This is a genomic window from Vibrio echinoideorum, from assembly GCF_024347455.1.
In the GTDB taxonomy this organism is placed as follows: Bacteria; Pseudomonadota; Gammaproteobacteria; order Enterobacterales; family Vibrionaceae; genus Vibrio; species Vibrio echinoideorum.
In genome coordinates this window covers 344,045-401,407 of sequence record NZ_AP025483.1, presented here as the reverse complement: position 1 = coordinate 401,407, position 57,363 = coordinate 344,045, and the positions used below count along the sequence as shown (strand labels likewise).

Annotated in this window: 59 protein-coding genes and 1 riboswitch (1 of these 60 running past the window's edge); of the genes, 32 read left to right on the top strand and 27 right to left on the bottom strand. The window is 43.6% G+C overall.

What is annotated here, in order from left to right:
* Positions 1–343: 343 nt before the first annotated feature.
* Positions 344–820 (top strand): RDD family protein, encoded by a 477-nt coding sequence (locus OCV36_RS01925; protein WP_135458604.1) that lies wholly within the window; start codon positions 344–346, stop codon positions 818–820.
* A gap of 61 nt (positions 821–881) precedes the next feature.
* Here the strand turns inward: OCV36_RS01925 and lptG are convergent, their stop codons facing one another.
* Complete coding sequence (lptG, locus tag OCV36_RS01920) at positions 882–1,952, bottom strand: LPS export ABC transporter permease LptG (RefSeq protein ID WP_017073417.1); 1,071 nt, start codon at positions 1,950–1,952, stop codon at positions 882–884.
* A 3-nt stretch (positions 1,953–1,955) separates the two neighbouring features.
* Positions 1,956–3,056 carry an LPS export ABC transporter permease LptF gene (gene lptF, locus OCV36_RS01915; protein ID WP_029224834.1) on the bottom strand — a complete coding sequence of 367 codons (1,101 nt, stop codon included), beginning with the start codon at positions 3,054–3,056 and terminating at the stop codon, positions 1,956–1,958.
* Positions 3,057–3,248: 192 nt separating this feature from the next.
* On the opposite strand from lptF, the gene pepA reads away from it, so the two are divergent.
* From pepA to OCV36_RS01900, 3 genes are all read left to right on the top strand, one after another.
* Positions 3,249–4,769 carry a leucyl aminopeptidase gene (gene pepA / locus OCV36_RS01910; RefSeq protein WP_004735335.1) on the top strand — a complete coding sequence of 507 codons (1,521 nt, stop codon included), beginning with the start codon at positions 3,249–3,251 and terminating at the stop codon, positions 4,767–4,769.
* Positions 4,770–4,875: 106 nt separating this feature from the next.
* Positions 4,876–5,325, top strand: coding sequence for a DNA polymerase III subunit chi (locus tag OCV36_RS01905; RefSeq protein WP_017073419.1), 450 nt, complete (start codon positions 4,876–4,878; stop codon positions 5,323–5,325).
* A gap of 103 nt (positions 5,326–5,428) precedes the next feature.
* Positions 5,429–8,302: a valine--tRNA ligase gene (locus tag OCV36_RS01900; protein WP_135458602.1), complete on the top strand. Its 2,874-nt coding sequence runs from the start codon at positions 5,429–5,431 to the stop codon at positions 8,300–8,302.
* A gap of 119 nt (positions 8,303–8,421) precedes the next feature.
* On the opposite strand, the gene OCV36_RS01895 is transcribed toward OCV36_RS01900, so the two are convergent.
* Entirely contained in the window at positions 8,422–9,423 is a 1,002-nt protein-coding gene (locus tag OCV36_RS01895; protein WP_135458600.1) for a M48 family metallopeptidase, read from the bottom strand.
* Entirely contained in the window at positions 9,424–10,596 is a 1,173-nt protein-coding gene (locus OCV36_RS01890) for a YjgN family protein (RefSeq protein WP_135458598.1), read from the bottom strand.
* A 239-nt stretch (positions 10,597–10,835) separates the two neighbouring features.
* On the opposite strand from OCV36_RS01890, the gene OCV36_RS01885 reads away from it, so the two are divergent.
* Positions 10,836–11,741, top strand: coding sequence for a bifunctional helix-turn-helix transcriptional regulator/GNAT family N-acetyltransferase (locus OCV36_RS01885; protein WP_135458596.1), 906 nt, complete (start codon positions 10,836–10,838; stop codon positions 11,739–11,741).
* An 86-nt stretch (positions 11,742–11,827) separates the two neighbouring features.
* Here the strand turns inward: OCV36_RS01885 and OCV36_RS01880 are convergent, their stop codons facing one another.
* Positions 11,828–12,625, bottom strand: coding sequence for a glycosyl hydrolase 2 galactose-binding domain-containing protein (locus OCV36_RS01880; RefSeq protein WP_102553807.1), 798 nt, complete (start codon positions 12,623–12,625; stop codon positions 11,828–11,830).
* Positions 12,626–12,750: 125 nt separating this feature from the next.
* Positions 12,751–13,167: a ribonuclease E inhibitor RraB gene (gene rraB / locus OCV36_RS01875; protein WP_004735324.1), complete on the bottom strand. Its 417-nt coding sequence runs from the start codon at positions 13,165–13,167 to the stop codon at positions 12,751–12,753.
* A gap of 577 nt (positions 13,168–13,744) precedes the next feature.
* Between rraB and arcA the strand changes: the two genes are divergently transcribed.
* The 5 genes from arcA (at position 13,745) to OCV36_RS01850 (ending at position 18,324) form a co-directional block, all read left to right on the top strand.
* Complete coding sequence (arcA, locus tag OCV36_RS01870) at positions 13,745–14,965, top strand: arginine deiminase (protein WP_017073425.1); 1,221 nt, start codon at positions 13,745–13,747, stop codon at positions 14,963–14,965.
* Between the two features lie 157 nt (positions 14,966–15,122).
* Positions 15,123–16,127 carry an ornithine carbamoyltransferase gene (locus OCV36_RS01865; RefSeq protein WP_135458594.1) on the top strand — a complete coding sequence of 335 codons (1,005 nt, stop codon included), beginning with the start codon at positions 15,123–15,125 and terminating at the stop codon, positions 16,125–16,127.
* Positions 16,128–16,394: 267 nt separating this feature from the next.
* The gene (gene pyrB, locus OCV36_RS01860) at positions 16,395–17,324 is read left to right on the top strand and encodes an aspartate carbamoyltransferase (RefSeq protein WP_017073427.1); all 930 of its coding nucleotides are present in this window, start codon (positions 16,395–16,397) and stop codon (positions 17,322–17,324) included.
* Between the two features lie 12 nt (positions 17,325–17,336).
* A complete protein-coding gene (pyrI, locus tag OCV36_RS01855) occupies positions 17,337–17,798 on the top strand; it encodes an aspartate carbamoyltransferase regulatory subunit (protein ID WP_017073428.1) in 462 nt (153 codons plus the stop codon).
* 136 nt (positions 17,799–17,934) lie between these two features.
* The gene (locus tag OCV36_RS01850) at positions 17,935–18,324 is read left to right on the top strand and encodes a RidA family protein (RefSeq protein WP_004735319.1); all 390 of its coding nucleotides are present in this window, start codon (positions 17,935–17,937) and stop codon (positions 18,322–18,324) included.
* Positions 18,325–18,444: 120 nt separating this feature from the next.
* On the opposite strand, the gene OCV36_RS01845 is transcribed toward OCV36_RS01850, so the two are convergent.
* From OCV36_RS01845 to mlaF, 8 genes are all read right to left on the bottom strand, one after another.
* Entirely contained in the window at positions 18,445–19,170 is a 726-nt protein-coding gene (locus OCV36_RS01845) for a 1-acylglycerol-3-phosphate O-acyltransferase (protein ID WP_135458592.1), read from the bottom strand.
* A gap of 152 nt (positions 19,171–19,322) precedes the next feature.
* Positions 19,323–20,588, bottom strand: a complete 1,266-nt coding sequence (gene murA / locus OCV36_RS01840; protein ID WP_135458590.1) for a UDP-N-acetylglucosamine 1-carboxyvinyltransferase — start codon at positions 20,586–20,588, stop codon at positions 19,323–19,325.
* An 8-nt stretch (positions 20,589–20,596) separates the two neighbouring features.
* Positions 20,597–20,851, bottom strand: a complete 255-nt coding sequence (ibaG, locus tag OCV36_RS01835; protein ID WP_017073431.1) for a BolA family iron metabolism protein IbaG — start codon at positions 20,849–20,851, stop codon at positions 20,597–20,599.
* 13 nt (positions 20,852–20,864) lie between these two features.
* Positions 20,865–21,173, bottom strand: coding sequence for an STAS domain-containing protein (locus OCV36_RS01830; protein WP_017073432.1), 309 nt, complete (start codon positions 21,171–21,173; stop codon positions 20,865–20,867).
* Entirely contained in the window at positions 21,173–21,796 is a 624-nt protein-coding gene (locus OCV36_RS01825) for an MlaC/ttg2D family ABC transporter substrate-binding protein (protein ID WP_135458608.1), read from the bottom strand. Before OCV36_RS01825 ends, OCV36_RS01830 begins: the two co-directional genes overlap by 1 nt.
* 76 nt (positions 21,797–21,872) lie before the next feature.
* Positions 21,873–22,364 carry an outer membrane lipid asymmetry maintenance protein MlaD gene (gene mlaD, locus OCV36_RS01820; RefSeq protein WP_017073434.1) on the bottom strand — a complete coding sequence of 164 codons (492 nt, stop codon included), beginning with the start codon at positions 22,362–22,364 and terminating at the stop codon, positions 21,873–21,875.
* A gap of 2 nt (positions 22,365–22,366) precedes the next feature.
* Positions 22,367–23,146: a lipid asymmetry maintenance ABC transporter permease subunit MlaE gene (mlaE, locus tag OCV36_RS01815; protein WP_135458589.1), complete on the bottom strand. Its 780-nt coding sequence runs from the start codon at positions 23,144–23,146 to the stop codon at positions 22,367–22,369.
* 1 nt (position 23,147) lies between these two features.
* Complete coding sequence (gene mlaF, locus OCV36_RS01810) at positions 23,148–23,942, bottom strand: phospholipid ABC transporter ATP-binding protein MlaF (protein WP_017073436.1); 795 nt, start codon at positions 23,940–23,942, stop codon at positions 23,148–23,150.
* A 264-nt stretch (positions 23,943–24,206) separates the two neighbouring features.
* Between mlaF and OCV36_RS01805 the strand changes: the two genes are divergently transcribed.
* The 12 genes from OCV36_RS01805 (at position 24,207) to mgtE (ending at position 33,478) form a co-directional block, all read left to right on the top strand.
* A complete protein-coding gene (locus OCV36_RS01805; RefSeq protein WP_135458587.1) occupies positions 24,207–25,172 on the top strand; it encodes a calcium/sodium antiporter in 966 nt (321 codons plus the stop codon).
* Between the two features lie 35 nt (positions 25,173–25,207).
* On the top strand, positions 25,208–26,179 hold the full coding sequence (gene kdsD, locus OCV36_RS01800) for an arabinose-5-phosphate isomerase KdsD (protein WP_102553815.1): 972 nt from the start codon (positions 25,208–25,210) through the stop codon (positions 26,177–26,179).
* A complete protein-coding gene (kdsC, locus tag OCV36_RS01795) occupies positions 26,179–26,736 on the top strand; it encodes a 3-deoxy-manno-octulosonate-8-phosphatase KdsC (RefSeq protein ID WP_102553816.1) in 558 nt (185 codons plus the stop codon). The genes kdsD and kdsC overlap by 1 nt, the downstream gene beginning before the upstream one ends.
* Positions 26,733–27,296, top strand: a complete 564-nt coding sequence (gene lptC / locus OCV36_RS01790) for an LPS export ABC transporter periplasmic protein LptC (RefSeq protein WP_017073440.1) — start codon at positions 26,733–26,735, stop codon at positions 27,294–27,296. Before kdsC ends, lptC begins: the two co-directional genes overlap by 4 nt.
* Positions 27,277–27,771 (top strand): lipopolysaccharide transport periplasmic protein LptA, encoded by a 495-nt coding sequence (gene lptA, locus OCV36_RS01785; protein ID WP_017073441.1) that lies wholly within the window; start codon positions 27,277–27,279, stop codon positions 27,769–27,771. Before lptC ends, lptA begins: the two co-directional genes overlap by 20 nt.
* Positions 27,772–27,773: 2 nt before the next feature.
* Positions 27,774–28,499, top strand: a complete 726-nt coding sequence (lptB, locus tag OCV36_RS01780) for an LPS export ABC transporter ATP-binding protein (protein WP_004735304.1) — start codon at positions 27,774–27,776, stop codon at positions 28,497–28,499.
* Positions 28,500–28,551: 52 nt separating this feature from the next.
* Positions 28,552–30,012 carry an RNA polymerase factor sigma-54 gene (locus tag OCV36_RS01775; RefSeq protein ID WP_017073442.1) on the top strand — a complete coding sequence of 487 codons (1,461 nt, stop codon included), beginning with the start codon at positions 28,552–28,554 and terminating at the stop codon, positions 30,010–30,012.
* A gap of 62 nt (positions 30,013–30,074) precedes the next feature.
* Positions 30,075–30,362: a ribosome hibernation promoting factor gene (hpf, locus tag OCV36_RS01770; RefSeq protein WP_017073443.1), complete on the top strand. Its 288-nt coding sequence runs from the start codon at positions 30,075–30,077 to the stop codon at positions 30,360–30,362.
* Position 30,363: 1 nt separating this feature from the next.
* A complete protein-coding gene (ptsN, locus tag OCV36_RS01765; RefSeq protein ID WP_004738707.1) occupies positions 30,364–30,825 on the top strand; it encodes a PTS IIA-like nitrogen regulatory protein PtsN in 462 nt (153 codons plus the stop codon).
* 1 nt (position 30,826) lies between these two features.
* Positions 30,827–31,696: an RNase adapter RapZ gene (gene rapZ, locus OCV36_RS01760; RefSeq protein ID WP_102553819.1), complete on the top strand. Its 870-nt coding sequence runs from the start codon at positions 30,827–30,829 to the stop codon at positions 31,694–31,696.
* A gap of 2 nt (positions 31,697–31,698) precedes the next feature.
* The gene (locus OCV36_RS01755; protein ID WP_135458585.1) at positions 31,699–31,974 is read left to right on the top strand and encodes an HPr family phosphocarrier protein; all 276 of its coding nucleotides are present in this window, start codon (positions 31,699–31,701) and stop codon (positions 31,972–31,974) included.
* 148 nt (positions 31,975–32,122) lie between these two features.
* On the top strand, positions 32,123–33,478 hold the full coding sequence (gene mgtE, locus OCV36_RS01750) for a magnesium transporter (RefSeq protein ID WP_017073446.1): 1,356 nt from the start codon (positions 32,123–32,125) through the stop codon (positions 33,476–33,478).
* A 164-nt stretch (positions 33,479–33,642) separates the two neighbouring features.
* On the opposite strand, the gene pmbA is transcribed toward mgtE, so the two are convergent.
* Positions 33,643–34,986: a metalloprotease PmbA gene (gene pmbA, locus OCV36_RS01745; RefSeq protein WP_017073447.1), complete on the bottom strand. Its 1,344-nt coding sequence runs from the start codon at positions 34,984–34,986 to the stop codon at positions 33,643–33,645.
* Between the two features lie 118 nt (positions 34,987–35,104).
* On the opposite strand from pmbA, the gene yjgA reads away from it, so the two are divergent.
* A complete protein-coding gene (yjgA, locus tag OCV36_RS01740) occupies positions 35,105–35,629 on the top strand; it encodes a ribosome biogenesis factor YjgA (RefSeq protein ID WP_017073448.1) in 525 nt (174 codons plus the stop codon).
* Between the two features lie 105 nt (positions 35,630–35,734).
* Here the strand turns inward: yjgA and thiQ are convergent, their stop codons facing one another.
* The 5 genes from thiQ to mpl form a co-directional block, all read right to left on the bottom strand.
* Entirely contained in the window at positions 35,735–36,439 is a 705-nt protein-coding gene (gene thiQ, locus OCV36_RS01735) for a thiamine ABC transporter ATP-binding protein (RefSeq protein ID WP_135458583.1), read from the bottom strand.
* Positions 36,439–38,052, bottom strand: a complete 1,614-nt coding sequence (thiP, locus tag OCV36_RS01730; RefSeq protein WP_167853056.1) for a thiamine/thiamine pyrophosphate ABC transporter permease ThiP — start codon at positions 38,050–38,052, stop codon at positions 36,439–36,441. The genes thiQ and thiP overlap by 1 nt, the downstream gene beginning before the upstream one ends.
* A 107-nt stretch (positions 38,053–38,159) precedes the next feature.
* On the bottom strand, positions 38,160–39,152 hold the full coding sequence (gene thiB, locus OCV36_RS01725) for a thiamine ABC transporter substrate binding subunit (RefSeq protein ID WP_135458581.1): 993 nt from the start codon (positions 39,150–39,152) through the stop codon (positions 38,160–38,162).
* 53 nt (positions 39,153–39,205) lie between these two features.
* A riboswitch (TPP riboswitch) is annotated at positions 39,206–39,325 on the bottom strand.
* 43 nt (positions 39,326–39,368) lie between these two features.
* Entirely contained in the window at positions 39,369–39,992 is a 624-nt protein-coding gene (locus OCV36_RS01720) for a flavin prenyltransferase UbiX (protein WP_135458579.1), read from the bottom strand.
* A 37-nt stretch (positions 39,993–40,029) separates the two neighbouring features.
* Positions 40,030–41,388 (bottom strand): UDP-N-acetylmuramate:L-alanyl-gamma-D-glutamyl-meso-diaminopimelate ligase, encoded by a 1,359-nt coding sequence (mpl, locus tag OCV36_RS01715; protein ID WP_135458577.1) that lies wholly within the window; start codon positions 41,386–41,388, stop codon positions 40,030–40,032.
* Positions 41,389–41,658: 270 nt separating this feature from the next.
* On the opposite strand from mpl, the gene fbp reads away from it, so the two are divergent.
* A complete protein-coding gene (gene fbp / locus OCV36_RS01710) occupies positions 41,659–42,669 on the top strand; it encodes a class 1 fructose-bisphosphatase (RefSeq protein ID WP_017073454.1) in 1,011 nt (336 codons plus the stop codon).
* A gap of 93 nt (positions 42,670–42,762) precedes the next feature.
* On the opposite strand, the gene OCV36_RS01705 is transcribed toward fbp, so the two are convergent.
* From OCV36_RS01705 to tamA, 4 genes are all read right to left on the bottom strand, one after another.
* Positions 42,763–43,122, bottom strand: coding sequence for a DUF2799 domain-containing protein (locus tag OCV36_RS01705; protein WP_102553823.1), 360 nt, complete (start codon positions 43,120–43,122; stop codon positions 42,763–42,765).
* Between the two features lie 81 nt (positions 43,123–43,203).
* Positions 43,204–43,560 (bottom strand): gamma-glutamylcyclotransferase family protein, encoded by a 357-nt coding sequence (locus OCV36_RS01700; RefSeq protein ID WP_017073455.1) that lies wholly within the window; start codon positions 43,558–43,560, stop codon positions 43,204–43,206.
* 73 nt (positions 43,561–43,633) lie between these two features.
* Complete coding sequence (tamB, locus tag OCV36_RS01695; RefSeq protein WP_135458576.1) at positions 43,634–47,386, bottom strand: autotransporter assembly complex protein TamB; 3,753 nt, start codon at positions 47,384–47,386, stop codon at positions 43,634–43,636.
* Positions 47,383–49,095: an autotransporter assembly complex protein TamA gene (gene tamA / locus OCV36_RS01690; protein WP_135458574.1), complete on the bottom strand. Its 1,713-nt coding sequence runs from the start codon at positions 49,093–49,095 to the stop codon at positions 47,383–47,385. Before tamA ends, tamB begins: the two co-directional genes overlap by 4 nt.
* 212 nt (positions 49,096–49,307) lie before the next feature.
* On the opposite strand from tamA, the gene msrA reads away from it, so the two are divergent.
* Positions 49,308–49,937 carry a peptide-methionine (S)-S-oxide reductase MsrA gene (msrA, locus tag OCV36_RS01685; protein ID WP_017073458.1) on the top strand — a complete coding sequence of 210 codons (630 nt, stop codon included), beginning with the start codon at positions 49,308–49,310 and terminating at the stop codon, positions 49,935–49,937.
* A 108-nt stretch (positions 49,938–50,045) separates the two neighbouring features.
* Here the strand turns inward: msrA and OCV36_RS01680 are convergent, their stop codons facing one another.
* Positions 50,046–50,246, bottom strand: a complete 201-nt coding sequence (locus tag OCV36_RS01680; RefSeq protein ID WP_017073459.1) for a DUF1107 family protein — start codon at positions 50,244–50,246, stop codon at positions 50,046–50,048.
* Between the two features lie 252 nt (positions 50,247–50,498).
* On the opposite strand from OCV36_RS01680, the gene OCV36_RS01675 reads away from it, so the two are divergent.
* The 7 genes from OCV36_RS01675 (at position 50,499) to OCV36_RS01645 (ending at position 56,111) form a co-directional block, all read left to right on the top strand.
* Entirely contained in the window at positions 50,499–51,050 is a 552-nt protein-coding gene (locus OCV36_RS01675; RefSeq protein WP_017073460.1) for a YtfJ family protein, read from the top strand.
* Between the two features lie 90 nt (positions 51,051–51,140).
* Positions 51,141–51,431, top strand: a complete 291-nt coding sequence (locus OCV36_RS01670; protein ID WP_135458572.1) for a DUF2607 family protein — start codon at positions 51,141–51,143, stop codon at positions 51,429–51,431.
* Between the two features lie 42 nt (positions 51,432–51,473).
* Positions 51,474–52,211 (top strand): zinc uptake protein ZrgA, encoded by a 738-nt coding sequence (gene zrgA / locus OCV36_RS01665; RefSeq protein WP_135458570.1) that lies wholly within the window; start codon positions 51,474–51,476, stop codon positions 52,209–52,211.
* A 137-nt stretch (positions 52,212–52,348) separates the two neighbouring features.
* Complete coding sequence (locus OCV36_RS01660) at positions 52,349–53,065, top strand: ABC transporter ATP-binding protein (protein ID WP_017076326.1); 717 nt, start codon at positions 52,349–52,351, stop codon at positions 53,063–53,065.
* Complete coding sequence (locus OCV36_RS01655) at positions 53,062–54,321, top strand: ABC transporter permease (protein ID WP_017076325.1); 1,260 nt, start codon at positions 53,062–53,064, stop codon at positions 54,319–54,321. The genes OCV36_RS01660 and OCV36_RS01655 overlap by 4 nt, the downstream gene beginning before the upstream one ends.
* 14 nt (positions 54,322–54,335) lie before the next feature.
* The gene (locus tag OCV36_RS01650; RefSeq protein ID WP_017076324.1) at positions 54,336–54,851 is read left to right on the top strand and encodes a DUF3299 domain-containing protein; all 516 of its coding nucleotides are present in this window, start codon (positions 54,336–54,338) and stop codon (positions 54,849–54,851) included.
* Between the two features lie 351 nt (positions 54,852–55,202).
* Entirely contained in the window at positions 55,203–56,111 is a 909-nt protein-coding gene (locus OCV36_RS01645) for a TIGR03899 family protein (RefSeq protein WP_135458568.1), read from the top strand.
* Between the two features lie 165 nt (positions 56,112–56,276).
* On the opposite strand, the gene cysC is transcribed toward OCV36_RS01645, so the two are convergent.
* Both cysC and OCV36_RS01635 read right to left on the bottom strand, forming a co-directional pair.
* Entirely contained in the window at positions 56,277–56,897 is a 621-nt protein-coding gene (gene cysC / locus OCV36_RS01640; protein ID WP_017076321.1) for an adenylyl-sulfate kinase, read from the bottom strand.
* A gap of 24 nt (positions 56,898–56,921) precedes the next feature.
* Positions 56,922–57,363, bottom strand: partial view of an SLC13 family permease gene (locus tag OCV36_RS01635; RefSeq protein WP_135458566.1) — the 3' portion only. 1,283 nt of this gene lie beyond the right edge of the window; only the last 442 of its 1,725 coding nucleotides appear in the window; its start codon lies beyond the right edge, outside the window — the gene reads right to left on this strand; the stop codon is at positions 56,922–56,924.

Genomic DNA, 57,363 nt, shown 5'->3' with positions numbered 1-57,363 from the left:
TTTTGAAGTGTGATGGAGGTTGTATTTTTGCATATTCTGAATGTAGAAAAGCCTCGATAAAAATCGAGGCTTTTCATAAAATTCTTTATAAATCAGTAACTAAGGAAATTTTTGAATCCGTCGTGTATACCAATTTCACCATACCGGCATTATCTTGGGGCATTGCCCTTTCGATGTCTGGCATTATACGTATGCGAACTGATGTGGCAAGTATAAAAACTTGAATTCATGTGTGTTTGCCGATAATTTCGCCACTAAGTCATAAGCTGTGCGTCATGTCTCTTTTCACGCCAAGCCTTAGACTATATTCTGACGCCTAAATTTTTGAAGAAGTAATCACACAATGACATCAACAAACACTCTGCCACCAGCAGGAGTAATGCGCCGATTTGGTGCCTTATTCTATGACGCTCTTATCGTAATCGCTATTGAAATGATAGCTGCTGGCGTCATTGTCGCTCTACTGCACGCACTCATGGCTATTGGCATTTTTAGCCATAGCGGTTATGCAGATGTCAGTGACTTCTTAACAAACCATCCGATTTGGAGCCCTGCGTATACTTTTTACTTAGTGGTTGTTTGGGTTTACTTTTTTGTGTTCTTTTGGACCAGAGCAGGACAAACGCTGGGGATGAGAGCTTGGAAGCTTCGCGTTCAAAACAAAGATGGTTCAACGATCACAGTAACTCAGGCGCTAATACGCTTAGGCACTTCAGGTTTTGGACTGGCAAACCTATGCGTTCCATTCGACCCACAAAGACGTGGCTTTCACGATATCTGGGCCAAGACAGAAGTCGTCGTGTTACCACAAGCACGATAACGCTATTAAGCGAGTTTCTATCAGGACAAAAAAAGGAAGGCATAATACCTTCCTTTTTTATTTACAGCTTTCGCCTCAAGAGCATGATGGCTATTCCGAGGAACACCACACTCGGGGCTAGTGCACCGAAGGCGGGTGGTATTTGATAAACCAAACTTACTGGACCAAAAAACTCACTCGATATATAGAAAGTAAAGCCAGCAATAACACCAGACAGAATCCTAGCTCCCATGGTCACACTACGCAGAGGGCCAAAGATAAACGACAATGCCATCAACATCATAACCGCTATTGATATAGGCTGAGTTATCTTTCTCCATAACGCCAACTCATAGCGAGATGAATCCTGCTCAGATGCCTTAAGGTAAGAAACATAATCATATAGACCACTTAGAGATAGTTCTTCTGGTTTAACCGTTACTATCGCAAGCTTATCTGGAGCTAATGATGTTTCCCAAGAGTAAGTCGGTAGGCTTTCTTTGGTGATTTGGATTTCATTTTCGAAAGACGTGATCTCGACATCATTCATCGTCCAAACATTGTCTCCAACGTAGTCGACTTCTTTTGAGTATATAGCGGTCTTCAATGCCTTGTTCTCATCAAAACGCCACATATTCATACCATACAATTTCTCATCGTCTATTTTAACAATGAAGATGAAGTCATTGGCATCACGAGCCCAAACACCGCTTTGGGTCGAGATAATATTACCACCAGCAATCGATATGGTTCTCAAATCACGAGCCATTTTCTGTGCTTGAGGAGCTCCCCATTGCCCAAGAAGTGTCACGACAATCATCAATGGAATTGCGGTTTTTAATACCGATAGGCCGATATCTAACTTAGAGAAGCCCGCGGCTTGCATAACCACCAGCTCAGAACTCGCAGCAAGCATACCGAGTCCAATCAATGCACCGAGCAAAGCGGCCATTGGGAAGAACATTTCGATATCACGAGGAACACTCAATAAAACAAAGTAAAGCGCTTGCAATAGATCGTATGTACCACGACCCACTTTTCTCAACTGCTCTACATATTTAATAATCCCAGAAAGCCCGACAAACGTCACCAAAACTAATGACGTTGTTGCGATGATGGTTCTGCCTATATATAAATCGAGAATCTTAAACACGGCTTAAGCCAACCTCTTCTTCTTGAATTTTTCTTTCAAACGCCTTACTGGCACGCTATCCATAAAGTTTGCACCAACGGCAACAAACAACAATAAAGCATTAATTGGCCACATACCGACAACAGCCGGAATGCTCCCGTCTTCAATTGAAGACTTAGTGGCGCTGATTGCTAAGAAATAGGTTAAGTAAATTAGAATTGCTGGGCCAATTTTAGCGAAACGACCTTGTCGAGGGTTTACCGCAGACAGTGGCACAACAAGCATGGTCAACAATGGAATACAAAGTACCAAAGAAATTCGCCATTGCAATTCCGCTTTCGCACTATTTTCTGGATTACCAATGAGTTCAAGCGTAGGGATGGCTTCCCAATCACGGCCTTTCTTCTCAACTTCACGTTGGCCAATCAGACCTTCGTATTCTTCAAAGTGCGTCACCATATAATCAAGACGAGTCGGTACACCTTCATGGCGAGTACCGTCGTACATAACAATAACTTGACGACCATCGCTCAGTTCTTTTACGTCACCTGACTTAGAGAACATCACACTAGGAAGTACCGAATCACGTGGACGCATCTGAGCAACGAACACATTTTCTAACTTGTTGCCGTCAATATCATCGATAAAAACAACAGAAGAACCATCAGGGGTACCTTCAAACTTACCCTTTGGTAGCAAATCAACACTGTTCTCTGCTGCAACCTCTTCATACATTTGTTCAACTTTGTCTTGTGACCAAGGAGACAACCATAGCGAATTAAATGCGGCTAAGCTTGCTGTTATCAAGGCGAGATAAAGAGCAGATTGGATAAGGAATTTGTTACCTATACCAGTGGCATTCATTACTACTATTTCACTTTCAGCGTAAAGGCGACCAAAAGTAAGCAAAATACCAATATAGATACTGAGTGGAAGCATCAATAAACCCATCGCTGGCATATTTAAGCCAACGATCGACAATATTAAACTCGCAGGGATATCACCATCAGAGGCGTCCGCTAAAACACTGATGAATTTTTGGCTGAGAAACACGAGAAAGAGAACAAAAAAGATCGCAAATTGGCTCTTGATTGTCTCGCGGATCAAATATCTAACAATAATCACGCTCAAATTACCTATACAAAACTTGTTTTTTTGATTGAATCACTATAATTTCCCGTTGAACCTTTTATTTTTTTAAATTTTTAGCTAAGTGTTAGCGTTCTTCTTTAAGGTTAGTTCCATTATAGGATCCAACAAGTAAGAACCCATTATCTAACATTTAGTTCGATTTGTCTTCAGGATGTAGGAGTACGCATGGAGTTCAGTGTAAAAAGTGGCAGCCCAGAGAAACAGCGCAGCGCATGTATCGTTGTCGGTGTATTCGAACCGCGCCGCCTTTCTCCAGTAGCCGAGCAATTAGATAAGATTAGCGATGGCTACATTAGTTCACTGCTTCGTCGCGGTGATCTAGAGGGTAAACCTGGCCAGATGCTGCTACTGCATCAAGTACCTGGTGTACTTTCAGAACGTGTTCTACTGGTAGGCTGTGGTAAAGAACGTGAACTAGGCGAGCGTCAATACAAAGAAATTATCCAAAAAACCATCAGCACACTAAACGAAACAGGTTCTATGGAAGCAGTATGTTTCCTTACAGAACTTCACGTTAAAGGTCGCGACACTTACTGGAAAGTTCGTCAAGCGGTAGAAGCGACTAAAGATGGTCTTTACACATTCGACCAATTTAAGAGCAACAAACCAGAGACTCGTCGTCCATTGCGTAAATTGGTATTCAACGTACCAACTCGTCGCGAGCTAAGCCTTGGCGAAAAAGCGATTTCTCATGGTCTTGCTATTGCTTCAGGTGTGAAAGCATCTAAAGATCTTGGCAACATGCCACCAAACATCGCAAACCCTGCTTACCTAGCTTCTCAAGCTCGTCGTTTAGCTGACGATTATGAGACAGTAAAGACTAAGATCATCGGTGAAGAAGAGATGGAAAAGCTGGGTATGACTTCATACTTAGCTGTAGGCCGTGGCTCTAAGAACGAATCTATGATGTCTATCATGGAGTACAAAGGCGCTGCTGATCCAAATGCAAAACCTATCGTTCTAGTCGGTAAAGGTCTTACTTTCGATTCAGGCGGTATCTCGCTTAAGCCTGGTGAAGGTATGGATGAGATGAAGTACGACATGTGTGGTGCTGCGTCTGTATTCGGTACAATGAAAGCATTGGCGAAACTTAACTTGCCAATCAACGTTGTTGGTATTCTAGCGGGCTGTGAAAACATGCCGGGTAGCAATGCTTACCGCCCAGGTGACATCCTAACTACAATGTCTGGCCAAACGGTTGAAGTACTCAATACAGATGCTGAAGGTCGTTTAGTTCTATGTGATGCTCTAACTTACGTTGAGCGTTTTGAACCAGATTGTGTTGTCGACGTTGCAACACTAACTGGCGCGTGTGTTATTGCTTTAGGTCACCACATCAGTGGCGTTCTATCAAACCACAACCCACTGTCTCATGAACTTGTTAATGCTTCAGAGCAAGCAAGTGACCGCGCATGGCGTCTACCTATGGCAGACGAGTACCATGAGCAGCTGAACAGTCCGTTTGCTGATATGGCAAACATCGGTGGCCGCCCTGGCGGTACTATCACCGCAGGTTGCTTCCTGTCTAAATTCACTAAGAAGTACCACTGGGCTCACATCGACAGTGCTGGTACAGCGTGGAAGTCAGGAGCAGCGAAAGGCTCGACAGGTCGTCCTGTCTCAATGCTAGTCCAATTCTTATTGAACCGCAGCGGCCAAGAGACTGAAGAGCAATCTTCAAAATAATGAAAAGGGCCTACGGGCCCTTTTTTAATAAGCGCTATTTATTAGCCCCTGTTAACTAAGTAAGATTGATATCCACGATTTTCAGTTCAAGTTTCGAGAGTAAAGTATGCAGACTGCCACATTTTACATTGTGTCTTCAGACAGCCCGCAAGCCAACGAAGATGGTTTTGCTCACTATGTGTTGTTTCTTGCTCAGCATTTTGCGAAACAAGGCGCTAAACTTTACCTTAACTGCAATGACAAAGAACATGCCGAACGTATCGCTGAAGTTTTTTGGCAGGTCGAACCCAGTGAATTTATTGCACACAACTTAGTTGGCGAAGGCCCAAAGTATTCAACCAACATCGAAATTGGCTATCAAGGCGTAAAACATAATTGGAATCGCCAACTGGTAATAAATCTGGCCGATAATAATACAACCTTTGCGAACGCCTTTGCTCAGGTGATAGACTTCGTTCCTTGCGAAGAAAAAGCTAAGCAACTCGCTCGAGAAAGGTATAAAATTTACCGTCAGGCTGGATATCAGCTACAAACTATCGAGATTCAACATCCATAGTCAAACCTCATAGTTAAAGCTATCTTTGAATTTAGATTCAAGAAGCTTCACTTATGAAGTTTGACCACGATTAACCATTCACAGTATCCGTTATAAGAGCACTATGGAAAAGACATACAACCCAACATCAATCGAACAAGCTCTGTATAAGACTTGGGAAGAGAAAGGCTACTTTAAGCCACACGGTGACACATCAAAAGAAGCATACAGCATCATGATCCCGCCACCGAACGTCACTGGCAGCCTGCACATGGGTCACGCGTTCCAAGATACGATCATGGATACGCTTATCCGTGCTCAACGTATGAAAGGCAAAAATACTCTTTGGCAAGTGGGTACTGACCACGCTGGTATCGCCACTCAAATGGTTGTTGAGCGTAAGATCGCCGCTGAAGAAGGCAAAACAAAACACGACTACGGCCGTGAAGCTTTCATCGACAAGATCTGGGAATGGAAAGCCGAATCAGGTGGCACGATCACTCAGCAACTTCGTCGTCTTGGCGCATCTGTAGACTGGGATCGTGAACGATTCACTATGGATGACGGCCTATCGGCTGCGACTCAAGAAGTGTTTGTTCGTCTATACGAAGAAGACCTAATCTACCGTGGTAAGCGTCTAGTAAACTGGGATCCTAAACTGCACACTGCAATTTCTGATCTTGAAGTTGAAAATAAAGACAAAAAAGGTTTCATGTGGCACTTCCGCTACCCATTAGCGAACGGTGTTAAAACCGCTGATGGCAAAGACTACATCGTCGTTGCGACTACACGTCCTGAAACCATGCTTGGTGATACAGGTGTTGCGGTTAACCCAGAAGATCCACGTTACAAAGATCTTATCGGTAAAGAAATTCTGCTTCCTATCGTAAACCGTCTTATCCCTATCGTAGGTGATGAGCACGCGGATATGGACAAAGGCACGGGTTGTGTGAAAATCACGCCAGCTCATGACTTTAACGATTACGAAGTGGGCAAGCGCCATAACCTACCGATGATCAACATCCTAACGTTCAACGGTGATATCCGTGATGCGGCTGAAATCTTCACAACTAACGGTGAAGAAAGCGATGTGTACTCAACAGAGCTTCCAGCTAAATACCAAGGTATGGAGCGCTTTGCTGCTCGTCGTGCAACGGTTGCGGAATTTGATGAACTAGGTCTACTTGAAGAGATCAAAGATCACGATCTAACCGTTCCTTACGGTGACCGTGGTGGTGTGGTTATCGAACCAATGCTGACTGACCAATGGTACGTGCGTACAGCGCCTCTTGCTGCGCCTGCTGTTAAAGCCGTTGAAGATGGTGAGATCCAGTTCGTTCCTAAGCAATACGAAAACATGTACTTCGCTTGGATGCGTGACGTACAAGATTGGTGTATCTCTCGTCAACTTTGGTGGGGCCACCGTATCCCAGCATGGTACGACAACGATGGTAAAGTTTACGTAGGCCGCACTGAAGAAGAAGTTCGCGAAAAGAATAACCTTTCTCCAGTGATTGTTCTTAAGCAAGACAACGATGTACTTGATACATGGTTCTCATCTGCACTTTGGACGTTCGGCACACAAGGCTGGCCTGAAGATACAGATGCACTGAAAACATTCCACCCATCCGAAGTACTAGTATCTGGTTTTGATATTATCTTCTTCTGGGTTGCTCGTATGATCATGATGACTATGCACTTCGTGAAAGACGAAGATGGCAAGGCTCAAGTACCTTTCAAAACAGTTTACATGACGGGTCTTATCCGTGATGAAAACGGCGACAAGATGTCTAAGTCGAAAGGTAACGTACTTGATCCAATCGATATGATTGACGGCATCGGTCTTGAAGAGCTGGTAGAGAAGCGTTGTGGCAACATGATGCAACCTAAACTGGCTGATAAGATCGAAAAAGCTACGCGTAAAACTTTCGAAGATGGTATCGAACCATACGGTACTGATGCGTTACGTTTCACTCTTGCTGCTATGGCTTCAACTGGCCGTGACATCAACTGGGACATGAAGCGCCTTGAAGGTTACCGTAACTTCTGTAACAAGCTATGGAACGCAAGCCGTTACGTACTGATGAACACAGAAGAGCACGATTGTGGCATGTCACTGTCTGCTGAAGACCGTGCAAACATGGAATTCTCTCTAGCTGATAAGTGGATTGAATCTCAGTTTGAAGTTGCAGCGAAAGAGTTTAACGCTCACCTAGACAACTACCGTCTAGACATGGCGGCAAACACGCTTTACGAATTCATCTGGAACCAATTCTGTGACTGGTACCTAGAGCTAACAAAACCTGTTCTTTGGAAGGGTACTGAAGCTCAACAACAAGCAACTCGTTACACGTTGATCACGGTTCTAGAGAAGACTCTACGTCTTGCCCACCCTGTTCTTCCTTACATCACTGAATCTATCTGGCAGAGCGTCAAGCCGCTAGTAGACGGCGTTGAAGGTGAGACAATCATGACTCAAGCACTTCCTCAGTTTAATGAAGCTAACTTCAATGCTGAGATCGTTGACGACATCGAATGGGTTAAGACTTTCATCACTGCTATTCGTAACCTACGTGCGGAATACGACATTGCACCAAGCCAAGGCTTAGAAGTAATGATCAAAGTAGCCGATGAAAAAGACGCTGCTCGTATCGAAGCAAACAAGATTGTTCTAAACTCTCTAGCAAAACTTGATGTACTTAAAGTGCTTGCAGACGGTGAAGCAACGCCAGCGTGCGCAACGAAACTCGTTGGCAAATCCGAGCTAATGGTGCCAATGGCTGGCATTATCGACAAAGATGCTGAACTTGCTCGTCTAAACAAAGAAAGCGCAAAGACTCAAGGTGAGATTAAACGTATCGAAGGTAAGCTAGGTAACGAAGGTTTTGTTGCTAAAGCACCAGAGGCGGTTATCGCGAAAGAGCGTGAAAAGCTTGAAGGTTACCAAGAGACTCTTGTTAAGCTTGAAGAGCAAAAAGCGACTATCGCTGCTTTGTAATTCATGTTGTAGTCTTTAAAAAATAAAAAGGGCAGATGAATATCTGCCCTTTTTGCTATCTGTAATTCTTTACGCATCGTCTGAGTAAAGTACTCAATTGTATATACCTTAACGAGGTACTAATGTGCAGCTCTTAATGACTCAATTCGTTCACCTAATTCAGGGTGAGAGCTGAGCCATGTGGGTAGTTCAGCATGTCCATCAGAACTATTTCCAAGCAATTCAAACATCTCAATCATCGCTTGATTAGAACCATGTAGCTTCATCATGGCATCAGAAGCAAAAACATCCGCTTCACGCTCTGCTTCTTGAGATTGTCCGTTATTAGCAACAAATACTCCTAACCCCGCGAGATTGTCGATCACACCAGAACTTTCACCCGTCAATAGCGCCACGGTCATCGAGAGCAAACTCGATCGAACTAATACTCTCATGACATGCTGATGCTGAATATGCCCTAATTCATGCAATAGAATGCTGTCTAACTGCCTATCCGTTTTAGTTAAGCGAACGAGGTCATCGAAAACAATAACTGTCCCACCACTGAGCGCAAAAGCATTCGCTCCGAGTTTTGAAGAACGAAACTCGAGCTGCACTCCATCATAAATCTCTATATCTTTCAGATGGGAGTCAAAGCGCTGGCGAATGCGAGCTTGTTCCTCAATAGGAATAGTCGAGCTATCAAAAAGCTGTTCATCCAAAGATTTTAGAACTTGTCTTTCAACGAGTTGAGGCACCGAATCAGGCAAATAAGTGACTATTTTATGAGTTAACCACGGAACCCCATGAGTAAACATAGAAATGGTAAGTAACACAAGAACAACACTACTAACTAAGATAGCCGTGATGTTCTTCTCTAATTTACCTAAGAAATTATGTTTACCTCTGTCTCTCAAATAGGCGTCCAATTCATCACTTGCCTCCGTGATAAATTGCCATCCATCTGGGAATTTGAGCTTTGTTGGAGCGGATCCAACGCCTCGCATAATTTCAACACGTTCGAAATATGCAGAAACAATAGAACCATCCACACTCAGGAGCAATTTATCAGGGTGAGATATATCTAAAATGGCCTCGCAGCGTTCAGAACTACGAGGCGGGTGTGCAACACCAGAGATCATTTAGCCAATACCAAGATCAACATTAAACGCTTGAGCTATCTCATCAGAAATAGCCGATTTCACATCAGACGGTTGGTCGTTTGCTATTAATAAATCTAAGTCGCCTTGAACATACGAATTCTCCGACAAGTAGTTCATCGTTCTTACCATCACCCATGGTCTAGCTAACCCGAGGGTAATCACTTGAAGCAGAAAGTTAGTTAATACTAAAAGCATGTAGCTTTTTATCGTTAATGTCGAAGCAAAATTTAACGTTGAATCGGCCTCATTTTCTTTTCCTTCAAGCACTAATTCAGAGAACGTGTAATTTCTAATTTTTACTTGAATGTAAGCAGCAATCGCAATACTCATAACAATGAAAACAAAGTAGTAAGCAACCATCATTGAAGTCAAACTTCCGTTGTTAGCGATTTCGGATAACGACTCAGGGTTGCTGATCATGTTGAAGCCAACGGCACTGAATAAAGCCAAAACGGCAACAATAGAGGCAACCAGCCATGCAATCATACTGATGAAGTATACTTTGAAATAAAAGCCATCTTGGTAATCAGCTTTAAACTGACGATCGCCATAGCGATAACCATTAGAAAAATAATTGGCGATACCGGCAAGTAGCCAGGATTGTAAATAAACATAAGAAGGTATGGATATTAAAATGGCGATGCCACCAGCAATCATGTTCATTTGCATAGTAAATATTATTGCCATGATTGCCGTAAATACGCCGACACCCACAACAAGACCGCGCCCAAGAATTGCCCAGTAGGCTCCGGAAACAGTACCATGGAAAGAGAAGTGAACATTTCGAAAGCTTGTCATTGCAGAATCAAAACGAGCATTGCTGCGAGATAACAATGGTAACAATGCAAAAAAAACCAGTAATAAAACCAATGCCACCTGAGGGGCAAACTGATTACTGACTCCCCAAGCGACTACACAAATCAACGCAATGATTCGCCCTTTCAATATTTGCATAGGCTTACCATGATATTCAAAGCTATCACTACCAATAAATGTATTCCCATAAAAGTAACGTTTATTTCGAACTTTCGCCCAAGCCGAGTAAATACCCAATGTGATGACGGATAAAAGAATATTAACGATCCAAATACCAAAATATTCGTTACCCTTTCCCTTAAAATTCACCCTAGTTTCTAACTGTTTTGTTTCCATTTCTCTATTCCATTTGACGTTTTAAAAACAACCATGTACATCTACGTGCACATCAACAACGTAAAAATATAGAAACACATCATTCTGATCAATTGATAATTAATATAAAAAGAGAGCAAACTATCAACACTAACCCTTTGATCTCTAATTTATTCCCCCTACTTACAATAATCCTGTTGACATGGTTGCGGCGCGCAATTAAATTATAGTTGTACATCGCAACCATATTAAGAGGCAGCATGACTTCAGCACAACTTAGAGAATTATCACGTCAACTCGTTCGACAACTTGGAATGCTAGACAAAGATTGTGGTGATATTGCCCTACCTCCGATTCAAGCTCATACACTTATCGAACTAGAGCAGCAGCCATTAACCGTGAATCAATTAGCGGATAAGCTCAATATTGATAAATCCAACGCCAGTAGAGCAGTCAACAATCTAGCGAAGAACTCGTTAATTCAAACCTCCCCACACCCCAACGATAAGCGCAGTGTTGTTGCTTCAGTAACAGAACAAGGGATAAACACTCTTGCCAAACTTCACAGTCAGCAGAATCAGTTTTATGACTCGGTACTTGAGCGTTTAACGGAAGCGGATACTCAACAAGTTTCTGGAGGAATCGAGCTCTACCTTAAAGCACTGCAACAAAGCCACGCTTCAATCGATGTAGTAGTTCGCCCTCTACAGCAACAGGACAACACCGTAGTGGCCAATGTGATTCGCCAAGTCTCTTATGAAAACGGGCTAACCGAAGATAAAGGTTATGGTGTGGCTGACCCCACCTTAGAAGACATGTTCAGCGTTTATAACAATGAAAGATCTCGGTATTGGGTAATTGAACTTGATGGAAAGGTTGTCGGTGGTGGTGGGTTTGCACCATTAGCAGCGATGCCAGAAGTCTGTGAACTGCAAAAAATGTACTTCTTGCCAGAAACCAGAGGCAAAGGCTTAGCGAAAAAGTTGGTTAATATGTCGATGGAGAAAGCTAAGGAACTGGGTTATCAACATATGTATTTAGAAACAACCGAATGTCTTAATGCTGCCGTTAAACTTTACGAAAAATTGGGCTTTGAACACCTTGATTCAGCCTGGGGAGAAACAGGCCATGACGCTTGTGAGGTTGTCATGGCCAAAACGCTATGATGTGTTTTAAAAATGGGGTTAGCGTTGGAAGTTAATCAAGCGAGAAACAAACAGGTTAATTACGTAACTAGATAATTGAATCACCGCTAGTTACGTAAAAAGTTACTCACACAAGAGGCTGGATTCAAAGCAACAAAAGAGCTCTCTTTTTGCCCATCGAGCTCAACTTCTAATTGATATAAATGCTTAGGGTTGGGGTTATCAAGATCAAAAAGGATCGGGGCCTCAACTTGAAACACAACACCAGTATGTTCCGCGCGCACATCGATTGGCATAACTAGTGTCATACCGTTGAATTTGATTGATGCAGAGACTAGCCCTGCTTTTAGTGTCTGATAAATAACATCCACTTTAAACTCACAGCCACCACCGTGGTGCCAGATCTGCTCTGTCACAACTTGCTCAAGCTTGACGTGACGAACGAACTGCAGATATGGCGCTTGCCAGATTCCGATACGAGAATCCGATTTAGCGAAAGCCGGTGAAGAGACTGACTCATCCATATCCTCTTCAAGCAATAAGCTCTCCTCTTCTTCAAGGAAAAGGATCTCAAAACGATTTCGACCAAGCTGCATATAAGGGCGGATGTCTTTGCGATATTCGGCTTCGCTACCATCACAGTCAAACACAGCCACACCATTGAGTCGAACTTCAGCAAAGTAATCAACACCTGCCATCACTAACTCAACAAACGGGCACGCCAACATCGCATCATCCACTTCGATGTCATGCATCAGGTGCCACTCTTGCTCTGCGATTTCGCTTTCACTCAAGCTATCAGGAAGCTTTGAACTTAACGGAGCCGGAAAGGTAATGTCATCTTGTGGAATAGAGAGATCCGTTAGTGGCGATATTTGCCAAAGACCATCGAGAGGTAATCGCATAGCATTCCTTGAGCTAGATCAATTTTGACCGCATTATAATGAATGAATGCATATAAAGACATTTATTTTTCTGAGGATAAAAAAATGCCAGCTCAAGGCTGGCATTCTTTAAAACTGGGAAGAAATTACTCTTCGTCTTCGTCATCTTCGTCTGGGTAGATAGCATCTTCACCTTCGTAGTAAGTGCCCCAGCCGTCGTAGATAATGTCAAACTTCTCTGCAAGATTTACAAGCTTCTCAACTTGCTCATCAATCGCTTCTGCATTCAGAGTACACTGCATCGTTGCATCACAACAAAGTAACTTGTTGCCATCTTCGTCTTCTGTCTCTTCAGCTTCAAGCACTTCAAAGCCCATTTTGAATGCTTCAACAACGGCTTTCTCAAGTACTGCGAAATCTTCAGCAAAAAGGTGATGCTCGATATCGTATAGAGCTTCAGGATCGCTACCATCTTCGATTAGTGCTTCAATGATGTCGCGAGTCTCTCCTTTTTGAAATTCAATTAATTCCGCTACTGATAGATATTCATCTTCGTGAGACATGTGTCTGCTCCAGAGTGTTGACTATGAAAAGATCAAATTTGATTGCCACGAAATATGGCATGGATCGTCTAGAAAAGCCACCAAGATCAAGCATAGAAAAGGAAGTTTATCGCCAAATAACAGAAGGAATATCAATTAAAAAGTGAAATCAAAATCACAGAAACAAATTTCCAACATATTATTAACCGTCGTCTGTTTTAGCATTTCATTTTTATTGTTACTTTTCGTCTTACTTCTCCAAAACTGAGTGGTTAGTCATATCAAATGCATACTGACGATTACTTCATTGGTGCATAAGATCTCACTTATAAGTAGATAATTGCATAAATTTTGAATGAAAAATCATGTTCATCAAGCAAAGTAGATTATAGAAGTACTGAAATTTGAGCATAGAATCGCAAAAAGTTTGTTCCAGAACTCCGCCTTTCGATTGGATTTTAATATCACTAATTTTCAATTAATCAGCATTAAGAACCAAGAATTGAGAAATAACACAACCTTTACACAAGTTTCAAAACTTGCATATTACGAACAAGCTTGTCATAAATAGACGCTGGATTAATAGTAAGGATGCAAAATGAGTAAGCTGTACGTTGGCTCCGAAGTCGGTCAATTAAGACGAGTTCTCCTAAATAGGCCTGAAAGGGCACTCACCCACCTCACCCCTTCTAACTGTCATGAGCTACTCTTTGATGATGTACTTGCAGTAGAAGCGGCAGGCGAAGAACACGATGCCTTTGCGACAACACTTCGTAACCAAGACGTTGAAGTGTTATTGCTGCATGACCTACTGGTTGAGACATTAACGGTTACTCAAGCTCGTGAGTGGTTACTCAATACTCAAATCTCTGATTTCCGTTATGGCCCAACGTTTGCTCGTGACTTGAGAGAATACCTTGCTCAAATGGATAATGAGCATTTAGCAAGCATCCTACTTGGTGGTTTAGCCTACTCTGAACTTCCTATTCAATCTTCCTCAATGTTACCGAAGATGCATCGCCCGCTCGATTTCGTTATCGAGCCACTGCCCAACCACCTATTTACTCGCGACACCTCGTGCTGGGTTTATGGCGGCGTCTCTCTTAACCCTATGATGATGCCTGCACGTCAACGAGAAACGAATCACTTGCGTGCAATATACCGCTGGCACCCTGTATTCGCAGGCCAAGATTTCATCAAATATTTCGGTGATGAAGATCTTCACTATGACAATGCGAATATTGAAGGTGGCGATGTACTGGTTATCGGTAAAGGCGCTGTTCTTATCGGTATTTCAGAGCGCACTAAACCGCAAGGTGTAGAAAACCTAGCGGCGAGTTTATTTAAGTCAGGTCAAGCTACAGAAGTGATTGCTATTGATTTACCAAAGCACCGCTCTTGTATGCACCTAGATACAGTAATGACACATATGGATATTGATACCTTCTCTGTCTATCCAGAAATCGTTCGTAAGGACTTAGACACCTGGCGCTTAACGCCGAAAGAAAATGGCGAAATGCGAGTAGAGAAAGCGGACAACTACCTTTCAGCGATTGAAGGCGCACTAGGGCTAGATCAACTGAAGATCATAACCACTGGTGGTGACAATTACGAAGCAGAACGTGAACAGTGGAATGACGCTAACAACGTACTGACGGTGAAGCCGGGAACGGTTATCGGTTATGAGCGTAATGTTTACACCAACGAAAAATACGACAAAGCCGGTATCGAAGTGCTGACGATTCCAGGCAACGAACTAGGTCGTGGTCGCGGTGGTGCTCGCTGTATGAGCTGCCCTATCGAAAGAGACGGTATCTAAGCTACAAAACTCAATAAAGCCGAACACACTAACTTATCTAGGCCAGTACCATTGTACTGGCTTTTTTTATTAAATTAATAAAATAAATATTCACAAATACAGCATCTTTATGTTTAACTGAGTTCTTCATTGATTCTATATACGCAAGGAGCGAGAGATGGCCTTTAATCTTCGCAATCGTAACTTTCTAAAACTTCTCGACTTTACTCCTAAAGAGATTCAGTTTTTACTCGACCTGTCTGCCGACCTTAAAAAAGCTAAGTATGCAGGTACAGAGCAGAAAAAGCTTAGCGGTAAAAACATCGCTTTGATCTTTGAAAAAGCATCAACTCGAACTCGATGTGCCTTTGAGGTAGCTGCTTTTGATCAAGGCGCTCAAGTCTCTTATTTAGGCCCTTCTGGTTCTCAGATTGGTCAGAAAGAATCAATGAAAGATACGGCGCGTGTATTAGGTCGTATGTACGATGGCATTGAATACCGAGGGTTTGGCCAACGCATTGTCGAAGACCTAGGCGCTTATGCCGGTGTACCGGTTTGGAATGGCCTAACCGATGAGTTCCATCCAACCCAGATCTTGGCTGACTTCCTTACTATGATCGAACATGGTCGCGGTAAACATCTGCATCAAATCAGTTTTGCTTATCTAGGAGATGCACGTAACAACATGGGTAATTCTCTGTTAGTGGGTGCGGCGAAAATGGGCATGGACATTCGCCTTGTCGCGCCAAAAGCATTTTGGCCAGAAGAGCAGCTTGTCGAAGAGTGCCAAGCTATCGCGCACAGCACAGGAGCAAAAATCACGCTGACTGAAAACGTTGCCGAAGGTGTTAAAGATTGTGATTTCCTTTATACCGACGTTTGGGTTTCTATGGGCGAAGCACCGGAAGCTTGGGACGAACGTGTTGCAGTCATGACACCTTACCAAGTAAATATGGATGTCATTAAACTCACAGGTAACCCTCAAGTGAAGTTCATGCATTGCCTACCCGCTTTCCACAACAATGAAACCGTGATCGGCCAACAAGTCGCAGACAAATATGGCATGAACGGTTTGGAAGTGTCTGATGAAGTGTTTGAGTCGGACTACTCAATTGTGTTTGATGAAGCTGAGAATCGCATGCACACCATCAAAGCGGTAATGGTTGCGACCTTAGGTCAATAACGAAGAATCAAACATAAACAAAAGCTTGATGTAATCGCTTGCGCTCACAAATTGAAAGCGTATAATTCTCGGCAATTTGTCTGAGAGTAGTGAAAATGACGCCAAGCAATGTTGTGATAAAACATAATAAAATTGTGAAAACACCTAATATTGCTCGTAAGCTAAGATGCTTACCAGGTCGTCTATTCTGCTTTTCAGCACTTTTTTAAAGCCTCCCATTATGGGGGGCTTTTTTATGGCCAATACATTATTGTGGGGAAGAAGATCATGGCGAATTCGCTCTATCAAAAGCACATCATCTCAATTCCAGAGCTTTCTCGTGAAGAGCTAGAATTGATTGTTCAAACGGCAGGTCAACTAAAAGCTGAGCCAAACCCAGAGCTCATCAAGAATAAAGTTGTTGCAAGCTGCTTCTTCGAACCTTCAACGCGAACTCGTCTCTCTTTTGAAACTGCTATTCAGCGCATCGGTGGTGATGTGATTGGTTTCGACAGCGGTGGTAACACTTCACTGGCAAAGAAAGGCGAAACGTTGGCAGATTCAGTACAGGTTATCTCTTCATACGTTGATGCTTACGTAATGCGTCACCCTCAAGAAGGTGCAGCGCGTCTGGCTTCTGAGTTCTCTAACGGTGTACCTGTTATTAACGCGGGCGACGGCGCAAACCAACACCCAACTCAAACACTGTTAGACCTATTCTCTATCGCTGAAACACAAGGCCGCTTAGACAATCTCAATGTTGCATTCGTTGGCGACCTTAAGTATGGCCGAACGGTTCACTCTCTAACTCAAGCACTAGCTAAATTCGACAACATCTGTTTCTACTTCGTTGCTCCAGAAGCACTGGCGATGCCTGACTACATTTGTGAAGAGCTTGATGAAGCAGGCATCAAATATCAACTGTTCACTGACATGGAAGATGTTATTCCTGAGCTGGATGTTTTGTACATGACTCGAGTTCAGAAAGAACGTTTTGATGAATCGGAATACGCGCACATCAAATCAGCGTACATCTTGACGGCTCCGATGCTGGAGAATGCACGTGATAACCTAAAGGTTCTACATCCTCTGCCTCGCGTTGACGAAATTACAATTGATGTCGATAAAACGCCTTACGCTTACTACTTCCAGCAAGCAGAGAACGGTGTTTACGCGCGTGAAGCATTGCTAGCCCTTGTTCTTAACGAAACGCTGTAGAGGAGAGATATCATGTCTAAAGAGACTCAATTAAAAGTTGAAGCAATCAAAAACGGAACGGTTATCGACCATATCCCAGCAAACATTGGGATTAAGGTATTAAAACTGTTCGACATGCATAACTCTAATCAACGAGTTACGATTGGCCTAAACCTGCCGTCCTCAGCTTTAGGTGGTAAAGATCTACTTAAGATTGAGAATGTGTTTATCACAGAAGAACAAGCGAACAAGCTGGCACTGTATGCGCCTCACGCGACCGTTAATCAAATCGAAGATTACGAAGTGGTTAAGAAGTTGGCGTTGGAACTTCCAGAGCAAATCAACGATGTGTTTGAATGTCCAAACACCAACTGCATTACTCACAACGAGCCCGTTGAAAGCAGCTTTAAAATTTTTGAAAAGAAAGAAAGTATTCGACTGAAGTGTAAGTATTGCGAAAAAGTATTCTCTCGCGAAATTGTGACTGAAAGATAACGCCATACGGCAACACCATTTGAATGAAAAAACTATCAAATACCTCGCTTGTGCGGGGTATTTTGCTCTTTACCTATCCAAAGTTTGTAGGCACACTGAAAATTGCTTTTTATCTAATAACTGATGGAATAAACCAATGACTAAAGTACTTCACACAGAATCTGCTCCAGCTGCAATCGGCCCATACGTACAAGGTGTTGACCTTGGCAATATGGTACTGACTTCTGGTCAAATCCCAGTAAATCCAGCAACTGGTGAAGTATCTGCTGATATCGCAGAGCAAGCTCGCCAATCTCTAGACAACGTTCAAGCAGTTGTTGAAGCTTCTGGCCTGACTGTAAAAGACATCGTGAAACTAACGGTATTCGTTAAAGATCTAAACGACTTCGGCACAGTAAACGAAGTTTACGGTAAGTTCTTTGATGAGCACGGCGTTGCAAACTACCCTGCACGTTCATGTGTTGAAGTAGCTCGTCTACCAAAAGATGTTGGTATCGAGATCGAAGCTATTGCGGTTCGCAAATAGGTTTTAGGCTCTAGAATAAACAAACGGCTTCGAGTAAATGGCGGAGTGCTGAACGTTTATCAGATATAAAAAAGGTTGCCCATTTGGCAACCTTTTTTATTGTTCGTTGTTTTGCTTAAATTATTTCTTATTAAGCTCAACCACTTCTTTGTCTAATTCTTCAAGCTTAGCGGCCATTTGCTCACGGGCTTGGTTAGCGAGTTGACGAACATTAGACTTGTCGTAACCTTCAGTGCTAATTGGTGGCAACATTTCAACAATCACATGACCATTGTTCCAACGGTTCAGCTTCACGCCACCCGTAGAGCTGCATACGATTGGGATAACCGGTAAACCAGCACCAATTGCCGCATGGAAAGCACCCGTTTTAAATGGCAACAGACCACGGCCACGAGAACGAGTCCCCTCAGGGAACATCCATACTGAGACATCGCTCTCTTTTAAGCTAGTCACTACCTGATCAATCGTACCTACTGCTTTACTGCGGTTAGCACGATCAATGAGGATGTTACCTGTCAACCAGTAAAGCTGACCAAAAAGAGGCATCCACACTAGGCTTTTCTTACCAACAGTCACTACCTTAGGTGTCACCGCTGATGAAATCGTGAATAGATCCCAGCTATTTTGATGGTTCGCAACATAAACATGTTGACCACGAGAGTAGGCATCTTCCGGGATACGAAGCTCTAACTTCATTCCGAATATTTTCGACATGCGACCGAAATAGCGGCCAAAGGTAAATACGTGTTTCGGGTTACGTGGACTAAGTAGACAGTAACCACACCCAAATACAAACATAAGAATCGCAAATATCGCCAATGCGAAAATACGTAATACTGCTATCATTTTGTTCCTCACCAACCACAAAGCTCATTCATCTATTCCCATTAAAATAGGCGATAGATTCACTTGCGGTAAATACAACTATAAAAAAGCCGAAACCAAGGTTCCGACTTTTATGTTTTCATCTTACTGATTCATGAACTCACTAACCTAAGTTAGCTCGACTCACTAAATCGTGTAATGTTTGCGCCTAAAGCTGAAAGCTTATCTTCAATCTTATCGTAACCACGATCGATGTGGTAAATACGGTCAACGATGGTTTCACCTTGAGCGATACAGCCTGCAATAACAAGGCTCGCAGATGCACGAAGGTCCGTTGCCATTACTTGAGCGCCACTCAGTTTTTCCGTTTCACCACAGATAGCCGTGTTACCTTCGATTTCTGCTTTTGCACCCATTCGCTGTAATTCAGGAATGTGCATAAAGCGGTTTTCAAAGATAGTCTCAGTGATAACACCACTGCCCTTCGCCATCATATTAAGCAAGGTAAACTGCGCTTGCATGTCCGTTGGGAAACCCGGGTGAGGTGCAGTTACGATTTTCACCGCTTTCAACTCACGATCTGTCATATCAAGACTGATCCAGTCTTCGCCAGTTTCAACTTTCGCACCCGCTTCTTCAAGCTTCGCTAAAGCAGCTTCAAGAAGATGAGCGTTAGTATTACGACAAGTTACCTTACCGCCAGAAACAGCAGCAGCAACAAGGAAAGTACCGGTTTCAATGCGGTCAGCAACCACAGAGTGTTGACCACCACCAAGACGTTCGACGCCTTCGATAGTAATCGTGTCTGTACCTGCGCCAGAAATTTTAGCACCTAGCTTGTTTAAGAATTCAGCCGTATCAACAATTTCAGGCTCGCGCGCTGAGTTGTCTAATACTGTTGTGCCTTCTGCTAGCGTTGCTGCACACATGATAGTAATGGTGGCACCCACACTTACTTTATCCATCACGATGTGCGCGCCTTTCAGACGACCATCAACACTTGCCTTCACATAACCATCTTCCAATACAATGGTTGCACCTAGCTGTTCTAGGCCATGGATATGTAAATCGACAGGTCGAGCACCAATTGCACAACCACCAGGAAGTGACACTTGGCCTTCACCAAAACGAGCAACTAGAGGACCTAAAGCCCAGATAGAAGCACGCATTGTTTTCACTAAATCATACGGTGCGCAGAACTCGTTGATTTCGCGGCCATCAACGTGAACACTACCATTACGCGATACTTTTGCGCCTAAACGCTTAAGCAGTTCCATCGTAGTATCGATGTCACGTAGGTGAGGAACATTACTTACTTCAACTGGCTCTTCAGCAAGAATTGAAGCAAATAAGATAGGTAGCGCTGCATTTTTTGCGCCTGAGATCGTCACTTCACCGCTTAGCGGTTTGTCCGATCCAATAACTCGAAACTTTTCCATCATAAACCTTAAAGTGACATCAGTTTCTTATCACGTTCCCACTCTTCCGGCGTGAAAGCCTTAATAGAAAGAGCATGGATATCATTGCGTTGAATGTATTCCACTAGTGGGCCGTAGATTAGTTGCTGCTTCTTAACTCGACTCATGCCGTCAAAGCATTCATCAACCGCAACAACTTCGTAATGACTGCCTTCACCCTTCACGATAATTTCCTGAAGGTTCAGTGCCTCTGCTAATAATTCTTGTACTTTTGTGCTGTCCACAAATAGCTCCTGCCTAATTTTTTATGTGTTCTGCCATCATTGGCTGGATATTGCTCAATTGGAACAACGTTCGTAATTGTTCTGGCACGAAACTGAGCATTATATGACAGTTTTGATTTTTTGCATGCTCTAATAAGTGAATTAGCATCACCATTCCTGCTGAATCGACTCTATTTATATGGCTAAGGTCAATTTCAGCGCTCGATTCCGTCGTTTGCCACTTTTCTAATATACGCCAGATTGCAGGGACGCTATCTCGGTCTATATCCCCGAGAAGTTGATACTCTTTAGAGCTTAGTTCTTGCCATTGAGAGTGGCTCATTATTTACTACTCTCAAAACGAATAGGTTGTGTAGCGAGTCTCTCTAGTTCATCAGCAACAGTCAAGATACCTTCTTGACGAATCTTAGTATTCCACTCTGATTGCTTGCTTGATAGTAGACTAATACCTTCAGCAACCATATCAAAGGCCTTCCATTCGCCAGATTTCTTATCTTTGCGCAGCTTAAACTCAAGTTTAATATTTGGTCTTGGTGTATCAATAATATCAACTTTGATACTGGTGATACGGCTATCCGGTTTGACCTTTTGCTCAGGGCCAAATTGAATAGTCTGATCAGTATATTGAGTCAACACTTGAGCGTAAGAAGAAACGAGATATTTACGGAATGCATCGATAAATACACGCACGTCTTTTCTGTCCGCGCCCTTTAAGTTTGGCCCTAGAAGCTTAAGTGCCGCATATTGAGCATTTACATAAGGCATCAACTCTTCTTCCACGATGACCTTCAACAACTCCGGATCTTCTTGGATATTGTTTTGTTCACTCTTTAAACGGTCAAAGGCAACTTCAGCAACCTGAGTCATCATCTGATAAGGCTGAGTACGATCGATAGTTTCTGCTGAAAAAGCTTGAGTCGACATCAGTAAAACAACCGCTGTCATGAACCATCGTTTCAATATCAGACTAGTCTCCAACATGCTCTTGGCCTTTAACATGAGATTAATCTTTAACATGAGACTACTCCTTAGCTTCTTTATCATCAGAGCCGCCAACGCTATACAATACTTGGCCGATCAAATCTTCTAGCACTAGTGCTGATTTGGTGTCTTCAATCGAGTCACCATCAACCAACATCTCTTCATCGTCAAAAATGAACCCTGGAACCAAACTGATGTACTGCTCACCGATTAAGCCTGACGTTAAGATTTGAGCACTAGAGGTATCAGGAAATTGTGAGTACTTCGCATCAATAGACAGTTTAACAACAGGTAAGTAACTTTCCGTATCAAGCTGAATGCTCTGAACTCGGCCAACAACCACGCCACCAACCTTCACCGGTGAGCGAACTTTCAAGCTACCAATGTTGTCGAACGTCGCTTTTAAGTTGTAAGTATGGTTTGAACCTAAGCCTTTTACGTCAGCGACTTGAAAGATCATGATTAAGATTGCGCAAATTCCGGCAATAACAAAGGTGCCGACCCATAATTCTAATTTTCGAGTTTGTTGCATGATTAATTCCCAAACATCAATGCGGTAAGAACAAAATCTAGCCCTAGTACCGCTAGAGAAGAGTGCACAACTGTGCGTGTGGTTGCCTGACTAATACCTTCAGAGGTCGGTACTGCATCATAGCCATTAAAAAGTGCGATCCAAGTTACGGTGATAGCGAAAACCATGCATTTGATCATGCTGTTACCAATGTCTCGACCAAGCTCAACTGAAGACTGCATTGCAGACCAAAAGCTACCGTGGTCAATGCCCTTCCAATCAACACCAACTAACTGACCACCCCAAATCCCTACCGCCATAAAGATCATAGCAAGTAGAGGCATTGAGATAAGCCCCGCCCAAAGACGTGGCGCAATAATGCGTTTAAGAGGGTCTACCGCCATCATCTCCAGACTAGAAATCTGTTCGGTTGCTTTCATTAAGCCGATCTCAGCAGTCAAAGCTGAACCAGCCCGTCCGGCAAATAACAGTGCAGTGACCACAGGGCCCAACTCACGTAACAATGAAAGTGCGACCATTTGACCAAGGTTGCCTTCAGCTCCGTAGTCGATTAATACGACATAACCCTGCAAGCTAAGCACCATGCCAATAAATAGACCCGAAACCAAAATAATAGCCAATGACTGAACGCCAACGCTATAGAGTTGTTTTACTAATAAGGGGAAGTTTTTTAGTTTCGGAATACCAAACAGAGCCCCAAACAACATCAGGCTTGCTCGACCAACTGACTCGCAGATCGCAAGTGTACGTTTACCGACACCCGCAATAGTTTTGGCTATCATATTAGAACAAATCCTCTTCTAAACTTTTCGCAGGAAACCTAAATGGTACAGGGCCATCCGCGTCGCCTTGTAAAAATTGTTGTACTCGCGGATCACTATTGTTGTACAACTCATCAGGCGAACCTGATGCAATGATCTTCCCATCTGCAAGTAAGTAAACCCAATCAGCAATGCTCATCACTTCAGGGACATCATGCGATACGACAATCGAGGTTAAGCCCAAAGCTTGACTGAGGTTTCGGATGAGTTCAACCAAGACGCCCATGGTAATTGGATCTTGGCCAACAAAAGGTTCGTCGTACATTATCAGTTCCGGGTCTAACGCTATCGCACGAGCCAACGCAGCTCGTCTCGCCATACCACCAGACAGTTCGCTTGGCATTAATTCTGCTGCCCCTCGTAAACCGACCGCTTCAAGCTTGAGTAATACGATAGTACGGATGAATTTTTCATTCAGTTCGGTGTGTTCTCGCAACGGAAATGCCACATTATCAAACACATTGAGATCCGTAAAAAGTGCACCCGATTGGAAAAGCATGCTCATTTTTTTACGTGCTTGATAGAGCTTTCGACGTGATAATGCGGGGATATTGTCCCCATCAAACCAAACTTCACCGCTATCTGGCGGTAATTGCCCGCCAATCAGGCGCAGCAACGTCGTTTTACCGATCCCTGATGGCCCCATGATTGCGGTTATTTTTCCTTGAGGTACTTCTAAACTGATGTCATCAAAGATAACTCGTTCACCTCGAGAGAAACTTAGGTTCTTAACTTTTACAAGCTCAGTATTCAACATGATCTTGTTGTTTCCTTGCTCTAAAAAACGCCAATTATGGCTGCAATAATAATGAGTCTACTTTAGAATTAAAAGCACTGTTCAATTAATTATAAAAAACAGAAAACAATGGCAGGGATTTGAAAGCATTAAGAAATTCCTCATTTAGCTACATTTCTTTACTACTAACTGGGAATTAATTTGTCGAGTGACTTCCCTTTTATCTAGCAACAAGTCAAAATTAGCGGTTAATTCTCCGTTTTTTATTAATTTTTAGGAATCATCATGCTTGAAGCGATTGCGTTTCTCATTATCGGTCTAGGTTTTTTGGTGTGGAGTGCAGATAAACTGGTCTATGGTGCCGCTGCTCTTGCTCGCAACTTCGGTATCTCACCACTAGTTATCGGTATGACGATTCTAGCAATGGGCTCTTCGGCCCCAGAAATGATGGTTTCAGCAACAGCCGCGCTTGACGGAAAAACAGATACAGCTGTAGGTAACGTTCTCGGTTCAAACATCGCCAACATCGCACTGATCTTAGGTATTACAGCGCTTATCAAACCGCTATCAATTAGCTCTGGCGTGATTCGCCGTGAACTACCATTAATGATAGGTGTCACTCTATTAGCAGGCGCACTGTTATGGGATAACCACTTAGGCTTTTATGAAGGCGTGTTGTTATTTGTTCTTTTTGCCGCTTTCTTGTTTGCCATGCTGCAAATCAGCCGCAGTGAGAAAAAGAACGGTGACGCCTTCCTTGAGGACCAAGAATCTGAAGTTCCAGAGGGCGTAAGCAACCCTAAAGCCGCAATGTGGGTGGTGGTTGGTCTAATTATCTTGCCCATAGCTGCCAATGTGTTGGTTGATAACGCGGTTGTTATCGCGAAGTTCTTTGGCATGAGCGACCTTGTAATTGGTTTAACTATCATTGCCGTTGGCACCAGCCTACCTGAACTTGCAGCATCACTTGCAGGCGTAATGAAGGGCGAAGACGACATGGCCGTGGGTAATATCATCGGTTCAAACGTATTCAACATTCTTGCTGTTATGGGTATTCCGGGCATCTTAAACCCTTCAATCTTAAGTGAGTTTGCTATGGGGCGAGACTTCTGGGTAATGCTCGGTGTGTCACTTTTACTTGTGGTAATGGCGTTAGGAAAATCTCGTAGTGTCAATCGAATTGAAGGCAGCGTCTTAATTGTGACGTTCGTGGCCTACCAAAGTTATCTACTAATGAACATGTCGGCTTAATTTTTTGATTTAACTTCTCGTACTTGGAGTATTTGATGTCTCAGCCATTTGATTATCGCAGTGTTGCAAAACAAGTTTTGGAAACCGAAGTTGCAGGTCTCACCCAATTAGACCAATATTTTAATGATGACTTTTGCAAAGCTTGCGACCTTATCCTGAACAACAAAGGAAAAGTGGTTGTGATGGGCATGGGTAAATCTGGTCATATTGGCAACAAAATAGCGGCCACGCTGGCAAGTACGGGTACATCCGCTTTCTTTGTGCACCCGGGTGAAGCGGCACATGGCGATTTAGGTATGATCGAGCCTGGCGATATTGTTATTGCAATATCTAACTCTGGCGAATCAGGAGAAATCCTCAGCCTATTCCCTGTGTTAAAGCGTTTAAGCATCAAGATTATCAGCATGACAGGCAAACCAGCATCGAACATGGCAACCTTGTCTGATATCCATTTACAAATTTCAGTACCAGAGGAAGCTTGCCCATTAGGCTTAGCTCCAACAACGAGTACTACAGCGACCTTGGTCATGGGCGATGCATTAGCCGTTGCACTGTTACAGGCGAGAGGCTTTACGGCTCAAGACTTCGCACTGTCACACCCAGGTGGCGCTTTAGGTCGTCAACTGTTGCTGAAACTTGACGACATCATGCACACAGGAGAAGCTCTTCCTGTCGTAGCACCGGACGCGCTAGTAAGAGATGCTCTACTCGAGATATCTCAGAAAGGCTTGGGAATGACAGCGATCGTGAGTAACGATGGTCAAATGGCTGGTATTTTTACCGATGGTGATTTACGCCGCATCTTAGACAAACGCGTCGATATCCATAGCACTCAGATCGGCGACGTGATGACGCTTAACCCTACGGTAGCAGAGCCAAACATGCTTGCGGTTGAAGGTCTAAATTTGATGCAAGCGAAAAGCATTAATGGTCTGATGTTGTGCCATGAAGGTAAATTAGTCGGAGCTTTAAACATGCATGACTTACTGAAAGCAGGAGTAATGTAATGACGCAGACAGTTGAAACGTTATACGGCACTGTAGATTCGGACGTATTTGCAATAGCAAAAGAGATCAAACTGCTAATTTGCGATGTCGATGGCGTATTCTCAGATGGTCGCATCTACATGGGCAACAACGGTGAAGAGTTAAAAACCTTTCATACACGTGATGGTTACGGCATCAAATCATTGATGAATGCCGGTATTGAAATCGCAATCATCACTGGTCGTAAATCTCAAATTGTTGAAAACCGAATGACCGCCCTTGGTATTAAACTTATTTACCAAGGCCAAGATGATAAAGTAAAAGCATATTATGATATTTGCGATAAGCTTTCTGTTGATCCTGAAAATACGGGTTACATCGGCGACGATCTGATTGACTGGCCGGTGATGGAAAAAGTGGGCTTAAAAGTATGTGTCGCAGATGGACACCCATTGCTAGCTCAGCGAGCGAATTACGTGACAACCATTAACGGTGGCTATGGTGCTGTACGTGAAGTCTGTGACCTTATTCTGCAAGCAAGAAATGAACTCGACGTGCATAAAGGTTTAAGCATATGAGTTTTACTCGTATTATCTATTTAATACTCATATTTATTGCTTCTTGGTCAACTTATTACTTGTTCGACAAAGAGCAAACATCAATGATACAAGTGGCTCCAAATTTGGAGCTGCCCGCTTTTAGCGGCAAGAGTTTGAACAACATTAGTTATGACCAAACTGGTATTCGTAGCTATCAAGTTGAATCGACTTATTTAGAACACTACTCAGTGGTTGGCGATACGCACTTTCAAAACCCGGTTCTTTCGGTATTCCGTGAAGGACACACGATTGAATGGCAGGTCACCGCTGATCGCGCGATTATGGATGAGGATCAAGTTGTCACTTTTTATGACAACGTTGTGGCAAAGAATCTGTTGCCAGAAGCCAGTTTCGATACCATGACCACAGATAAAATGGTTGTTGAGCTGACTAGCCGAGATTTTTATTCAGAGACTCCGGTCCATATGATCGGTACATTTTTTGAAACTGAGGGGCAAGCAATGAAAGGTAACTTCGGTACCAACAATGCAACTCTCTTTAATTCTGTTCAAGGTAGATATGAAACTCTTACACCTTAGTTTATTCGCTTTGACTCTTGCGGCACCTAGTGTCTATGCCCTGTCTTCGGACAGCGAGCAGCCTGTCTACATCGACTCAGACAGCCAGCAATTGGATATGAAAAGTAACCAAGTGACTTTCCTTGGTGATGTAAACCTTAAGCAAGGTAGCATCAATATCAATGCCGATAAAGTCATTGTTACCCGAAATGCCGTCAACGGTGAGATTGAAGAAATTCAAGGCTACGGTAAGCCTGCAACCTTCTCTCAACTAACTGATGATGGGAAAACACTTTATGGCGAAGCTGACGATTTACATTATCAGCTTATTGCTGACAAATTGATCATGACCAAGAATGCAATGCTCTCTCAAGATGGCAGCATCATCCGTGGCTCTAAAATCACTTACCAAATCGCGTCTCAGAAACTGGTTGCCGATAGTGATAGCAGTGAGCGTGTATCAACGGTTTTACAACCAGCGGAAGTGAATAAGTAACCATGGCCGTACTTAAAGCAAAAAATCTAGCAAAAACGTACAGTAAGCGCAAAGTGGTTACCGATGTAAGCTTGCAGGTAGAGTCTGGTCAGATCGTTGGGCTACTTGGACCTAACGGTGCGGGTAAAACCACCTCTTTTTACATGATTGTAGGTCTGGTTGCGCGTGACGAAGGTACTATCAGCATTGACGATCGAGACATCAGTATTTTGCCAATGCACAGTCGCTCACGCCTTGGTATCGGTTACCTCCCTCAGGAAGCTTCGATTTTCCGGAAGTTGTCAGTAGAGAACAACATCATGGCCGTTTTACAAACCCGTGATGAGATGACTAACGAGCAACGCCAAGATAAGCTAGAAGACCTTCTAGAAGAGTTCCACATTCAACATATCCGTACCAGTAATGGTATGGCTCTGTCGGGCGGTGAACGTCGTCGTGTTGAGATTGCTCGTGCACTGGCGGCAAACCCTCAGTTCATTCTACTGGATGAACCCTTTGCTGGTGTTGACCCTATCTCGGTTATTGATATCAAAAAAATCATTGTTCACCTGCGTGATCGCGGCTTGGGCGTTTTGATTACCGACCACAACGTTCGTGAAACATTAGACGTGTGTGAAAAAGCTTACATCGTAAGCCAAGGACACCTGATTGCAGAAGGTACTCCTGAAGATGTTCTCAATAACGAACAAGTTAAACAAGTTTATCTAGGCGAACAATTCCGTCTATGATTATATAGAGTATCGAGAGTTCTTAGAATAATAACTAGGTAAGTACCACTGAATGAAACCCTCATTACAACTTAAGCTAGGCCAACAGTTAGCAATGACTCCTCAATTGCAGCAAGCGATACGTTTGTTGCAATTGTCTACATTAGATTTGCAGCAAGAGATTCAAGAAGCACTAGAATCCAACCCACTACTCGATGTCGAAGAAGGCAATGAAGAAACGCCTACATCAGAAGAGAAACCTAGCAGTGAAGAGAAAGAAACAGTTGAAACCGCAGAAGCGGACTTACCTGATAGCTCCGAATTAATCGAAAAATCAGAGATTGGCAACGAACTAGAAATCGACACAACTTGGGAAGATGTCTACAGTGCAAACACCGGAAATACCGGCATTGCAATTGATGATGACATGCCCGTTTATCAGGGTGAAACAACTGAAAGCCTGCACGATTACCTACTTTGGCAACTCGACCTAACACCATTCACTGAAACGGATAGAAGCATAGCTTTTGCGCTGATCGATGCCATTGATGACTATGGGTATCTCACCGTATCTTGTGAAGACATCTTGGAAAACTTCGATAACGAAGAGATCGAGCTTGATGAAATCGAAGCGGTTCGCAAACGCATTCAGCAGTTTGACCCTTTAGGTGTCGGCTCAGTGAATTTACAAGATTGTTTGTTATTACAACTGGCAACTTTCCCCAAAGATACCCCTTGGCTCAATGAAGCTAAGTTAGTACTTACTAGCCATATCAACCAACTAGGCAATCGTGATTACAAACTCGTAATCAAAGAAACCAAATTGAAAGAAGCAGAACTGCGTGAAGTTTTGCAGCTTATTCAACAACTGGATCCTCGCCCGGGCAGCAAAATCACACCGGATGAAACTGAATATGTTGTTCCTGATGTATCGGTCTTCAAAGATCTTGGCAAATGGTTAGTCACCATAAACCCTGACAGCGTGCCTAAGCTAAAGGTAAATCAACAATACGCAGACCTTAGTAATAAAGGTAGCAGCGTAGATAACCAGTTCATTCGTTCAAATTTGCAAGAAGCAAAATGGCTAATTAAGAGCCTAGAAAGCCGAAATGAGACGCTACTCAAAGTTGCGCGATGCATTGTTGAACATCAGCGTGATTTCTTCGAACATGGCGAAGAAGCGATGAAACCAATGGTTCTCAACGATGTTGCATTAGCCGTTGATATGCATGAATCCACAATATCTCGTGTGACGACTCAAAAATTCATGCATACACCACGTGGCATCTTCGAACTCAAATATTTTTTCTCAAGTCATGTCAGTACCGACAATGGCGGTGAGTGTTCATCTACAGCAATTCGCGCGCTCATTAAGAAGCTTGTCGCGGCGGAAAATACCGCGAAACCTCTAAGTGATAGTAAGATTGCTGCTTTACTGGCTGACCAAGGAATTCAGGTAGCTAGACGTACCATAGCGAAATACCGTGAGTCTCTGGGCATTGCCCCATCGAGTCAGCGTAAACGCCTGCTATAAGCTAATTTAGTCGCTATTTACTTAGTAGTTATAATCAGGCAACCAACTGAAAAGGAAAGTCTATGCAAATCAATATTCAAGGCCATCACGTTGATCTTACCGATTCAATGCAAGACTATGTTCACACTAAATTCGACAAACTTGAACGCTTTTTTGACCATATCAATAGTATTCAAGTTGTTTTAAAAGTTGAGAAAATTAATCAGATTGCAGAAGCGACCCTTCATATAAATCAAGGCGAAATTCATGCAACAGCAACAGATGAAAGTATGTATGCTGCGATTGATTCATTAGTTGATAAACTCGTCCGTCAACTCAACAAACACAAAGAAAAGCTAAGTAGTCACTAACATGCAATTAAGCGAAGTACTTTCATTGGACTGCACCAAAAGTGCAGTCCAATGCACAAGCAAAAAAAGAGCCCTTGAGCTCATTAGTCAGATCGCAGCTGAAAGCTGTGGTCAAGATTCAACAGAACTGTTTGAGTGCATGTTGAGCCGCGAAAAAATGGGCAGTACAGGTATTGGTAATGGCATAGCTATTCCCCATGCTCGTATGAATGTCAGTGACAAAGCAATTGCTGTGTTACTTCAATGCCAAGATCCAATCGAATTTGATGCGATTGATAACCGTCCTGTCGACCTACTATTTGCTCTGCTTGTTCCAAGTGAACAATGCAAGGAGCATCTAAAAACCCTTTCTTGTATGGCAGAACGACTTAACGACAAACAGACTCTTAAACAGTTGCGTAACGCTCAGAGTGATCAAGAGCTTTACGACATCATGATTCAAGTACCAACTTGCGAGCAATAACATGCGATTAATCGTTGTTAGTGGCCAATCAGGAGCCGGTAAAAGTGTTGCGCTACGAGTCCTAGAAGACTTGGGATATTACTGTGTCGATAATCTACCAGTAAATCTGCTCAACGACTTCGTCGAATCAGTGCGTGAGATCAATCAAAACGTTGCTGTTAGCATTGATATTCGCAACCTACCGAAAGAGCCTCAACTAGTAACAGATACGCTAGAACAGCTTGAGTCTGCCACTGATATAGATGTGAACGTGTTGTTCCTAGATGCAAGCAAGCAGACGCTACTTAAACGCTATAGCGAAACTCGCCGAATCCACCCCTTATCAATTGGCCAAGAAAAACTATCCCTTGAACAGGCTATCGATTTAGAGAAAAACCTCCTGACGCCTCTCGCTGAGCAAGCTTGTATCGTGATTGATAGCAGTGACTGCAATCTTTACGAGTTGAGTGAGAAAGTTCGCTTTAAAGTCGAGGGTAAAGAGAAGCAAGAGTTGATTATTGTCTTTCAATCTTTCGGTTTTAAGTTTGGTCTACCAAGCGATGCCGACTATGTGTTTGATGTTCGATTTTTGCCAAATCCTCACTGGGAACCCGCGCTGAGACCATTAACCGGTCTCGATGCACCAATCCACTCTTTTTTAGAAAAACACCCAGAAGTTCTTGAACTCAAGCAACAGATCCAAGGCTTTGTTGAACAATGGTTGCCAATGTTAGAGAAGAACAATCGCAGTTACCTGACTGTCGCGATTGGCTGTACTGGCGGCAAGCATAGATCGGTTTATCTGACTCAGAAAATTGGCGAGTATTTCGAACAACTTGGCCATCAAGTTCAAATTAGACACGCCTCCCTAGAGAAGCACCAACAGGGCTAACCATGGAATTAACTCGAACTGTACTGATCCAAAATCGTTTGGGTCTTCACGCTAGAGCAGCTGTAAAGCTGGTTGAGCTTGCACAAAGCTTTGATGCCACCATCACGATCCATAGTGAAGAAGATAAAACCGCGACTGCAGACAGCGTTATGGGGCTACTTATGCTGGAGTCAGCACAAGGGCAACATATCAAGATTCAAACAGCAGGCACCGATTCACAGCAGGCTCTTGATGCCGTCTGCCAACTAATTGAAGCCAAGTTTGATGAGGGTGAGTAGCGAAAACGCTTCACTGACCACACCTAAGACTCAAACAACGAACCAATCAATATTAAATCTTAGTTCTACCTAAGTTAATGATTTAAATAAGCCCCAGAATTAAGTTACTATTCCAAGCATTGTTAGAATAATGAGATAGGAGGAAAATATGGCAGAGCAATTAGAATTCGACCAAGCTCACCAAACCCTCCAAGAAGTCAGCGAAGCCCTAGAAAACGGCCGATTTGTTCACGTACGCCGACAACTTCAGGACATGGAACCTGAAGATATTGCACACCTTTTAGAAGCCTCCCCTCGCAAAAGTCGTGATGTACTCTGGCAACTTACCGATCCCGAAGACTACGGTGAAATTCTTGATGAGCTAAACGAAGACGTCAAAGATGCTCTTGTGTCGAAAATGGCGCCTGAGACATTAGCAGAAGCAACCGAAGGCATGGAAACCGATGACGTCGCGTACGTACTTCGAAGTCTGCCCGACGATGTTTCTCGCGAAGTCCTTTCTCAAATGGACTCCGTCGATCGTGCACTAGTTGAAACCGCACTGTCGTACCCCGAAGATTCAGCCGGTGCGATTATGAACACCGACGTAATCACGATTCGTGGCGATGTCGATGTCGATGTTGTGTTGCGTTATCTGCGCATGCGCGGCGAACTTCCGGACGCAACCGATGCTCTGTATGTTATCGACGACGATGAACGCCTCATTGGTAACCTATCGCTCAGTACACTGATTACGACGCAACCCGATGTGGCGGTTTCAGAAGTAATGGAAGATGCAGACGAAGCGATCGCAGTTGAAACCAGTGCCTCTGATATTGCCAGTCTATTTGAACGTCGTAATTGGGTTTCTGCACCAGTCGTTGATAGGAACCAACACCTTGTGGGTCGTATCACGATCGATGATGTGGTTGATGTCATTCGTGAAGATGCCGAGCACTCAATGATGAGTATGGCGGGTATGGACGATGACGAAGATACCTTCGCTCCGGTCGTAAAATCCGCTCGTCGTCGTAGTGTGTGGTTAGGCGCAAATGTTTTGGCAGCACTCGCAGCAGCGTCTGTGTCTAACATGTTTGAGGCAACACTGAATGAGATGGCAGCCATCGCTGTTTTGATGACCATCGTACCGTCCATGGGTGGTGTTGCTGGTAACCAAACCGTCGCCTTGGTGATTCGAGGTTTAGCACTTGGTCACATCGGTGACAGTAACAAACGTGAATTACTGCTCAAAGAAGCCTCTATCGGCTTCCTTAACGGCATCCTATGGGCTGTGATCATTGGTGGTATCGTTGTAGCTTGGAAAGGCAATTGGATACTGGGAGGAATCATCTCAGCGGCGATGATGACCAACTTGCTCGTCGCCGGTATTGCTGGTGTAACCATTCCTGTGATGCTGAAGAAGATGAATATCGACCCTGCCCTCGCTGGTGGTATGGCACTCACAACGGTAACTGATGTGATTGGCCTATCGGTGTTCTTAGGCTTAGCTACGATACTCATCTAACGCGTACTTATCTAACTCATACTTATCTGGTGTGAATAAACAGGTGACCGATTTTAAGATAGGACGCCGAATACAAAAAGGGAGCCAATGGCTCCCTTTTTTAATGCGTCAGATTTAAATTTCAGATTTAAGTCTCATGTTTAAACTAAAGCAAATTAAGTAAATTACTCACCCGCGACTTTCATCGATTCAAGCAAGATAGAGCCTGTTTGAATTTGTGAACGCGTTTCAACATCGTTACCGACCGCAACAATCTGAGTAAACATGTCTTTTAGATTACCTGCAATAGTCACTTCCGATACTGGGTATTGGATCTCTCCGTTTTCAACCCAGAAACCCGCAGCGCCACGAGAGTAATCGCCAGTAACGGTATTCACGCCTTGCCCCATGACTTCAGTAACAAGGAAACCAGTGCCGAGCTCTTTTAGCATCTGCTCAAAGTTTTGTCCGGTCGAGTTAACGAACCAGTTATGAATACCACCAGCATGGCCTGTTGGTGTCATATCCATTTTACGTGCAGCGTAGCTGGTTAGTAGGTAAGTTGCTAACACACCATCGGTGATGATTTCACGGTCTTGAGTGTAAACACCTTCACTATCAAATGGGCTAGAAGCCAGACCACGTAAGAGGTGTGGACGCTCTGAGATATTGAACCAATCAGGTAGAATTTTCTGACCTAAGTGATCTAACAAGAAAGATGATTTACGGTAAAGGTTACCGCCACTAATCGCCATCACAAGGTGACCAATGAGGCCTGTCGCGACATCGTTAGCGAACATAATTGGGTATTGGCCTGTTGGTAGCTTTTTAGCATCCAAGCGGCTGACAGTCTTTTCTGCAGCTTCTTGACCGACACGTTCAGGTGTCCATAGCTCATCACGGTGACGTGCAACTGTGTAGCTGTAGTCTCGTTCCATTTCACCGTTAGCGCCTTGACCAATCACACAACAGCTCGTGCTATGGCGACTTGAGGCGTAGCTCGCGAGTAAACCGTGACTATTGCCATAAACCTTAACGCCATAATGGCTGTCATAGCTTGCGCCATCACTTTGTTTGATCTTGTCGCTATAAGCTAACGCTTGTCTTTCAGCAGCAATCGCAATCTCAGCGGCATAGTCAGGATTTGGTTCATCAGGATGAAAAAGATCCAAATCTGGAATTTCTTTCACCATGTATTCTTTTGCGGCTGGACCTGCAAACGGATCTTCAGAGGTGTATTGAGCAATATCCAATGCAGCAGCGACAGTTTGAGCAATCGCCTTTTCACTTAGATCAGATGTGGATGCACTGCCTTTCTTCTGGCCGCGATAAACAGTAATACCTAGTGCACCATCACTATTGAATTCAACGTTTTCCACTTCACACATACGTGTTGAAACACTTAAACCCGTTGACTTAGTAATAGCGACCTCAGCTGCGTCTGCACTCACTGACGCCATATCCAACGCTTTAGCTACTGCGGCTTCTAGCTCAACTCTTTGCTGGGCGACTTGCTGTTTTACATCCATATCTATTCTAATTTTTTAGGTCAATATTACGTAGGATAACAAGAATTTCGCTTTCTCCCCAAGATTCTTGCTAAAATAGGCAATATATTCGTTTGAGATAGTGACATAGGCAGAAAAGATGGCTCGCAAAAACCAAAAAGCCCCATGGGAACCAGAAGAAGAAATCATCTGGGTAAGTAAGACAGAAATGAAAACGGACATGGATGCCCTGCAAAAGCTGGGAGAAGAGCTTGTTGAACTAAAGCCTTCTATTCTTGATAAGTTCCCTTTGTCTGAAGACCTGGCACAAGCGATTAAAGATGCACAACGCTTTAAAAATGAAGCGAAGCGTCGTCAACTTCAATACATTGGCAAAGTAATGCGTAATGTAGATCCTGAGCCGATTCAAGCTGCTTTAGATAAAATACGTAACAAGCACTCACAAGCAACTGTTGAGCTTCATAAGCTTGAGCTACTGCGTGACCGTATTGTTGAAAAAGGTGATGCTGCAATTTCAGACGTTATGGAAACATACCCTGAAGCAGACCGTCAGCGTCTTCGTCAATTAGCTCGCCAAGCTAACAAAGAAAAATCAGCGAATAAGCCAGCGAAGGCTTCTCGCGAAATTTTTCAAATCTTAAAAGAGCTAAAGCAAGACCAGTAATCGGTACTTCGCTTTACTCAATATTTAATAAAAGACCTAGCACATGCTAGGTCTTTTTTTTCGACTTACTCAATATAAAAAGTCCTCAAGACCAATACTCAGTCGTCACTCACCCGCCTTAACAAACGCGCTTAACTCTGATTGAGAGTGTTCGGCCGTCAACACTTCTATTGAATCTTCAACCAACACTTTACCTAGCGCGACAAAAACAAATTTATTCGCGATACTTCTAGCATCACCTAAATGGTGGGTCACCATCAAAACAGTAATATTTCGCTCTGCCGCTAATCGCCTCACTAGGTTAAGCATCTCTTCGCGAAGCAAGGGATCAAGTGCAGAAAAGGGCTCATCAAGAAGCCAAATATCATGTGGCTGAACAAAACAGCGGGCTAACGCTACACGTTGACGTTGGCCACCAGATAATTGCTCAGGCAACCTATCTAAATACTCAGCAACCCCAACTTGTGTTGCAGCTTGTTCCACTTCGAGCTTTTGGGCTGCTGTAAGCTTTAACCCTGGATGCAACCCCAAACCAATATTCTCACGCACAGTAAGGTGAGCAAACAGGTTATGTTCTTGGAACAACATTGCCAATGGACGTTGGTATGCCTCTTTACCAATCAGAGATTGACCTGCCACTGAAATCTCACCCGATGTAGGTTCAATAAATCCAGCCACCAATGCCAGCAATGTTGATTTACCTGCACCACTCGGCCCCATCAATGCAACAATGTCGCCCTGCTCCGCTTGGAAATCAAAGCTAAACAACTCTTGGTGATAGTGGTAGTCCACATCTTTCATCACTAACATCATCGGTTCCTTAACTCTTTAGTGTCTAGGTTTGAGTTTCGAGTAAATAAAAATTCTATTAAGCTAAAACTGCCCACACTCAGCAGCAGTAAACTCACTGAAACTACTGCGGCGGCTTCCATTTGGTAGCTTCCAAGCAACTGGAATAGGTATAAAGGCAACGTTCTAAAGTCTTGGCTACCAAACAAGGCAATCGCACTTAAATCTCCCATCGCAAGCATGAAGCTGATTGAGAATGCATGTGCCATAGGTTTGCGTAATGCACGCCACTCCACCAATCTGAATCGCGTAAAGCCAGTCATCCCTAGACTCGCACAAACATACTGATACTGCTGAGACAGGTGCAACATAGGTTGAGCCAAGGTTTTAATCACGTAAGGCAGCGCCATCAAGCTGTTCACGGCAATCACAATAAAGAAAGCCAAGCTGAACACATCGGTAAATGAACGCAGCAATAAAAAAAGACCAGTACTGATCACTAACCCCGGCGTCACTAAAATAATCGTGCCAATCAGCTCGATTTTATCGGCTCGAAAATTCTTGTTCTGTAAGCGCCATGCACGACTGGTCAGCAGTATCGCAATACCGATAAAGACAGCGATAACACTGGCCAAAGAAGCCACCCGAACCGAAGTCATTAACGCCGCCCAAAACGGTTCACTGCTGAGTACCGTCAACGCTTGTGAGTTAATTCCACTGAAGATAACCATGGCTAATGGCGGCAATACCAGCATTGAGACTACGATGATCCAAAAGCTATCCCAAGCTTTTGACCACCAGCTGTCCTTAACCAAATATTTCTCTTCCGACAGCTGACTGGCTGTCACGGAAATAGGCTTAGACAAACGCTGAATACTCACCGCTAGCACACCACACAATAGCATTTGCCATATTGCGAGTAACGCACCAGCCTGCAGGTCAAAGTCGAATTTAATTGCTTGATAGATGGCCAACTCGATAGTGGTCGACTTTGGGCCTCCACCTAAAGCCATTACAGTAGCAAAGCTGGTAAAACACAACATGAAGACTAAGCCACAAACATGTGGCAGTTGCTGCCTTAAACGCGGCCATTCAACCCATTTAAATTTATTCCAGTGACTCATACCCAAATGAGCACACAGCTTATGTTGCTCGGCAGGCACGGTATCCAAAGCTTGTAAAAGTAAACGGCTAGCATAAGGCAGGTTAAAGAAGATATGTGCGAGCAAAATGCCATTCAAACCATAAATCGAGAATGGTAATTCAATGTCGAAGTTAGCCAAAAATTTAGCTAGCCAACCACTGTTGCCATAAATCGCGAGCAAGCCAAAGACACCAACTAACACAGGCAGAACCAAGGTCGAGGCGAACAGCCTTAACAACAGAGCTCGTCCAAAAAATTGCCTGCGACATAGAGCGTGAGCAATGGGTATAGCAAAGCCAACACTCAGTAAAGTTGAGAGTGTCGCTTGATAAAAACTGAATTTCGTTACATGCCAATAGTAAGGATCGGACCATACTTGGCTGATATCAAGAGAAGGGGCATTGCTAAGCAATGCCCCAACTGCTGAAACCACGAAGGCGGTAATGAGTATCGCAACCCAGATCCCGACCTTAGGTGTTTTCTTTATCATAAATTGATTTTTTACCGTAAATAGTTCGCTCAAAGTATATTGAACGAACCTTTAAATACAGAAAGTTAAAAGCTAGTTTTTAGAAAGCTAATCGTTAGACAATTAAGTTAGAAAGTAAGTGCACTCTGCCATTCGCGAATCCAAGCCTTACGCTTAGAGGCGATTTCTTCAGGCGTAAAGCTCAGAGCTTTCTGCGGTACCGTTAACTGCTCGAACCCTTTTGGTAGTTCGATGTCAGTCACTGGGTACATCCAGTTGCCCGTTGGCATTGCCGATTGGAACTCGTCACTTAGGATAAACGCCATAAACTCATCAGCCAGTTTTTCGTTCTTACTGCCTTTAACCTTAGCTGCCACTTCGACTTGAGTGTAATGGCCTTCTTCGAAGCTTGCAGCTGCGTACTTAGAGTCACTTTCTGCAATGATGTGGTAAGCCGGAGATGTTGTGTAAGACAAGACTAAGTCCGACTCGCCTTCTAAGAACATAGAGTAAGCCTCAGACCAGCCTTTAGTAACCGTAACCGTCTTCTGAGCAAGCTTCTTCCAAGCTGCTGTCGCTTCATCACCGTATACTGACTTCATCCATAGCATCATGCCTTGACCCGGCGTTGATGTACGTGGGTCTTGGTAAATAACCTTGAGGTCGTCACGCTGCTCAACCAGTTCTTTCAAGCTCTTAGGTGGGTTTGCTAGTTTCTCTTTGTTATAGATAAACGCAAAGTAGCCAAAGTCATAAGGGACAAAGGTGCTGTCGTTCCAGCCGTTAGGAAGTGTCACTGATGACGTATCAACACTGTGCTCAGTCAATAAACCCGTCGCTTTTGCTTCAGCCATTAGATTGTTATCTAGGCCTAACACGATATCTGCTTTGCTATTACTGCCTTCAAGGCGCAAGCGGTTCAGAATCGACACGCCATCTTCTAGCGCGACAAAGTTCACATCGCAACCACACTTTTCTTCAAATGCTTTTTCAACGGCAGGACGAGGGCCCCAATCCGCTGCAAAAGAGTCATAGGTGTAAACCGTTAGGGTATTGTCTGCAGCAAAGGCAGAAAAAGAGATGGCTGTAGTAACAGCAAGAGTTGTTAATGTGAATTTCACTGGACGCTCTCCATGGTCTGAGCGGCACAGGTTTGAGGGAGGAGAACGGTAGAAGTTGTTCCTAACTCAATTCCTACGCCAGCATTATCTGGTTCAGGTTTACGGGTCCCAAGCACTTGCTTGATCTCAGCTCGCATTCATTATTTGAATGGTTCGCTCCCCGATGAGTGTTCAGAATTGTAATTCGAATTTTAACAATAAGCTATCAAGTTTGGATCAATTACGTTGATCGTAACCCCAACGTGGCACTAAACCTTGCTCGATGCCAAGATGATCCAAAATGCGCGCCACCATAAAATCGACCAGATCTTCAATCGACTTAGGTTGATGATAAAAACCCGGAGCGGCAGGCATAATCGTCACACCCATGGTCGATAGCTTATGCATGTTCTCTAAGTGCAGCGTCGAAAATGGCGTCTCACGAACCACCAACAATAGTTGGCCTCGTTCTTTCATGACCACATCTGCAGCTCGTTCAATCAGATTATCCGATAAGCCATGAGCAATTGAAGCCAAGCTTCCTGCGGAACATGGGCAGACTACCATCTGCTTCGGCGCTGCAGAACCAGAGGCAACCGGCGAGAACCAATCATCTTTGCCACACACCACCAGCTTTTCGGGGTCACACCCAAGGTGTTTAACCAAAGCTTGTTTCGCTGCATCTGGTCCAGCAGGTAACTTAAGTTCATGCTCGGTCGCCAACACCACTCGCGCAGCCGACGATATCAGTAAATAAACCTGATAATCCGCCGCCAAAAGGCATTCAAGTAAACGCAGGCCATAAGGCGCACCTGATGCGCCAGTGAAAGCGAGGGTTATAGCTTTATCGTATTTTGTCATGTTCTCAATTACTTCAAAATATAAGGTCGTGGATCAGTTAGCCCTTGAGTGCCAACGCATCCAACAATTTCTGGTGAATACCACCAAAGCCACCATTACTCATTACTAAGATTTGGTCGCCCGCTTGTGCCTCTGAGACAATTCTAGCAACGAATGCATCCATGTCATCACTTACATGTGCGGGTTGATGGCACGCATCGGCAACATCTTGTACAGACCAATCAATGTTATCCGGCTGGAATAAGTAGGTAGAATCCGCCTGTTTGAGCGAATCAGCCAAGGTTTCTTTATGCACACCACGCTTCATGGTGGCAGAACGAGGCTCTAAAACGGCAATGATTTTTTTCGTATCGACCTTATTACGTAAGCCACCCAGAGTAAGTTCAATCGCCGTTGGGTGATGTGCAAAATCGTCATAGACAGAAACACCGCCCACCTCACCTTTAAACTCTAAGCGACGCTTGGTATTAATGAAAGTTGCCAGTGATTCACATCCTAAGTCGGGTGTCACACCAACATGTCTTGCCGCCGCAATCGCCATCAAGGCATTACTTACGTTATGATCGCCAACCAAATCCCAGTCTACGGTTCCAACACATTCGTCTTGGAAATAGACCTCAAATTTGGAGCCATCTTTAACCAGTTTCTTAGCATCCCAATCGCCAAATTCGCCGCTCGATTCAGTCTCACTCCAGCAACCACGAGATAACACATCTTGGATCGCGGTATCTTGCTTCGGTGAGAAAATACGGCCATTGCTTGGCACTGTGCGGACCAAATGATGGAACTGTCGCTTGATCGCTTCAAGATCATCAAAGATATCCGCATGATCGAACTCAAGATTATTCATCACTAACGTTCTTGGATGATAATGAACGAACTTAGATCGTTTATCGAAAAAAGCACTGTCGTATTCGTCGGCTTCAACCACGAAGAACATACTTTCACCAAGGCGAGCAGATATACCAAAGTTACCCAACACACCGCCAACTAAGAAGCCCGGTGCATAGCCACAGTCTTCCAAGATCCAAGCCAACATGCTTGATGTAGTAGTCTTGCCATGCGTTCCCGAGACCGCAAGAACCCAACGGTCATGCAGTAGAAATTCTTGCAACCATTGCGGGCCAGATGTGTATCTAAGGTTATTATCCAATACATACTCAACACACGGGTTACCACGGCTCATGGCATTACCGATAACCACGAGATCAGGCCTTGGCTCTAATTGACTAGGGTCGAACCCTTCAATAATCTCAATCCCCTGAGACTCCAACAAGGTGCTCATTGGAGGATAAACATTCGCGTCACTACCCGTAACCTTGTGACCTAATTGACGAGCCAATACCGCGGCACCACCCATGAAGGTGCCACAAATTCCTAAGATGTGAATATGCATATATTGCTTCCAAACGCTTGGCTAAATGAGCCATGTCTAAATCAAACTACTTGCACTCATTATCATTAAATGGCGATTAAAAGCGAGCAGCAATGCAAAACAAATTTAGTCGACATAGTAAGTGAGATCTGTGTCGCTTAGTTCATTACCATTAAAAAGATCTAACCTTTAGAATTTAGGTAAGCGTCTAGATGAATAAAGCCCACTCAAGAGGCCTAATCTACAGTGCTCAAATCCCCCCTAATATTGAGAGAAGTTTAAGGAAATAACATGTCTGAGATGCGCACCCTTGGTGAGTTCATTGTTGCAAAACAAAATGACTTTCCCCATGCAAGTGGTGATCTATCATCCCTTTTGTCATCAATTCGTCTTGCTGCAAAAATTGTTAACCGTGAAATCAACAAAGCAGGTCTTGTCGACATTACTGGCGCTGTTGGTACAGACAACGTTCAAGGTGAAGAGCAACAAAAGCTAGACCTTTACGCGAACGACAAATTTAAAGCGGCTCTAGAAGCTCGTGACCAAGTTTGTGGTGTAGCAAGTGAAGAAGAAGACGAAGCGGTTGCCTTCAATAAAGAGCTCAACAAAAACGCAAAATACGTTGTTCTGATGGATCCATTAGATGGCTCTTCAAACATCGATGTGAATGTATCGGTTGGTACAATTTTCTCTATCTACCGTCGAGTATCACCGATTGGCACTCCGCCAACACAAGAAGATTTCCTACAACCTGGACACAAGCAAGTCGCTGCGGGTTACGTAATTTACGGTTCTTCAACCATGCTTGTTTACACAACAGGTGCTGGCGTAAATGGCTTCACCTACGACCCATCGCTGGGTACCTTCTGTCTATCTCATGAAAACATGATGATCCCTGATGAAGGCAAGATTTACTCGATCAACGAAGGTAACTACTTCCGTTTCCCTACGGGTGTTAAAAAGTACATCAAGTACTGCCAAGAAGATGAGCCGAGTGATAACCGTCCTTACACCTCTCGTTACATTGGCTCTCTAGTATCAGACTTCCATCGTAACCTGCTGAAAGGCGGTATCTACTTATACCCAAGCACACAAAGTCACCCTCAAGGAAAACTGCGTCTGTTGTACGAGTGCAACCCAATAGCTTTCCTTATGGAACAGGCTGGTGGTATCGCATCAGACGGTGTTCAACGTATCATGGATATCAAGCCAACTGAGTTGCACCAACGTGTACCTTTCTTTGTTGGAACGACAGATATGGTTCGCAAAGTAGAAGAGTTTCTTGAGCTTAACCGAGACTAATTCTCTCGCTTATTTCTCGAAATAGCGTCACTAAAAAAGCCAGCATCACAGATGCTGGCTTTTTTAGTGACGCTATTTAAGCGCGAGACAGTATTATCGAATTTCAAACTTCGATTCTGCGCCCCGTTCAAAGTTGAAACGGAACCATTTATCGACATCATCGCAAATCCCGAGGTAAGTCTCACCACGGCGCCCTAAAGCTCTTGGGTTTTGAGAACAATACTGAGTTTTACCGACTTCATAACCTTGCCCGTATGCTGCATATAAATTTGCATCAATCGATGGTGATGAGGCTGCTTCAGCCAAGCTCATTTCACTCTGCTTTGTTTTTCCTTTGAGTGCCCTTTCTTCACCAAAGCTCTGCCAATCGGTCGTGTTCATTGATGTCGGTGGTGGTGGAGTTTGCACACAACCAAATAGCGATAATGATAGTACCAATAATAGATATTTCATAATTTCCTCCTGATGGAAAAGACTAGCCTGTACATTAAGACTGTTAGCTATTACGTCAGAATGCTTTCAGTAGTTCATTTACTATAGCGAGTTGCTTCGCTTACACCAGTCACCCGAAAGTATTTCTTTATTAGCTGTTAGATCAAGCTGATACAAATATACCCATGCTAATCCAAATATAGTCTCTATTTGCTCGCGACGATACTCAATCGGAACATCTTCTAGCCGATCGAGCGACGCCAAAACTTCGTCGTTAATGATATAGACCTCACCAACGACACTTTTCTTTCCAAGAATCATCGCTGGATAAGCAACTAAGTCAAAAAGAGCATAACTTTGTGGTGTATCAAACCTGCCTAAGTACTCGCATTGCTGCAAATAGTGGTGGTTCGATTGACCTTGTCTCAACGTTCCATATACAAAAACAAGATGCTGCATAAATACCCCATAATCCTTTCGATTTGCATGCCGACCAATGAATGAAACCTCAGCAACTCGAATTCAAATTGATTTACTCAAATTCAAATTGATAAAGAAGATCCACTGCACTATCGAGACCAGATACGGCTTCCACGTAGAGATCCTGCATCAATCGATAACGAACGGTAAACTCGCCTAACGAGTTAAAGATACCCACACCATATTTCACCTGTAAACCTGGGAGAATATAGCCACTTACCGTAACCTGAGAGTCATCCCCAGAGCCTGCTGTGTCCAGTTGTAAATCCTGTACACCAAAGGCTTCGCCGATTTCACCAACGACCTTACCGCTCTTCGCTAAGCTCAAACCAATTAACGTAGTCGTCATAGAACCACTCGACTCTCCATCGATATCTTGACCACGTAAAATATAAGACAGCGCGTTGGCTTGTGGCATGGCAGGATCAGAATAAATCTCGATGGTTGGCTCTGTCGCAGGGCCTGTAACTCGAATACCTGCAGTCACATCATCTTGAGTATTATCCGGGTTACGAATCGCATTTATTGCCACGTATGGCTGATCTGGAGGTCCATTCATCAGGATTTTACCCTCTTCGATCAAGAGATCTTGCCCGAATGATTGATAAGTACCATCCACGATATTCACTTCACCTGTGATAAATGGGCCTTGATCTTTTTGAGCTACATTCAACTTACCGACTAAATCACCTTCTAAGCCAAAAGCAGAAAGTTTAAAGTCATCCCCTATCGAGATATTAATATTGGTTACAACATCAAATGGGATCGTCGATTCAGTCTCAGGTTTGAGGTCTTTATTTAAAATGATCTGATCAGAAGAAACGCCGATAGCCGAAGGCGGTAAATCTTCAACCAAAATTCGTCCCCAAGGCAATTTAATGTCGCCCGTTATTTTGGCCAACTTTGGAGTGACATCAATGGTCATGTCAGGAACAACTTTAACCTTAACCATCGGTGGAACATCGACCATCAATTCGTCTGCAAAGATTCGGACTTTTGATCGCCACGCTTGAAGATCCTGCCAATCCCCAGAACCCTCGATATCAAGATGACCATCCGGAGTTTCGACATTCGCATCAAGCTTCGCGCTGTAACCATCAAAGTCGAGATCAATACGACCATCTTTCACATCAACAGGCGTTACATCACCCTTGACTTGAATCCCAGCCACAGAGAATTGACCGAAGACCTGAGGATGCATCAAAGAGCCTTTTACTTTTAAATCACTCTCAAGATCGGCCTTCAATAAGCTATATTCGCCAAGAATCGGTTGTAAGAAATCTAGATGGAACGTTGTCAGATTAATTGCCGCATCGACCATTTTATCTTCAGCGAGAATATCCGGTAACGATACTGTGCCAGACAGGTCGCCATTATCAGATACATCCAGTTTAAAGTCGGCGTTCAGTTGGTTGTCTTTCAACTGAGCATTCAATGCAATACTTTCCCAACCCAGCGTGATTGGCTCTCCGACTTGCTGAACAACCTGACCTTTCGGCATATCGACGCTAACCGTAACTTCTGGCTCACCTTGTTCTGACCACTTAGCATGAACCGCGGCATTCACTAAGCCCTGTAGTTGTGTCTCTTTAGGGACAAAAGCTTTAATCTGTTCGAAGTCGAATTGGTTGATCGCCAATCTCACCTCACCCGACTTTCCAACACGAACATCTTCATCCAGACACACACTCGAACCAGATTGCTTCCAACAATGTGCTTGTACATCAGCAAACTGCTTGTCAACATCCGCCTTAATCGAGACAGGTTGTTCTAACACCCAAGGTCCTTGCTGAGTGGTAATTTTGACTCTGTCTAACGACCCATCCCAAATAAGAGAAGGTTTTTGAATCAATTCACCGGAAATAGCTAAGCTTGTAGACACGATGTCGGATATCACATCAAGTGTCACTGTATGCTTCTTCTCACCACCGTTCACCGTTAACCCAATACTTTCAACCTTTTGATCTTGATAGGTTAGGTTATTCGCTTTCAATACCAGATCGGCCTGAGGCGCTGGTAATGGAGTAACAGAACCACGAAGAGACAATGATTCTAATGTGGCTTCATTGTTCCAATCTACACGATCGACGTTAAGAGAAAGGTCGATATCCGGCTCTTTGAAAGGTCCGCTTAAATTAATATCGCCAATCACTGTACCTTTCAGTTCAGGAACGCTTTTCGCTAATTGAGGAAGGTTAATTGCAACGCTCATATCCCATTGTTTATCAAGCTGCCCCTGTGCCTTTATCGAGTTGTCACCGTGAGCTAAACTCAAGCCACTGGTTTTCAGCTTAGGTTCGCCGCTTGCACTGCGGTCAGACGCAGATAACTGCCCCTCGATATCCAGAGGGTATTCTCGCAAGATTCCTTCAATATCCAGCTTAGGCAGTTCAATCGCCCAACCACCTACTTCTGTTAGTTCACCAGAAGTGACTAGGCTTCCGCTAATCTTGCCTTCTGCTTCCGGCCACTGTAATCCTGGCTGAATATCTTGTAACGTAATCTCAGCCTGCCAGTTAACGAGCTCTTTCCAATTCGCTTTAACCACACCATTAAGCTCCCCTCCCAGAGTGTTTAATTTGAGTCGTTCAAGCTCAATCTGTTCCGTCGTGCCTTTGCCCTTTAGGTCAATAGCTAATGCAGGAATATCCTTACCATCAGCGTCTCCCTTAAGCTGTACATGGAAACCATCTAATGAACCATCAGCCTTAAACCGCTCAATTGCAGTTTGGTAGTCACTTTTACCTGCCAGAGGCCATTGCGCTTGACCATCTTCTAAAAGAAGGTCAAATGGCAGAGTTGGCTCTAAAGGTTGAATATCCCCAGACAGCTTTGCCTCAATCAATTCAGAAAACTGAGAATCTAGGCTTAGCTTGGCCACGCTACCTTGTGCTTTCAGCGATAACTTCTGACCAGCGAGGTCGGTTTCTTTCACTAAAGCATCTAAAGAAAGATCTAACGGGTAGCCACCTTTAAGCTCAACCTTAGCCGCAAGGTTAGCGCTTGCTTGTGGCATATCAAGCTCTAGAGTAGAAACATCGACCGTATGTTTACCTGCTCGAGCTTCTAGCCCAAGGTGGTTCACTACAATTGGGGTTTCTTGATCTAAGGTGAAACGGTTAAGGTCAAAACGTTCGAGCACGATCTGCAAAGGAATCCAGACTTCAGGTAACTCAATCGCTGTTTTAACCGTCTGTTCTGGTTCCACAATTTCAGCTTGTGTCTTTTCTGTCGACTCAGCGAGCTTAATTCTGAGATCATTCAACAAAGTCGGCGATACTGTCAGCTTTTCACCTTGCATGCTCAAAGCTGTTGAGAACAGGCTCCACTCAATTTCATGGCCTAAGATATTCAACTTAATATCAGACAAAGAGATACGGTTAATAACTATAGGCAGCGGTGTTTTCACCGATGTCACTGGCGGAGTCGGTTCTGTTTCTTCTGCAGAGGCTGGAGGCAATTCCGTGAATGCGAAGTCCAAACCTTGAATCGCTAAGCGGTCGACACACAATTTAGGGTCGAGTAAACAACGAGGATTAATAGCCAAGTTCAGCTTTTGAACCTTGGTGTCGATATGCAAGCTGGCATCTTTAAACTGAACATTATTAAGCGTAAAGCTTGGGAACAAAGCCCCTTTGGTACTTTCCACTTTAAGTTGTGGCAATGCTTTTTCAGCGCCCCATAGCACTGTGTTCAACCCTGGATTGGTGAACAAAACAAAACCGAGCAGGGCTATCAACAACAGCAAAATAGACGTCAACGAAATCGACGTCCATTTAATGCATTTGCCCATCACTTTGATCATAATTCTGGCCCTAAACTAAAGTGCAGTTGGAACTCATCGCCTTTCTTCGCATCTAGACCCCAAGCAAAATCTAAACTAACAGGTCCAACGGGCGATCCCCAACGAACCCCGACACCGGTACCGTGTTTCCATTCTGGAGTGTCATTGAAGGCATCACCAATATCGTAGAAAGCCGCGCCCCACCAATTTCCAACTAAGCGGTATTGGTATTCAAGTGAACTGGTTGCGATAAATTTGGCACCCGTTAGTGCACCACTTTCATCTTTAGGAGAGATTGATTCATAACCATAACCACGGATACTGTTATCACCACCAGCAAAGAACCTGAGCGAGGGAGACAGCTTCTCAAACTCGTCGGCAAAGTTACCACCGAATTGAAGGCGAGCTAAACCTCGGTGATTATTGCCAATACTCCTAATCCACGCAGTTTGGCCTTGGAAACGTACCACCTTGGTTTCAGACAACAAGGTGTCATCAGCTGCCTCAAACATGATGCTCTGTTTATCACCCCACATCGGCATCGAACCACCTCGAGTTCGAGTTCGAGAAAACGACACACCAGGCAACACAAATTGCGCTAAGTCATCTTGTAGACCTTGTTCATAGTTTTCGATTAAGTACCGAATGAACACCGTACGTTGCCAGCCATTATCCAGTCGCCAATATCTTTCCAAGGCTAGGTTTGACTCCAAACTTTTGGTATCACGGTTATCCAAGTTCTTCATACCGTACTTAACTTGATAGTAGTCATTAAGCACATCATCCAGCGGGATTTTATAAGTCGCCGTAATCGTCTGCTCAGGCTTGGAGATCGACAAGCTACTATTGAAGCTATGACCTCGGTCGTTAACCCAAGGCTTCTTCCATTTGAGAGTACCTTTTACACCAAGGTCAGTTGAGACACCGATACCGGTTTCGATTTGATTACGCGCTTGCGGTGCAAGGCTAACCTTCATCGGAATTTCTCGGCCCTCGCCTAGTTGGCTTAAATCAGGCTCAACAAAGACAGAAGAGAACCAATCAGTATTGGAAAGATTCTGGTTGTACTGGCCTACTTTGGTAATCGAGTATGGTTCACCGTCTTCAAATGGTTTAAGCGATTGCACCTTATCTTCTTTAATCTGACTGCCAGTAACCTGAGTGGTGCCAAAGTGATATCGAATTCCACTGTTATAATGAAGACGAACATAAGCACGGTTTAATTCAGGAGCAACCTCTAGCTTGCTTACCTCATACGCACCATCGAAATAGCCTTTCGCTAATCCAAGGTTACGTATCGACGATTTCAGAGAATCATAATTACCATGATTAAGGATTGAACCTTTAGACAGCTGACTCTTAGCGATCAACGCTAAAAAATCAGGATCATCTTCGGCTTCACCGCTCAATACAATATCTGAGGTATAAATAACAACGGGTTCCCCTTGCTCAACCATTACGGTCAATTCAGAGTCGTCTTCGGAGTGAGAAAATGTGATTAGAGGTTGGTAGTAACCTAACGCATTCAGCGCTTCTTTGATCATAGATTCCAAGCGAGATTGAAACCTAAGCGAAACTGAATACTCTTCTTCAGGAACAGCACTCAAATAAGCATCAACATTATCCTCAAGCGCTCCATCAAGCCCCTTAATCTCAAGGGAAACGTCAGCGAAAGCGAGCGTTGATGACAGTAGAGTGCCAATCAGAACTGGTAAAGTTTTTCTCATCATGTTTAATTGGTGAAGAAGTTATCAATACGTTAAGAAGTGAAAAGAAATAGTACCGCTAAAAAGACATTGAGTCTGTAATAAATACTGCAATAACACGGTCTAATTTAAATACTTATTCAATATGAACTCGCAGTAAATATGAGCCTACAGTTAATATAAACCTAGAGCTAATGTTAACTAACGCGGTAAACGTATGCAAAAAGGAATACAACATGCTAAATAAACAACTACTGGTTTCCGCAACAACCGCGTTACCGGGCAATGCTGACCCAATTCGAATTACTGAGCGCCATTTTCTCAATCAAACCGACTTACTCGATACTCCAACGGGTTCCCAACAAGAAGTCCTACTTGGTATGGGCTGCTTCTGGGGAGCAGAGCGACTGTTGTGGCAATTAGATGGCGTAATTTCTACATCCGTAGGCTACGCAGGTGGATACACAGTCAATCCAACCTATGAGCAAGTATGTAGTGGGCAAACAGGCCATACCGAAGTTGTTCGTGTCATTTTTGATAGTGAGCAAACGTCTTTAGCACGAATACTTGAGACCTTCTGGGAACGTCACGACCCGACTCAAGGTATGCGTCAAGGCAATGATTTAGGCACTCAATATCGCTCCGCTATCTACACCTTTAGTGAAGAACAACAAGCTATCGCTGAGCAATCTCGACATGAATATCAAAGAGCAATGACTGAGTCTTTAGGCAACGAGATCACAACAGAAGTTCTCCCTGCTGGAAAATATTTTTTTGCCGAAACGTACCACCAGCAGTATCTAGCAAAAAATCCTAATGGCTACTGTGGTTTAGGTGGAACGGGTGTGTGTTTCCCTCCACAATAAATAGTGCTAGGCCGCAAACTAAAACGACACCCATTAAAAAAGGGCTTCCATTAAGAAGCCCTTTTTCGTTGTAGTTTATTTTGTATGAGACAAATCGATAAGTGTCAGTTACACCGGCAACGCAGCAATCGTGCCGTTAACTTCTTTAAAAATAGTGAGCTTTTGTTTGTCTGAAACTTCAGGAAGAAGCACCTTGCCTTGGTCGAAGCGAAACTCTCCGACACCTTCAATAGCAAACTGGCCTTTGAATAGGACTTTAACGAAACGCGCCACCTGACGTGGACGGTAAGTAGAAAATTCTCTTAACATAATACAACCTCAATTCCATTTGAGTACAACAGCGGTTCCCCTGAACAAAGCTTTGTTCAAAGCACATTTTATAGCTAAATCCGTTAGCTAATAGCAAGATAATCTATTGTTTACCCTGATACTGTCGCATTATACCTTTTAGTAACAAGCTCGCAACTTATTTCTACACCGTACGATAAAAAAGTTAAAGAGGCATTTTTCAGATTTCATATTATACTTCCAATGCAAACCAATAAGCGGAACAAAAATATAATGAAAAACAAAACTCTACTGGCTTTTTTAGCCGCAGCCTCTCCACTCTTCGCCAATGCTCATAATCTATCCGTAGGCACTTCTTTACCTGCTGTCGATGTTAGCAATTATGGTGAAATTGTCCTAAACGACGGTAAAACAGGATATCAAGCTTGGGCAACCAATGATCTCCTAGGAAAAGTTCGCGTCGTTCAAGCTATCGCTGGCCGCAGCAGCTCTAAAGAGCTCAACGCACCACTGATGGCTGCAATTACAGCATCGAAATTCTCAGAAGACAGCTACCAAACCACCACCATCATCAACCAAGATGATGCTATTTGGGGGACTGGGTCTTTTGTTAAATCATCAGCCGAAAGCAGCAAAGAAGAGTTTCCATGGTCTTCTATGGTGCTAGATGAAGACGGAACGGTAGCTTCAGCATGGGCTTTAAAAGAAGAAAGCTCAGCGATCATCGTTCAGGACAAACAAGGTGAAATTTTGTTTGTTAAAGAAGGCGCACTCAATGAATCAGAAGTCGTTCAAGTCGTTGAGCTGATTAAAGCGAGTCTTTAATTAGATATTCGCGTCTTTTTCGAGACCTGACCAAAGGATATTGTTATATTATAACAGTATCCTTTTTTAATTCTGTGGTTAATTATCCTCATGTGGCAAAACACACCTAACAATGTGAAACGCAAAACAGGCTTCTTGCTAGGGCTCATGCTCTTGCTAAGCGTGCTAGCAGCCACCCACATGGTGGACATCGACCCAGAACATCATACTTCACATCATTGTGAGCTGTTTTCGATAAACCAATTCATCACGGCACACTCACTCCCACAGATTCCAGAGTTTCATTCAGAGTTTACTGTCGCCATAACAGAACCAGTAAGTTCGTTGCAGCGTTTGTATTTCGCTTATTTAGCTCGTTCCCCTCCTGTAAAGATCACTTAAATACCACTATTTTTTAATTAATCTTTATTCAGGAAAAAAAACATGAAACCTTCTATTTTAGCCGTTGTTATCGGCATGACTCTTTCTACTAATGTTCTTGCTAACGAAGAATTCCGCTCCCATGAAGCACACGTGCACGGTAAAGTTGAAGTAAACATCGCTCAAGACGGACAAGAACTGCTTGTTGAAGTGACAGCTCCAGGTGCCGATGTGGTTGGCTTTGAACATGCTCCAAAAACTGCTGAACAGAAGAAAATGTTTGAGCAAGCTATCGCACAATTAAACAAGCCAGAAGAACTATTTGATTTCAACAATGTAAGCTGTACGTTGAAATTCAAGTCAGTGACTAACACCTTGGAAGGCGATCATGATGACCATGAAGGCCATGACCACGCGGAACATGATCACGACGACCACGAAGGCCATGACCATGCAGAACATGATCACGACGACCATGAAGGCCATGACCATGCAGAACATGATCACGACGATCACGAAGGCCATGACCATGCAGAACATGATCACGACGACCACGAAGGCCATGACCATGCAGAACACGATCATGATGACCACGAAGGCCATGACCACTCAGAAGGTGGCCACGGTGAATTCACTGCCGAGTACCACTACCAATGTTCAGATATTGCTAATCTGAATAATGTTAATACTAAGTGGTTCTCAAAGTTCAGTAATACAAAGTCAATGACAGTGAACTTGCTAACAGACAGTGTTCAAACGCAAGAAGTTCTTAATGCAGAACGTGTTAGCTTCCGATTCTAACAATCATTAGATAGATTTTGCGTAGATAAACAGCCAAGTAAGCATTCACTTACTTGGCTTTTAAAACCGGTGTACTCGGGAATTAATTGTCATTTAGACTGTCCAGAAGAGACACCGCTTTAAATATTGGAGCTAGTATGTCTTTTGACAGTTCATCGCTTGTGGTCAAACTAGAAAATATCAGTTTTCGTTGGAAGCCCGAGTTACCCCCAACGTTAGAAATCCCTTCATTACATATCCAACCTAAAGAGCACCTTTTTATCAAGGGACCAAGTGGTTGTGGTAAATCAACACTATTGGGCTTACTCACAGGAATAAATCAGGCGCAACAAGGCGAAGTATCTATTTTAGGCCAAGACCTTACCCAGCTAACACCGCGTCAGAGGGATAAGTTCAGAGCCGATCATATTGGCTATATATTCCAACAGTTCAATCTACTGCCTTACTTGTCAGTCATCGATAACGTGACACTCCCTTGTCAGTTTTCAAAGATTCGCAAACAACAAGTTGCAGAAAGTCAGAACAGCCAGCAAGCCATTGCTCAAGATTTATTACTTAGACTAAAACTGCCTCAATCCTTAATGGACAAACCCGTTACTGAGTTGAGTATTGGTCAACAGCAACGTGTCGCTGCAGCCCGCGCCTTAATCGGACAACCTAAAATCATCATTGCCGATGAACCGACATCTGCTTTAGATCATGACAACCGAGAAGCCTTTATTGAGCTGTTACTAGAACAAGCTAATCAAGCGGGTTCCACGCTCATATTTGTTAGTCACGATCCAACGCTAGAAAAATTGTTCTCTCGAACCATAGATTTAAAAACTGTTAACCAAGCTAAGGTTATCGTATGAAAGTAATTACTCACTTAGCCCTAAAAAGCGTACTCAACCGTAAAGCAACTGCCATCCTGACGATTCTCACCGTGGCGGTTTCTGTCATTCTATTACTCGGTGTTGAACGTGTGAGAACCGAAGCCAAAAGCAGCTTTGCCAATACGATTTCAGGTACTGACCTTATCGTCGGTGGCCGCTCTGGTCAGGTCAATCTACTGCTTTATTCTGTATTCAGAATCGGTAATGCCACCAACAATATCGACTGGAAAAGCTATGAAGAATTTAGCCACCACAAAGCTGTAAAATGGGCTGTTCCAATCTCGTTAGGTGATTCTCACAAAGGGTTCCGAGTGATGGGCACCAATCATAGCTACTTTGAAAACTATCGTTACGGAAGTAAGCAGCCACTTACTTTTCAGAAAGGTAAAGAATTTAAAGGGTTATTTGATGTAGTAGTCGGTGCCGATGTCGCCAACAAACTAGATTACAAGATCGGTGATAATATCATTCTTGCTCACGGCATCAGTGACGTTGCCTTCAGCCGTCACGATAACCTCCCCTTCACTATCGTAGGTATCCTTTCCCCAACAGGAACACCAGTAGACAAAACGGTTCATGTTTCATTAGAAGCTATTGAAGCAATCCATGTCGGATGGGAATCAGGAGCAAACCTAGGACATACGCCGGATGCTGAAGTACTAAAGCAACGTGACTTCCAACCTAAGCAAATTACCGCAATGATGCTTGGGCTCAACTCGAAGATCCAAACCTTTGCACTGCAACGAGAAATCAATAACTACCGCCAAGAACCTTTAAGCGCCATTATGCCGGGCATTGCTCTACATGAATTGTGGGGCATGATGGCCGTTGCCGAACAAGCACTATTAATTGTGTCGGGGTTTGTTGTCGTTGCTGGATTATTGGGAATGCTCAGTAGTCTGCTCACTAGCTTACAAGAACGACGTAGAGAAATGGCGATCCTCCGAGCGATGGGAGCAAGACCTCGCCATGTCTTTGGCTTGCTGATTAGTGAAGCCAGTGCCCTCACCTTCCTTGGCATAACCTTGGGTGTCGCACTCTTGTTTGCCCTGATCGCAGTAGTTGCTCCAATTGTGCAACAAAGTTATGGTATCAATATATCGATATCTGCAATCACGCCTCATGAGTGGAAACTGCTTATGCTGGTACAAATTGCAGGGATCATTATCGGCTTTATTCCCGCTTTCCGGGCTTACCGTCAGTCATTGTCTGATGGCATGACTATTCGAATCTAAATTAGGAACCTACGATGCAACGCAAATTCCTACTGATACTTGGACTACTTTTATTCCCATTTATCAGCACAGCTCACGCTGAAACAACTCAGAATGACGAATCGGTATTAACACTTGAGTGGATTGACTTAATTCCAGAATCGGAACGAGCTCAACTAGACTCATTTGGCATGCCGATGGTTAACCACGACAGTATGGACAAACCTCAACAATCGACAATTGGCGCTGTTCGCCCAGAGTTAAATGGCAGCACAGTAAAGATTCCTGGTTTTGTGATTCCACTGGAAGGCGATGAGAATATGATCACTGAGTTTCTGCTAGTGCCGTATTTTGGCGCATGTATTCACGTACCACCACCACCACCGAATCAAATCATCTACGTGAAGTTCCCAAAAGGTGCACCAATACAGCAATTATGGGATGTGGTTTATTTAGTAGGTACGCTGAAAACTGAGTCAATAAGCCACGACTTAGCACAAACAGGTTATCTTATTGAAGGCACTGCGATTGAAGAATATGACGACATGTAGTCATTAGAAGGGTGGCTCAAGGATGAGCTGCCGTCACTGAACAAATGATCTTATTCAATAACAGTTTCATAACGATGTTGTTTATCTAATTTACGCGATGTAATTAGATAGATAAGCTAGCACAGCCACATATGTAGCGAGTAATAACCCTATGCCAAGCTGTTTCTTCAGCTTGTTATCATTGACTTGATTCATAACTCCTCCTTGAGAATTACAACAAATTTAACATTTTATTATCATTAGCAAAAGTAAAATTTTGTTTAAACCTTCAACTCTGCACGTAAAATCTAGCCACCATTAAGATAAAGAGTTACATTTTAGACAGTTAAGTCGTCTCGTCACGGTACTCTTATGTCAGAAATCAAACAGCCAGTAATCATTGATCATGCCAGCGATACACAGCATAAGCATGAGAAAAAGCCTCATATCGCCGACAGTGCCAGCAGAATGTTACACATAGCACAAAGCTTCGGCTTAGATTCCTTAATCAATCATGGTGCAAAACCAACCGATAAAAGTGAAAGTACACTAATCGAACGGGCACTATTACGTGAGAAGAAACGTAAAGAGTTGCGTCAAAAGAACCTAGAGCAGATTCTTAAACTGGCACACTCTTCATGTAAAGATGAAGCAGCTGGAGATCCTGATCAGGACTGGCTATACCGTTTTTTCGATATGGCGCAAGAGATCCACAATACATCGATGCAGAGGCTATGGGCTCAAGTACTGAAACGAGAAGTCACCAACCCAGGCTCGACGTCGATGAAGGCGCTTCAGATCTTAAAAGACATGACACCAAAAGAAGCGCTCACCCTACAAAGAGCCGCGTCACTGGGTTGTAGCTTTGGTGGTGATAACAGCAGAAAGCTATTACTCGGTTTTAAAACCCATGCTGGTATATTTAACTTTGGCAAAAGAGATACTACCAACACCATCAACCTTGGTGGACACAACCTGCCCTACTCAAGCCTATTACACCTGATTGAACTGGGTATTATTTTGGGGACTGAGTTAGAGTCTGGTGAGATTGATTTCGATCCAGCGTTACACTTGACTTACCAAGGTAAGAGCATGTCACTGGCGCCTATATCAAAAGGGGTTAAGCTGGTTTACTACCGATTCAGCCCAACAGGCAATGAACTTTGTACCTTGCTTGGGAATAAACCTAACATGCAGTACTACGACCAACTGATTGCATTATTGAACCACAAATTCACAGTACAGACAGAAGTCAAAAGCAGTGTTAACTACACCGTCTAGGTAATAAACGGTGTAGTTAATGAACGGTGTAGGTAATGAAGTATATTTAGAAGAATAAAGAGAAATTAGAAGATAGGTTTCTTGTCTCGGTAAACCAAGGCTGCACTACTTATAAGTCGTGAATAAGCAGTAAGTAAGTGAGCAGCTTTAGTCATACCAACGATCTCAATTGGCTAAAATATTACGCTTCTCTAATGCGTCAATACATAACTCTACCAGCTCATCGAGTGTCTTCTCACCTGCCGGTAGATTAATCTCAGGATTCTCAGGCGCCTCATAAACAGAGCTAATACCCGTGAAGTTTGGAATTTCTCCAGCGCGAGCTTTCTTATACAGACCTTTAGGGTCACGCTGCTCACACACCTCTAGCGGCGTGTTGACAAACACTTCAAGAAATTCACCTTCCGGCAGTAAGTCTCGCACTAACTGTCTTTCAGCTTGATGCGGAGAAATAAAAGCCGACAGTACGATTAATCCTGCGTCCGCCATCAACTTTGCCAACTCGCCTATGCGACGAATATTCTCACGACGATCCTGCTCTGAGAAGCCAAGATCGCTACACAATCCGTGACGAACATTATCACCATCCAACAAGTAAGTATGGTAACCAAGCTGTGCTAAGCGATTTTCTAATGCTCCAGCGACTGTCGACTTACCAGAACCAGATAATCCCGTGAACCAGAGCACGGCTGGCTTTTGTGATTTCAGATCAGAGCGGAATGTTTTATCAATCGAGTGCTGATGCCACACAACATTCTCATCTTTTGGTTTGAGTACTGCGGTCATAATTAGTCCTTTAAATAAACAGCATTAAAATGGGAAAAAATAAGGAATTAGGGTCAATACCAAGCCCGAATAGACAATCGAGATTGGAATACCAATGCGCAAATAATCCGTAATATGATAATTACCTACGCTATATACGAGTAAATTGGTTTGGTAACCATAAGGAGAGATAAAGCTAGCACTGGCGCCAAACAACACCGCCATGATAAATGGCATTGGGTCAACGCCATAGCCTACTGCCATGCTATAACCAATCGGGAACGAGAGTGCTGCCGCCGCATTATTGGTCACAAGTTCAGTAAGAACCAGAGTCATGAAGTAGGTCGCTACTAAGGCACCAAACACGCCCCAGCCATTGAAGGCCTCTATGAACATCAACCCCATACGTTCAGACAATCCAGATGAAATCATCAGTTGAGCAATAGAAAGTGCTGAGCCAACGATCACCACAATATCAACCGGAAAA

Excerpts from the sequence above, each read along its gene's own strand:
- OCV36_RS01705 (WP_102553823.1), bottom strand. The coding sequence starts at position 43,122 with ATGAAATATCTATTATTGGTACTATCATTATCGCTATTTGGTTGTGTG.
- tamB (WP_135458576.1), bottom strand. The coding sequence starts at position 47,386 with ATGATCAAAGTGATGGGCAAATGCATTAAATGGACGTCGATTTCGTTG.
- OCV36_RS01890 (WP_135458598.1), bottom strand. The coding sequence starts at position 10,596 with ATGGAAACAAAACAGTTAGAAACTAGGGTGAATTTTAAGGGAAAGGGT.
- pyrB (WP_017073427.1), top strand. The coding sequence starts at position 16,395 with ATGGCGAATTCGCTCTATCAAAAGCACATCATCTCAATTCCAGAGCTT.
- OCV36_RS01925 (WP_135458604.1), top strand. The coding sequence starts at position 344 with ATGACATCAACAAACACTCTGCCACCAGCAGGAGTAATGCGCCGATTT.
- arcA (WP_017073425.1), top strand. The coding sequence starts at position 13,745 with ATGAGTAAGCTGTACGTTGGCTCCGAAGTCGGTCAATTAAGACGAGTT.
- rapZ (WP_102553819.1), top strand. The coding sequence starts at position 30,827 with ATGCGATTAATCGTTGTTAGTGGCCAATCAGGAGCCGGTAAAAGTGTT.
- OCV36_RS01825 (WP_135458608.1), bottom strand. The coding sequence starts at position 21,796 with ATGACAGCGGTTGTTTTACTGATGTCGACTCAAGCTTTTTCAGCAGAA.
- OCV36_RS01850 (WP_004735319.1), top strand. The coding sequence starts at position 17,935 with ATGACTAAAGTACTTCACACAGAATCTGCTCCAGCTGCAATCGGCCCA.
- rraB (WP_004735324.1), bottom strand. The coding sequence starts at position 13,167 with ATGTCTCACGAAGATGAATATCTATCAGTAGCGGAATTAATTGAATTT.
- yjgA (WP_017073448.1), top strand. The coding sequence starts at position 35,105 with ATGGCTCGCAAAAACCAAAAAGCCCCATGGGAACCAGAAGAAGAAATC.
- mlaF (WP_017073436.1), bottom strand. The coding sequence starts at position 23,942 with ATGTTGAATACTGAGCTTGTAAAAGTTAAGAACCTAAGTTTCTCTCGA.
- OCV36_RS01650 (WP_017076324.1), top strand. The coding sequence starts at position 54,336 with ATGCAACGCAAATTCCTACTGATACTTGGACTACTTTTATTCCCATTT.
- OCV36_RS01645 (WP_135458568.1), top strand. The coding sequence starts at position 55,203 with ATGTCAGAAATCAAACAGCCAGTAATCATTGATCATGCCAGCGATACA.
- cysC (WP_017076321.1), bottom strand. The coding sequence starts at position 56,897 with ATGACCGCAGTACTCAAACCAAAAGATGAGAATGTTGTGTGGCATCAG.
- OCV36_RS01655 (WP_017076325.1), top strand. The coding sequence starts at position 53,062 with ATGAAAGTAATTACTCACTTAGCCCTAAAAAGCGTACTCAACCGTAAA.
- OCV36_RS01775 (WP_017073442.1), top strand. The coding sequence starts at position 28,552 with ATGAAACCCTCATTACAACTTAAGCTAGGCCAACAGTTAGCAATGACT.
- hpf (WP_017073443.1), top strand. The coding sequence starts at position 30,075 with ATGCAAATCAATATTCAAGGCCATCACGTTGATCTTACCGATTCAATG.
- lptB (WP_004735304.1), top strand. The coding sequence starts at position 27,774 with ATGGCCGTACTTAAAGCAAAAAATCTAGCAAAAACGTACAGTAAGCGC.
- pmbA (WP_017073447.1), bottom strand. The coding sequence starts at position 34,986 with ATGGATGTAAAACAGCAAGTCGCCCAGCAAAGAGTTGAGCTAGAAGCC.
- mlaD (WP_017073434.1), bottom strand. The coding sequence starts at position 22,364 with ATGCAACAAACTCGAAAATTAGAATTATGGGTCGGCACCTTTGTTATT.
- thiP (WP_167853056.1), bottom strand. The coding sequence starts at position 38,052 with ATGATAAAGAAAACACCTAAGGTCGGGATCTGGGTTGCGATACTCATT.
- lptC (WP_017073440.1), top strand. The coding sequence starts at position 26,733 with ATGAGTTTTACTCGTATTATCTATTTAATACTCATATTTATTGCTTCT.
- OCV36_RS01720 (WP_135458579.1), bottom strand. The coding sequence starts at position 39,992 with ATGACAAAATACGATAAAGCTATAACCCTCGCTTTCACTGGCGCATCA.
- OCV36_RS01675 (WP_017073460.1), top strand. The coding sequence starts at position 50,499 with ATGAAAAACAAAACTCTACTGGCTTTTTTAGCCGCAGCCTCTCCACTC.
- pepA (WP_004735335.1), top strand. The coding sequence starts at position 3,249 with ATGGAGTTCAGTGTAAAAAGTGGCAGCCCAGAGAAACAGCGCAGCGCA.
- tamA (WP_135458574.1), bottom strand. The coding sequence starts at position 49,095 with ATGATGAGAAAAACTTTACCAGTTCTGATTGGCACTCTACTGTCATCA.
- OCV36_RS01880 (WP_102553807.1), bottom strand. The coding sequence starts at position 12,625 with ATGCGATTACCTCTCGATGGTCTTTGGCAAATATCGCCACTAACGGAT.
- ptsN (WP_004738707.1), top strand. The coding sequence starts at position 30,364 with ATGCAATTAAGCGAAGTACTTTCATTGGACTGCACCAAAAGTGCAGTC.
- OCV36_RS01670 (WP_135458572.1), top strand. The coding sequence starts at position 51,141 with ATGTGGCAAAACACACCTAACAATGTGAAACGCAAAACAGGCTTCTTG.
- OCV36_RS01700 (WP_017073455.1), bottom strand. The coding sequence starts at position 43,560 with ATGCAGCATCTTGTTTTTGTATATGGAACGTTGAGACAAGGTCAATCG.
- OCV36_RS01885 (WP_135458596.1), top strand. The coding sequence starts at position 10,836 with ATGACTTCAGCACAACTTAGAGAATTATCACGTCAACTCGTTCGACAA.
- thiQ (WP_135458583.1), bottom strand. The coding sequence starts at position 36,439 with ATGTTAGTGATGAAAGATGTGGACTACCACTATCACCAAGAGTTGTTT.
- murA (WP_135458590.1), bottom strand. The coding sequence starts at position 20,588 with ATGGAAAAGTTTCGAGTTATTGGATCGGACAAACCGCTAAGCGGTGAA.
- pyrI (WP_017073428.1), top strand. The coding sequence starts at position 17,337 with ATGTCTAAAGAGACTCAATTAAAAGTTGAAGCAATCAAAAACGGAACG.
- OCV36_RS01830 (WP_017073432.1), bottom strand. The coding sequence starts at position 21,173 with ATGAGCCACTCTCAATGGCAAGAACTAAGCTCTAAAGAGTATCAACTT.
- mlaE (WP_135458589.1), bottom strand. The coding sequence starts at position 23,146 with ATGATAGCCAAAACTATTGCGGGTGTCGGTAAACGTACACTTGCGATC.
- OCV36_RS01660 (WP_017076326.1), top strand. The coding sequence starts at position 52,349 with ATGTCTTTTGACAGTTCATCGCTTGTGGTCAAACTAGAAAATATCAGT.
- OCV36_RS01845 (WP_135458592.1), bottom strand. The coding sequence starts at position 19,170 with ATGATAGCAGTATTACGTATTTTCGCATTGGCGATATTTGCGATTCTT.
- OCV36_RS01755 (WP_135458585.1), top strand. The coding sequence starts at position 31,699 with ATGGAATTAACTCGAACTGTACTGATCCAAAATCGTTTGGGTCTTCAC.
- zrgA (WP_135458570.1), top strand. The coding sequence starts at position 51,474 with ATGAAACCTTCTATTTTAGCCGTTGTTATCGGCATGACTCTTTCTACT.
- mgtE (WP_017073446.1), top strand. The coding sequence starts at position 32,123 with ATGGCAGAGCAATTAGAATTCGACCAAGCTCACCAAACCCTCCAAGAA.
- OCV36_RS01905 (WP_017073419.1), top strand. The coding sequence starts at position 4,876 with ATGCAGACTGCCACATTTTACATTGTGTCTTCAGACAGCCCGCAAGCC.
- fbp (WP_017073454.1), top strand. The coding sequence starts at position 41,659 with ATGTCTGAGATGCGCACCCTTGGTGAGTTCATTGTTGCAAAACAAAAT.
- mpl (WP_135458577.1), bottom strand. The coding sequence starts at position 41,388 with ATGCATATTCACATCTTAGGAATTTGTGGCACCTTCATGGGTGGTGCC.
- OCV36_RS01680 (WP_017073459.1), bottom strand. The coding sequence starts at position 50,246 with ATGTTAAGAGAATTTTCTACTTACCGTCCACGTCAGGTGGCGCGTTTC.
- kdsD (WP_102553815.1), top strand. The coding sequence starts at position 25,208 with ATGTCTCAGCCATTTGATTATCGCAGTGTTGCAAAACAAGTTTTGGAA.
- kdsC (WP_102553816.1), top strand. The coding sequence starts at position 26,179 with ATGACGCAGACAGTTGAAACGTTATACGGCACTGTAGATTCGGACGTA.
- OCV36_RS01805 (WP_135458587.1), top strand. The coding sequence starts at position 24,207 with ATGCTTGAAGCGATTGCGTTTCTCATTATCGGTCTAGGTTTTTTGGTG.
- OCV36_RS01865 (WP_135458594.1), top strand. The coding sequence starts at position 15,123 with ATGGCCTTTAATCTTCGCAATCGTAACTTTCTAAAACTTCTCGACTTT.
- OCV36_RS01895 (WP_135458600.1), bottom strand. The coding sequence starts at position 9,423 with ATGATCTCTGGTGTTGCACACCCGCCTCGTAGTTCTGAACGCTGCGAG.
- OCV36_RS01900 (WP_135458602.1), top strand. The coding sequence starts at position 5,429 with ATGGAAAAGACATACAACCCAACATCAATCGAACAAGCTCTGTATAAG.
- msrA (WP_017073458.1), top strand. The coding sequence starts at position 49,308 with ATGCTAAATAAACAACTACTGGTTTCCGCAACAACCGCGTTACCGGGC.
- lptA (WP_017073441.1), top strand. The coding sequence starts at position 27,277 with ATGAAACTCTTACACCTTAGTTTATTCGCTTTGACTCTTGCGGCACCT.